The sequence below is a fragment of the Wolbachia endosymbiont of Ctenocephalides felis wCfeJ genome (genome assembly GCF_012277315.1).
Lineage (GTDB): Bacteria > Pseudomonadota > Alphaproteobacteria > Rickettsiales > Anaplasmataceae > Wolbachia.
This window is the reverse complement of sequence record NZ_CP051157.1, coordinates 576,715-633,871: the sequence shown is the minus strand read 5'-3', so window position 1 is coordinate 633,871 and position 57,157 is coordinate 576,715. Positions and strand designations below refer to the sequence as shown.

Below are 57,157 nucleotides of genomic sequence, written 5' to 3'. Positions count from 1 at the left end.
CCAGATGCTGTAGATCTGGTCATTAAAAAAGGGGAAATTACTTTTGATAAAATTCATTTTCATTATAAAGGTGCAGAACCAATATTTGAAAACAAGTCCATAGTAATTAAGTCTGGCCAAAAAGTAGGGCTTGTTGGTTACTCAGGTGGTGGCAAGTCAACATTTGTTAATTTAATTCTTCGACTTTACGATGTAAAATCTGGAAAAATTTCAATTGACGGGCAAGATATTCGCAATGTAACCCAGGATTCTTTGCACAGAAACATTGGAACGATTCCACAAGATCCATCGCTTTTTCATAGGACTCTAATGGAAAATATTCGCTACGGCAGAGCAGATGCTAGTGATGATGAAATCGTAGAGGCTGCTAAACGTGCATATGCTCATGAATTTATTTTAAAATTGCCTCAAGGTTATGAGTCACTCGTTGGCGAAAGAGGTGTAAAACTTTCAGGTGGGCAGAGGCAGCGCATTGCAATTGCAAGAGCTATTTTAAAAAATGCTCCGATATTAATTCTTGATGAAGCAACTTCACAACTTGATTCTGTAACTGAAAGTAGTATTCAGGAATCCCTATGGGAACTGATGCAAGGTAAAACTACAATAGTAATAGCCCACCGCCTATCTACACTTTTGCATATGGATCGCATTTTAGTCTTTGATCAGGGTAAAATTGTAGAAGATGGAACACATCAAGAACTCCTCAATAAAAATGGAATGTATAAAACCCTATGGGATGCACAAGTTGGTGGATTTTTACCGGATAGAAAAGAAAGTACAGAAGTTTAGTATGCATGTTGAGAGATATATTAAAGAACAGCTATAAAATATTTTGATCTATAGTAACTTCTCAAATAAGTGATAGATATTCGTTATGGTATATATAAACCACTAAACTATGTTTTCACTATCACTTATAACTCACTTTTACACAATATCGATCGTTCTTAAAAAGCAATCTAACATTTTTCATTCCTTGATTACGAAGCTTTGATGCAGCTGACTTGGCAGCCTGAGCATTTTTGAAAAATGCAACGTATCCACTACTTTCTGCACTATCTTGCTTTGGGTGACGTTTTTGTATTTCTTTTTCATACTGTTTTCTATAATGAGGAGTCTTTTGTACTAATCGTTCCGACTTTTTCCTTAAATACTGAACTTTCACTTTTGTCAGTCCAGATTTATGAAATCCTAAAATGTGTGCTGCCTTCTCCGATAAGTCTATTATTCTGCCTTCAACAAATGGGCCCCTATCGTTAACCCTGACCATAAGTTTTCTTCCGTTTTCTAAGTTAGTAATAAGAACAAAACAAGGCAAGGGCAAAGTCCTATGCGCTGCAGAAATTAAGTGACGGTTAAATACTTCACCATTGGCTGTAAGTGTACCATGGTCTTCTATTCCATACCACGATGCTACTCCTATTTCCTCATAATGGTTACAGTGTTTTGGATGATAGGTTATGCCGTTTATTGTATAGCTATTACCAATTTTGTAATGACCCGCAGTATCATTACACCTGCTACGAAAACCGCAGCTACTAATCAAAACAAATATTAGGCACAGAAAGGCTAGATTTTTTACCATTGTATTAAGTAGAAGGGTTCAATACCATTAGGATTTTAAATTATACTATAATAGATTTAGTAATAAGTAAACGTTTACTGTCAAACATGAATAGCTCTCAAAGAGAAATAATACACATAATTGGCATAGGTGGAATTGGAATGAGTGCAATTGCTGAAATTCTTCATAACTCTAATTATAAAGTCCAAGGCAGTGATACGCAATCAAATGACAATGTAGATAGGTTACAAAAGCTAGGTATAAGAGTTTATATCAGCCACAATGCCAACAACATTAAACAAGCTCAAATAGTAGTACATTCTTCTGCAATAAAATCCGACAATGTGGAATTAGTTGCCGCAAGAGATAACAACAAAACTATTTTGCATAGATCAGACATACTTGCTGAGATTATGAAAGATAAATATGTGATAGCAGTTTCGGGTTCAAGTGGAAAGACGACAACAACCGCTATGATTGCCTCTATTTTTGACCACTCTGGTACCGATGCAACTGTAATTGCGGGAGGTATATTGAATTCCTACCGAAATAACTCAAAACTTGGCAAGAGTGACATTTTTTTGACTGAGGCTGATGAATCTGATGGAACTATGTTAAAAATCCCTGCAAATATCGCTGTCATAACGAGTATCAATGACGATCACATAGACCATTACGGCACATTTGATAATCTCAAAAATGCATTTTCTCAATTCGTAAGCAACGCAGATTCTGCGATTTTACCTGATTCTGTAGGCATTAATTATGATGCGAGTAATTCTATAACGTTTGGGTTTGAAGATGTGTCTCCTTCTGTCATCCAATCCTCCTTTGTTATTCCAGTGCCACCTCCTGTCATCCCAGTACCACCTCCTGTTGTCCCAGTACCACCTCCTGTCATCCCAGTGCTTGACACTGGGATCCAGAAAAAAAAATCAGCGTCACACTCTGCAAAAGTGAATAACGTTAGAGCTGCAAACATAAAACAACACAATAACAGCATAGAATTTGATGTGTTGATTTATATAGACGAAAGTAACTGGATCCCAGTGTTAAGCACTGGGATGACAAAGAAAGAGCTGTTATCATATAGTTACCACTTGTCATCCAATCCTCCTTTGTCACCCCAGCGCCACCTTCCGTCATCCCAGTGCTTGACACTGGGATCTAGAATTATAAAAAACGTAGTACTATCAAACGCAATAGGTATTCACAAAGTCAGCAACGCCCTAGCTGCAATATCGGTTGCGGTAAAACTCGGAATTAGCGATGAAGATATTAAAAAGGGTCTTGTGGAATTTAAAGGAGTAGCAAGAAGATTTTCTTTAATTGCCAACGTTAAAGGCGCTAAGTTAATTGAAGATTATGCCCATCATCCAAACGAAATACAAGCAACCCTGGCAGCAGCACGCTTGATCACTAAAGGAAAGGTAATAGGAATTATCGAACCGCTCCGTTTTGCTCGCATTCGTAATTTTTTTGATGAGTTTGTACAAGTCTTTATGATGTTTGACTATGTCATTCTCACTCCTGTTCATCCCCCAGAAGATAAGCCTATTCCTGGTTGCGGAATTGATGATATACAGAAAGCCTTAATCAGCAATGGGTTTAGTAATGTAGAGATTATGAATAATGCCTTGCTCATTTCACATCTCATCAATGATTCGACAAATTCAGGTGATGTAGTACTATTTATTGGTGCTGGTGGTAATATAGCCAAACTAGCGAAAGAAACTGCAGCACTTATGTCGGAAATAGAGGTTTAACATGATGAAAAAGATAATTAACAATGTATTCGCAAGAGAAATTTTAGATAGCAGAGGTTATCCAACTGTTGAGGTAGAAGTTGAACTCTGTGATGGAGCAACAGGTAGAGCATCTGTACCTTCTGGAGCTTCAACTGGAAAACTAGAAGCTTTAGAACTGAGAGATCAAGATGAAAAAAGATATTGTGGTAAAGGAGTGCTGAAAGCTGTTCAATCTGTGAATGGAGTGATAGCAGATGAAATTGTTGGCATGGATGCAGCAAACCAGGGTGCGATTGATAAAGTGTTAATCGAATTAGATGGAACGCAAAACAAATCTAAGCTTGGAGCAAACACAACTTTAGGGGTGTCCCTTGCCGTTGCAAAAGCAGCAGCACACAGTTTCAAAATGCCACTATATAGATATTTAGGAGGAGAGCAAGCAAGTGTTATGCCGGTTCCACTCATTAACATAATCAACGGTGGGGTACATGCAGACAATAAACTCGATTTTCAAGAATTCATGATTCTTCCTGTTGGGGCTGAAACTTTCAGTGAAGCAATCAGAATGTCTGCAGAGGTGTTTCATAACTTGCGCAGCATTCTTAGGAAAAAAGGTTATAGCACAAATGTAGGAGATGAAGGTGGTTTTGCACCGAATATCGAAAGCACCGAAGAAGCTCTTAATCTGATAATTCAGGCTGTAGAGTCTGCCGGTTATTCTGTGCAAAGTGACTTTGCACTGGGTCTTGACGTTGCTTCATCTACTTTTTATGAAGATAAAATTTACAAATTTGAAAATAGAGAGCTTACTTCAGAGGAATTGGCTGAGTACTATTGCGACCTTGCCGAAAAATATCCTATAATTTCCATAGAAGATGCGATGAGTGAAGATGACTACGAAGGTTGGAAATTGCTTACCGCAAAATTAGGGAACAAAGTCCAATTGGTTGGGGATGATTTGTTTGTTACAAATTGTGAGCTAATACGCAAAGGAATAGAGGAAAAAATGGCAAATGCTGTACTAATCAAGCCAAACCAGATAGGAACCTTGACGGAAACTTTGGCCGCTATTGAAATGGCAAAATCGAATGGCTACAAAGCCATCATTTCTCACCGATCAGGTGAAACAGAAGACATAACGATATCTCATATAGCAATTGCGTCAAATTGCGGGCAAATAAAGACTGGCTCGCTATCGCGCTCTGATAGACTTGCAAAGTACAACGAGCTGATAAGAATAGAAAGCATACTGGGAGAAAGTGCTAAATACTATCGTGGGTTGGCATGGACTTCATAGACGAAGTTAGATTGTATCTAAAGGCTGGTGATGGCGGTGATGGCTGCGCGAGTTTTCGTCGAGAAAAATTCGTTGAATTTGGTGGTCCAAATGGTGGTAATGGAGGAAAGGGAGGAGACATAGTTTTTGTCAGTGATGCAAATCTCAACACTTTACTTAATTTTCGTTATAGGAGACACATTAAAGCAAACGATGGAAAAAGTGGTGCAAGCAGAGATAGGTCTGGCACAGCGGGAAAAAACGTCGTACTTAAAGTTCCAGTTGGGACACAAATAATCGATGAAGAAAGTGAGGAGGTGATAGTAGACCTTGATAAACCTGAGATGGAATTTCAAGTGGTGCAAGGTGGAAAAGGTGGACTTGGAAACACCAATTTTAAATCCTCTACCAACAGGGCACCAAGGCATTTTACCTACGGTCAACCTGGCGAAGAAAAATATGTATTATTAAAACTAAAAGTTTTATCTGACGTTGGCATTATCGGCATGCCAAACGCAGGTAAATCAAAATTTTTAACTCGCTGTTCAAATGCAGATACAAAAGTAGGTGATTATCCATTCACCACGATAAGACCACATTTAGGTGTAGCAAAAGTGGATGATAGCGAAATTGTAATAGCAGATATTCCAGGAATAATCTCTGATGCTCACCTTGGAGTTGGGCTTGGACATAAGTTTTTGAAACACATAGAAAGGTGTAAAATTTTATTGCATTTAATTGATATAACCCACGATGATGTCATTTCAGCGTATGATTGCACACACAATGAGCTGGGGTTTTATAATGGTGACCTTGTTAGAAAAGAAGAAGTTGTAGTGTTAAACAAATGTGACTTATCGGAAGAAGCAGAAATTCTGGAGAAGAAGAATCATTTGGCTAACTACCTTGATAAAGAAGTACTATGCTTATCAATCGACGATGATTTACAGCCCATTTTGAGGTTATTAAGTGAAAAATTGAAAAAAAGTAGTCCTAAGAAAATTAATAAATATGATCCTTTTAAGACGTGAAACACACAAACAGCCTGAGCAGTTTTTACTAAGTATACAGAATTTTTGACATCAAATTTCTTGAAGTTAAATATCTTGACATTTATTTAATATTACTATATAATAAATGTGTGTATTTTATACACTATGGCAATAAAATTACCTTGTAATAGGTGTATTGGACCCGAGGGCAGTACTCGGCGCCTCCACCATACTTTTTGATTGATATGGGGGCGAATAAGGATCGACATGCATAGTAAAGATGGTAGCTTTGCTCGGTTAGATACCACCGCTAAGAGTTCGTAATTTAAATGCAAACGATAATTTTGCTGCTGACAATAATGTAGCATTAGCTGCTTAATTTAGCACTATAACTTCATTACTATCAGCACGGTTTAGGGAACGCCGGGTAACAGAAGTTCCCCAAGAATTCATGTATATAAAAGTTATATGGATAAAACGGATTACAAAAAGTCACTCAATTTTGCAAAGTGTCAAGTTATCAAAAAGGCTTTAGATGCCATATCAAGCAATGAGTTTACTCCTCACTTAGAAATACTATTTTTTACGTATTTTAATGGCGTTGTCATACCAGATTACTTGAAAAGGTCATATCCTGCTCAAATGCTTATCATATTACAGCATCAGTTTTATGATTTGAAAGTTTTTGAGGATAAGTTCAGCGTAAGATTGAGTTTTTCTGGAAAGCAAGAGCAAATCACCGTACCATTTTTTGCTATTAATGAGTTTCATGATAAAATTTCAGGAGATATTCTAGTATTTGATAAGATCAGTATCGATTCTGATAAAGAATACACTAGTGAAAAATGCACTGAAAAATCATCAAATGGCAGTATCATATCTATAGACCAACTGCGTGATAAATAGTTGCTGAGAGCTTACCCCCATAACATGTGAGAGAGGAAAAAGTAATCTTAATAAGCATGGGGAGCTTTGTGCATTACTCTAATTGTATCTGTTCAGCGGAGTGACAAGATAAGGTAGGCAAGGTAGTATAAAAAGATAATCATAGAGTAAAAGTGAATTTACAACAAAGGGTGTCATTCCAGCGCGTAACGCTGGAATCCAGTGAAAAAAAGAATGGATCCCTATGTCCGCTACTCGGATGACATTATTCAGTAGAATGTTTGTACAGCTTTGACCATAATGCAAGAAGTCTATCACCATTAAGATAAGCGTTATTTTCATTTTTACACAAAATCGAAAATAAGATGGTTCTTATTTTCATTCGTGCAAATAGATAAGCCTTATTTTTATTTTTTACTTTTTTAAAAATAACGCATACTATAAAAAACGGTGTGCTGGAATTGAATGAATGGATATTAAAGAATCGTATATGTTCAGCCAATGACGTCAACTTAAGAACCTCCATTAGCAAACTCTCCTAAAGACATGATAGCGTTTGGGTTTATTTACCTTATTACGGCTATAGGGAAAACACAATCACTAACATTTTTCCTTAGGTTGATGCTATTGTCTATTCAGAGGGATGGCAAGGATAAAAAATAATTGATACAAAATATGAAAATATTAATACAAAGTACTATACATTCAGTTTATAACCCTATCCAAAAGGATGCCACAAAAAAGCAGTAGTCCTACATAGGAATTATTTTTAAATATGGACATGCATTGACTGGAGTCGTCGGGGTTGAGATTTTTATATTGGTAATGAAACATGACCCCCACAGCAAGTAAAGCGATATAGAAAATGTTATTCAATGATGATAAGATACCGGTATATAGCCACATCATAAGAGATATTAAATGAAACCTTTTTAGCCAAGATTTTGTTGTATCACCAAAATACAGTGCTGTTGATTTCATTCCGAGTTTTTCATCATCTCTCTTATCTTGATGAGCGTATATGGTGTCGTAACTCAGTGTCCAAAAGATGCATCCTGCATAAAAGAGCATAGGTTCTATACTAATCTGGTTCTTTACTGCTGCCCAACCTAGGAGCGATCCCATGTTAAAAGTAAACCCTAAAAACAACTGTGGCCACCAAACGTAACGCTTTAGTAAAGGATAAATAATTATCATACACATTGAGATTACCCCAAGTATAAGTGTAGTTTTATTGGTAAGCAGTAGGATTATCAGCGCAATAGACAACAGCAAAGAAAGTAAAATCACAGCTTGCTTTACGCTTAGTGCACCACTTGCAAGTGGCCTATATTTTGTTCGTTCAACATGTGCATCTATTTCTCTATCGAAAATATCATTGATTATGCACCCTACAGGTCTCATTAAAAATGCACCTATAGAAAACAAAATTAGGAGAGCAAAAGTTTGCCACGATAGGGAAGTTGAAGCTAGAATAACTCCACTTAAACTAGGAAATAACACAAGCCATAAACCTGTTAAACTGTGCAACCTCATTAATGAAAAGTAATGATAACAATTCATTATTAAGTATGATTACTTAGTATTTTGCTTACATTAACAAAATTATCGAATGCTAAATCAGTTTTGAAAACTAACTTGGGTACAAACCGCAAGTCAACATAACACAATATGGATTTGCGTATCAACCATGCAGATTGGTTGATTTCATCAACAATAGTGCTAATATCACAATCTTTTTCACTTAATGAAGATAGTACTACATATACATCTGCTTTTTTTAAGTCTTTACTTAACTTTACTTCAGATACCACTACATTTTTATTGAATACCTTACCTTCCATTAAGACTCTGGTTATTGCTCTATGCAGTACAGATGCTATTTTTAGGCTCCTGATTTCTTTTTTCATACTATAATACCCTTTCTTCCTGTACTAACTGATAAACTTCTAGAACATCTCCAACGTTAATATCAACATTACCATCTAGGGATATTCCACATTCAAAGTTCACACCTACTTCCTTGACATCATCCTTAAATCTGCGCAAGGCCTTTATCCTTCCTTCATGTATTAATTTATCATTACGCATTACTTTAATTAGAGAATCTTTTTTTACAACTCCATCACTTACATAACACCCAATAATATTGCTAGTTTTGGATACGTTAAATATCTGCCTCACAGATACAGAACCAATATGCACTTCCCGTGTTACAGGTTTTAACATTCTAGTTAAGTACATTTTCATGTCATCGATAAGCTCGTATATTATAGCATAAGTATGTATTTCTACACCCTTTTGTTTTGCCAAATCTCTTATTTTTGAATCCACTTTGACATTAAACGCTAAAATTACTGCACGAGATGCCTCTGCAAGCAGCACATCTGAATCTGTTATTCCTCCCACTGCTTTGTGTAAGATATTTAATTTTACCTGATCTTTACCGAGTTTATCAATCGAACTTGATATTGCTTCAATAGAACCGCTTACATCGCACTTTAAAACTACAGATATTTCTTCTGCTTCGCTATCATTACGACTAAATATATCTAAACCATAATTGCTTGCATTTTCTTCCTTTTTCTTAATCAGCTCTAATCTGTGTTCAACGATTTCACGCGCCTGCTTTTCAGAATTTGCAACAACAAATTTGTCTCCAGCATTTGGTACACTATTTAAACCAGTAATCTCAATCGGAGTGGAAGGTAGAGCAGTTTTTTCTCTTTGACCAAGGTGGTTAATCATACTGCGTATTCTACCATATGTTGTACCTGCCACCAACATATCACCAACCTTCAATGTTCCTTCTTCAACTATCAATGTTGCTGATATTCCTTTAGCTTTATCTATTTTAGATTCTATCACCCATCCAAGCGCTCGACAATCCTCTATAGCCTCAAGCTTCATTAACTCAGCAATTAATAAAATTGCTTCTTCTAGTTTATCCAAGTTAATTTTCTTTTTTGCTGATACTGGTACAACTATAACATCACCGCTAAGTTCTTCGGGAATGAGATCATATTGAGGTAAACTATTAATTATTCTCTCTACATCACCAGGTTGTGACTTATCAACTTTATTAATAGCAACTATAATAGAAACACTTGCTGCTTTTGCGTGATTTATGGCTTCAATTGTTTGTTTCATCACTCCATCATCGGCTGCAATCACTATTACAACTATGTTAGTGATGTTGGCACCACATGCGCGCATAGCAGTGAATGCTTCATGTCCGGGTGTATCAATGAAAGTAATTTTCTGCTTATCTTTTGTAACTATCTGGTAAGCACCTATATGTTGAGTTATTCCACCAGATTCTCTTTCTGCAATATTAGATTCACGAAATGCATCGAGTAATGAAGTTTTACCGTGATCAACGTGCCCCATGAAAGTGACGACCGGTGGCTTAGGCTTTTTAGGTAGACTTTCTCTACCTTTTATGAAAAATAAATCCTTTTCTTTGTCAGCATCACTCACTCGTTTAGCTATATGATTGAATTTTTCTACTATTTCACATGCTATATCTGGATCTATTAAATCATCTATTCTGTAACTCTCACCCACTTCTTCTTTTAACACCTTTAGTACACCTTTGCCGTCTTCTGCCATACGAATAGCTAACTCTTTGATTGTAATCTTATCTGGTATAATGACCTCCCTTGATATATTCTTACCTTTAGTAAACTTTGACTTTTTATTTCTTATACCAAATCTTTGCCTGGATACTGGAGTTTGTTCAACCTTATCATCTATTGACTGTGCAATTATCAGCTTGGAGTGTTTAGAATATGCATCTTTGTTGGTCTTTAAAGGCTTTGTGTTAGCATCTTCATCATCAATTCCCCCTTCCGCTAGTTTAACTAAGCTAACATCACTTAAGTCCGTTTCTTTAAGTGGAGTATTAGAAGTGCTATCTTCATCATCAATCTTCTCATTAGTATCTTCTTGTTGCGCTACTACTTCTTTTTCTTTCTCTAGATTCTTTTCTCTTAGCAAAGCAGCATTTTGTACGGCATTAATACGAAAAATTTGCTCTTTTTCTGTTAAAGAACCTAATTTGCTTTCATCTTGCTCTTCTGGCTCATGAGTTTTTTTTCTTCTTTTTTTTACTATTGTAGCTCCCGTGCTTAGACCCACTGAAGAACTCAAATCAAGACCTAATTTAAGCTTGTTAAAGCCTTGCAGTGTTAGTTTCTTACTACTGATATCTTCTTCTTTGTTCATATCATTTTGTTATATTATACCAAGCTTCTTACGCGCTTCCATGATTATTGAGTCCACTGTATCCTTCAAATCTTCTTTATTGTTTGCTGAATCAGAAAGTATACTATAGAATTCATAACTTGACAAATCTGCTATATCTTCTAAAGTTTTAATACCATGCTTGCTGAGAGCAATTTTATCATCTACTGATAAAGGTAGGTTGATTACGTCATCTTCCATACCTAAAGTTTTTAACTCTTCTATTTTTTTATCATTTTCTGCTCTTAGGTACTTATTTGCCCTGTTATGCAATTCATTTGCAATATCCTCGTTAAATCCTTCTATCGAAGCAAGCTCTTTAACCGAAGCACTAGATATGTCTTCTACGCTTGAAAAACCTTCCGTGACTAACAGTTGGCCCATAATCTCCTCTAGATTTAGAGCTTCGGCAAACAAAGCCGAACACTGACTAAGTTCTCTACTTCGCCTTTCTGATTCCTGTTTAGTGCTCAGTATTTCAATCTTCCATCCAACAAGCTCTGAAGCTAATCTTACGTTTTGACCCTTTTTTCCTATAGCTAAGCTCAATTGATCTTCAGCAACTATTAATTCTACGCAATTTTCATTTTCATCAATAATAACCTTCGACACTTCTGCAGGAGTAATTGCTTTAATAACAAACTGGCCCAGGTCCGAAGAGTAATGTATAACATCAATTTTTTCTCCATTTAATTCGTGTATTATGGCTTTTATCCTTTCTCCCTTAACTCCAACACAAGCACCTACTGGATCGATGTTCTTATCAGGAGAAAAGACAGCAACCTTAGATCTTGAACCAGCATCTCTTGCTATGGCTTTAATCTTCACCAACCCATCAGAGATTTCTGGTATTTCTTGATTTAACAGTGCTTCCAAAAAGCCTTCATGAGATCTAGAAAGAATAATTTGACGTCCATCATCAGAACGCTTAACAGTGTGTATATAAGCTTTAACCTTATCACCTTCGCGAAATGATTCACCACCAATTAAGTTTCGCAATGGAAGGTATGCTCTAGCATTGTTTATGTCTATAATTAAATCTGAATATTCTAATTGCTTAACAATACCATACCTTATTTCTCCTACTTTATCTTTGAACTCCTCGTATTGCTTTTTTAATTCTTCATATTTAATGACTTGAGCAATTCTTTGCTGAGCAATTCTTGCTGAAGCAAGATCAGTGTTGAGGGAAAGTAATTCGTTAATGGTATCCCCAACTTTTACATCTTCCTTTATTAACTTAGCTTGTGTCAGTGTAATTGAGTCATATCCGGCATTTTCTTTTCCATTTGATTCATCATCAATGACCTTTAACTCTCTGTATGAAGTAACTTTCCCTGTGTTTCTGTCTATATTTACTACAATTTTACTCTTGCTACCATATTTTTGATGGGCAACTGCTTCTATAGCACTTTCTAATGCCTCCATTATTACTTCAAAATCTAGACCTTTCTGGAGTGAAAGTTCCGCTGCTGTTTTTATTATATCAATGCTTCCAACTAAGTTATTTTTGTCACTTTTCTGTTTAACACTACTTCTGCGATTAGCAATCATACAAATAAACCCTATATAATCAGTTATAATTTATAGCTTCAATGGACAAAGAGCACTATTTTCAGTATTAAATCATTACTAATTTAAGTCAAGTTTTTTCATGTCTGTGCATCACAAGCAACGCAGGAGTAAAAAATAAAGTTAGAACCGTTGCGGCTAATATTCCACATGCTATAGTTGTTGAAATGTCAACCCACCATTGGCTTGATGGTGCGTTATACGTAACTTGCAACGAGAAAAAATCGATGTTTAGTTTGGTAATCATTGGTATTAGGCCAAGAACTGTAGTTGCAACGGTAAGCAATATTGGCCTAACGCGAGAAACTGAAGCATTTATCACACATTGCTTGATATTATTTTCGTATATCTTAACTTGGTGATGAAAAGCATCAAGTAACAATATATTATTGTTTACTATAATCCCAGCTAAAGCAATTATCCCCACTCCGCACATAACAATTACAAAAACTTTATTAATAAGAAAGAAAACAAAAAATACACATGTGGTAGATAAAAATACTGCTGTCATTACAATAAATGTGTGGTACACACTATTAAATTGTGTCACTAGTACCAATACCATTAACGTAATTGCCAATACAAAAGCCTTTAATAGAAAAGCTTCTGACTTTTGTTGGTCTTCTTTGTCACCTTTAAAATTAATTTTTACTTCTCTGTCCCAATCCTTAGCTATTGAACCTTGAATGAACTTTACTCTTTCATCAACCAGATACCCATGGTCAACGTCAGCAGAAATTGTTACTGTGCGTGATCCATCAATCCTGCTTAGTTTGCTTACCTTTTTCTCTGGAGAATATTTTACTACGTTGCTCATAGGATACGGACCGCTTGTTGTATTAATAAAAAGATTCTCTATAGTCTTCATATTGCGATCCTTCTCAGGAAAACGAAGTATAATATCAATTTCTTCATTTAGGCTATTTGATCTATACTTTCCAATTAATACTCCACTTGTAACCATTTTTATAAAATCGCCAATGGTTGCAACATTTACTCCAGAACTTGCTGCCTTACTCTTGTCGACATTCATGCTCCACTCTATTTCAGGTGCAGGTCTACTATCTTGAATATTTATAAACCCCGATGAAGGTTGGTTCATGATTTTTAGGATCTTCTCTACTGCCAAATCTAAGTTAAGTGCGTTTCCGCTAAGGTTAATCTGTATTGGCTTGTCGGCTGACGGTCCTGGATTTTCTTCTTGAATATCGACTATTACTCCTTTCATATCCTGCACACAGGTTCTTATATCATTTAATATGTCTCTAGCTTTGCGCCTAAAGCGCCAATCTATAAGTTCCAATTGGATTTGAGCGATAACATTATCGCCAAATAATCCCGATTTAGCGTAGAAAACCTTAACTTCTTCCTTCATGTTTAAAATACGGTTCTCTATTTCTTTAAGTATCAGATCTCGCTCTTTAGCTGATAAGTTTCCTTGTGCTTTAACACTAATTAAAATATTATCTGAATCCACTTTTGGAAAAAACTTTACTCCAGGACCACAAGTAAAGTACAACACACTAAACGAAAACAACATGAGTACAGAAGCAAATACAAATTTTTTAGGATGGTCTAAAACTTTCTCCAATATATGCACATAAGCTCTTATTATAGGTCCGGTATTCCTTATATCACCGCTTTCTATTGCATTCATTTTTTTAATTTCCCCTTTTGAAATCACCGAAGGCTCACCAAATATTGCACCAAGTGTTGGTATAAAAACCACAGCCATAACGAGCGAACCAGTCAAGGTTAGAATCATTGTAATTGGTATATACTGCATGAACTTACCGATTGTATCTGGCCAGAATAACAAAGGAAAAAACACTGCCAATTTAGTCAATGTTGACGATAGGACTGGGTAGAACATGTCGCGGACTGAAGTGCTAAAGGCTTCTATCTTATTCATCCCGCAGATCATCTTTCTGTCAGCATATTCGCTGATTACAATTGCATCATCAACCAGCATGCCGACTGCCATAATTAAACTGAAGAGTACAACGATGTTTAAAGTTATGCCCATGAAGTAAAGAGCTATTATTCCAATCAGAAAGGATCCAGGTATCGAAAGTGCCACAAGAATAGCTATTCTTGTTCCCATAGAGAGTATTATTATGATTAATATCAACAACACAGCAAATATTATGCCATTTTCCAACTCATCAAGCACATTACGTACATTTTTTGATTGGTCGTTTAAGTACACTATTTTTAGATTTTCAGGTAACTGGTCTTTTGCCTTATCCATTAAGTATTTTACTTGATTTACTGTGTCTATTATATTTTTGCCACTGCGTTTTGAAACTTCTAGTACGATACTAGACAGCCCATTAATGCGAGCAAATTCCTTATAATCCTCAAATCTAGGATAAACTTTTGCTACATCCTTTATTTTCAAGACTGCATCACCTTGAGACCTAATAGGAATCTCCATAATATCTTCTACATCTTTTAGTAATCCCAACACTTTAATTGAGTATTTGCCTGTGTCACTGTCTAGTGACCCGGCTTCAACCAGCTTATTATTGTTTGATATAGCATAGAATATTTCATTTGATTGAATGTTGTATTTTGTTAGGACTGTAGGTTCAATTATCACTTCTACTGTCTCTTTACGCATACCTGCTACTTTAACTTTGAGAACACTTGGCAAAGATTCTATTTCCTTTTTTAATTTATGTGCTATCTCAGTTAAAGCCCTTTCTGGTAAATTACCAATCAATCCAACACTTAATATGGGAAATAAACTCAGGTTTACTTCGCTGACTATTGGAGATTCTGCTTCAGCAGGTAACTTTGATTTTATATTTGAAAGCCTTGAACGAACGTTATCGAGCACTTCCTTGTTATTATACTCTGTGCCAAATTTAAGTATTATATGGGCACCATCATCAGTTGCCATAGCCTGCAATTCCTTAACTCCCTCTATGGATCTTAATTCGTTTTCTATCGGAATAGCTAATAACTTCTCGCTATCTTCGACAGAAATTCCAGGAAGCCTAACAAATACACTTATTATGGGGATTTGTATATCTGGGTTGCTTTCTCTTGGCATCTTTATATAGGCATAAGAACCAAAAATAAAAATCACTATAAGCAACAGTATTACTGCCCTGTTCTTCTCTACGAGCAAGCTTTTCATGTTAATATTTCATTGAATGTGCATATTTTTGTACAACATTATACTCAAGATACGTTATATATTAATTAACTCCTATATAGTTTTGAGAATGTTTGTATTAAAATCATCATAACATGACAATTACAAAATAGACTTCTTGCGTAACAAATTTTTAGAGCGCATTGAAAAAACCACTTGACGTTTCCAAAAAGTCTGCTTATCATGTGGCTGAAGCTATTTATTTATCTTCAGTCTGTGCAGATAAAATGACAAAAAACTCAATGTATTTGGCGTCTCATGTTTAATTTTTTGCACTATGTGCACTTATGTCTTTAATAAACTTTCAAGGTTTTTACCTATATAAGCTAAAATGCGCTTGTTAAAGCGTTTAAAACAGTAAAAAACGCCGATTAAAAGATAGATAGTGAATAGCTAGCTAACAGGGTTTTTTTTGCCTTTTTTCTGCTTAGTAAATTTCTTAACGTTTAAATTTAGATCAGTTGCGGTTTAAAAGCAGCGAGATTAGACGTTTAGAATAAAAAAACGCCAGTTTATAAAGTTAATATAAATAATTAGCCACCAACGGGGCTTTTTTTGCCTTTTTCTCTCATTTGGTAAATTTCTTAAACCCTGTCATTCCAGCGCGTGACGCTGGAATCCAGCCTTATTTTTATTTTTACGCAAAATCGAAAATAAGAGCTCTCTTATGTTCATCCACGCAAATAAGGTAAGCCTTATTTTCATTTTTATACAGAATCGAAAATAAGAGGTTTCTTATGTTCATCGAAGGGTGTCATTCCAGTGCTTGACACTGGAATCCAGTGAAAAAGAAGAATGGATCCCAGTGTCGGAGCACTGGGATGACATCATTGGGCTACTCGGATGACATCGTAGAGGCTACAGGAATGACATCCACAGCCCTGTCATTCCAGCGCTGGTCCACTTTCTGAAGGTGTCATTCTAGCGCGTGACGCTGTAATCCAGCCTTATTTTCATTTTTACGCAAAATCGAAAATAAGAGGTTTCCTATGTTCATCAAAGGGTGTCATTCCAGCGCTTGACGCTGGAATCCAGAAAAAAAAGAGTGGATCCCAGTATCAAGTACTGGGATGACAGAAAAAAAGACTATTTGGATGACATCGCTGGGCCATTCGGGTGACATCCACAATCCTGTCATTACAACGTGTAACGCTAGAATCTACAACCCTATCATTCTAGTGCTTGACGCTGGAATCCAGCCTTATTTTCATTTTTACGCAAAATCGAAAATAAGAGGTCTCTTGTGTTCATCCACGCAAATAAGGTAAGCCTTATTTGCATTTTTATACAGAATCGAAAACAAGAGCTCTCTTATGTTCATCGAAGGGTGTCATTAAAGTAGCTGACACTGGAATCTAGGAAAGTTTGCTTGTAAGCAAGCAAACTAATTTTGTGAACATAGAAAGTAGCTAATTTTAATTTAAAACACAACATCTTGATTATTATGGAAACCTGGATCCCAGTGTCGGAGCACTGGGATGACACCTACAACCCTGTCATTACAACGTGTAACGCTGGAACCCACAACCCTGTCATTCCAGCACGTGACGCTGGAATCCAGCCTTATTTTCATTTTTATATAGAATCGAAAATAAGAGATTCCTTATGTTCATTGAAGAGTGTCATTCCAGCGCGTGACGCTGGAATCCAGTGAAAAAAGTGGTCCCAGTATCAAGTACTGGGATGACATTATAAGTGGCTATCCAGACTATGCTGTATGTGCACAGCGACTAGTTTGCCAAAAAAACATGGTAGTTTTTTTATGATTTGAATATAATTCTAGCTTTGCCCAAGTAGAAAAATGAGTTATTTGATGGACTATGTTTTAGCATTTCTTTCCTTACCACTTTTTATTACTGAAGATTATTTGTTAATTACTGCGCTGATTCCGCTTTTGGGTGCAGTAATTATTTTTTTTACTGGCAAATGGTCTGGAGTGAGCAACAGCATCGCTGTTGCCTCTTCTGTACTTCTATTTACGTACACATGTCTGTGTGCCTTATGTTGGGCATATGGTGATCATTCTCAATTTATTCTAATGGATTTTGGCAACAATTTACATATTAGTTTAAAGCTAGAGTTTACTGGGGTGGTATTTAGTTTATTAATATCATTTTTATGGATATTAACCAGCATATATGCAACATGCTATATGCAAAGTAACTACCATGATCGTAATTACTCAAATTTCTTATGTTTTTTCTCAATATCGATTAGTTGTACAATGTTTATTGCTTTTTCTGGTGATTTGCTGACTACATTTGTTTTTTATGAACTTTTAACCATTAGTACTTACCCTCTCGTTACCTATCATGGAACAAATGAGTCGATGATCGCTGGGCGTTATTATTTTGGTGTACTACTTTTTTCCTCCTTAGTACTATTTTTTCCAGTTCTTGGTTTCTTATACAATGAGTTTCATACTTTAGACTTTGTGAGCAGCGGAATATTTAAATTTGACACTTCGCTTACCACTTTTACTGCGGTGTGTTTTGCCATGCTAATTTACGGAATAGGGAAAGCTGCGTTAATGCCAATGCATTTTTGGTTACCAAAAGCAATGGTTGCACCAACTCCTGTGAGTGCATTACTGCATGCTGTTGCTGTTGTGAAATCCGGAGCTTTCATCATCATCAAGGTCATATTGTACACTTTTGGCACTAATAACCTGCAACGCTTTGTGCAACAAAACTGGTTTGCTGGAGGATGGCTGCCATATGCCGCAGGATTCACCATTATTGCTGCTTCACTGATTGCACTCAAGCAGAAAGAATTGAAAAAATTGCTTGCTTACTCAACCGTTTCTCAATTATCATACATTATATTGTTCGCTTCAATTTTTAGCGATCTTAGCGCAAAGGTTGCAGTTTTTCAGTTAGTTTGTCATGCATTTGCAAAAATCACTTTATTTTTTGTTGCAGGTAGCATAATAACGAAAACAGGTGAAAAGTATATAGACAGAATTCACGGCATAGGACGGAGTATGCCAATTACTATGATAGCATTTACTATGGGTGCATTGTCTATGATAGGAGTGCCACCTGCTCCAACTTTTTGGGGTAAATTTCTCATCTTTCAAGCTGTTTTTAACTCTGGTAGTACAGCACTTTCTATATTTGTCACTTTTGTATTAATAGTAAGTACTATCCTCAATTCTATGTACTTTTTGCCGATAATTTACAATGCTTTTTTCTCAAAGTCTTCTAAAAACTTTTTCATTAAAAAGACACCTATTTTTCTGGTTTTACCACCAGCTATTACTGCTATATGTACCTTTGCTATTTTCTTTGGTTATCAAATAATATTTTAAGATATTCACATTTTTCCTGTCTGTAAATTTTATTGTGGTTTGGTGTCTAAGCTTAGGTTAATTATTGAGACATTTTCTTCGTCAAAATCTATATCTTCGATTAACATGTCATCAGTAACATTCAAAAGTTCAGGTGGAGAGATGATAGTTCTATCATTGCCAGCTCTCATTCCTACAACCCCAAGCTCTATAGCAAGTGGTACTTTTTTATCACCAATCTTAAATTGAGCTGTTTGGTTTTCGACCAAATGTTCACCATCATGTTCCATTATGCTGTATCTAATTGATACTTTGTCACCACACTTTACTTGTTTTCCAGTTTTGTGAACTAAGTTATCAAGGATAATCATATTACTCACTGAATCAGGATATTCATCTTTTACTTCGAGTAGTTTGACATAATAAGAACTGAAATTCATTTTGTTATCATTAGCAATACTGCCTACAGTAACTACACGCTCTCCACCTTCTTTCATCCCGATTACTCCTAAGCCTACCTCTTTCCAATTATCCTGACCTATTTTCAAAGTAACATCAGAGGCTTGGCTTGAAAGTGAAGGTAGTGCCGACAGACTATGAGACATTTTGTGAACCTGTAACAGTACTTCCTGACCACAGAAGGCTTTGCTGCCTTCACCTTCTGTAATTTCATAAAAGTTTATCGTATTTTCCTCTTCTTCCTGCTGTACTATTTCTTCTAAATACTCCTTCAGTCCATGCTTTTCAATATAGCGATCAAGTGCTGATTCAAGTATTGGTTTCACTAGATAACATGCTATTGTCTGTGTCAACCCACCACTTGCAGTATTTATCTCGTAAAGTTTGTCTTTCCTTTCCGGTTTACCTTTGTTTATATGGGCAACAATCAACATAAAAGTGGAAGTCAAAACAAAAATTATCACCATGGAAATAAGCAGTTGTAATATAATTTTCCTAGCCATTTTTTCTTACTCGATTCAGTAAATTATATAAATCATTGGTATCTCCTGAAAGCTTACCTAAATTAGCCAAAGCCTGTTTAAAAAGAGCTTCTATATAGTTTTCTACTTCACTTCCATCCAAAACAGACATTAAATTATTTATTTTGTCTTGTTTGTAGTCTTCAATATCATCCTTAACTTGAAAAATGAGCCCAAGATTTATCCCGTAGTCATATAATGCCCTACGTTGCTTGTCTGTGGCGTCTCCTACTATCGCACCTATCTCACATGAAACTGCAAATAGTTTTGCGGTTTTTAATAAATGGATTTCTTTGGCTTTGGAAAAATCTACATCGATATCTAAAATCTGTCCTCTTACCATTCCCTTAGCTCCGATTGCTTGAGAGAGTACCTTTATAATTTCGCAACGTTTGTTACTATCCTCATTTAGTGAGGACAATATTTCAAAAGCAAAGGTTAGTAGCGCATCCCCAGCAAGCACTGCTGTTGCCTCATCAAAATTTTTATGGCAACTTAGCTGACCTCTGCGGGTATCGCTATTGTCCATACATGGTAAATCATCATGAATGAGAGAGTAAGTGTGAACACATTCAACTGCCACAGCAACTGATATAGCTCTCTCAATTTTTACATTGAACACTCGTGATGAAGCTATGACTAAAAATGGACGTATATATTTTGCAGGAGCAAGAAGCACATAGCGCATGGCTGATATAAGCTTGTTTTGGCTATCCTCAGGTAAAATCTTATCTATTTCTGCAATAAGCAGTCTTTTTATTGTTTCATCTAACATTTTTGAATTTTCTAATCCCAGCATACGATACTGAAGTAGCGGGAGCGGTAAAAGACTTCGCAATAGTTTATCAACCATATAAAGGTATTGCAAACATGAAAATTTTTTATAACATCAAAGAATAGATTATTTTTTGGTAAAAAATGAATAACGAACTAGCAAAGAGCACTAGAGAAGACATAGAAGAAAAGGTAAAAAAGATCGTGCTGGAGCACATTAGCAAGGATGTAGAGAAGTTTAACAACTCTTCAAAGCTTTCCGAGCATGGTGCGGACAGTTTGGATGCAGTTGAGATAATCATGGCAGCAGAAGAAGAATTTGGTATAGAAATTCCTGATGAAGATGCGCAAAAAATGGAAACTATGGACCAAATAGTTAAGTATATAGTAAAAAAAATCAATCATTAATGTTAAATGAGCAGAAGAGTAGTAGTTACTGGTATTGGCTTAATTACTCCACTGGCAGCAGATGTTGAAAATACTTGGCTTAAGTTAATAGGTGGTCAGTCTGGCATAAAGGAAATCAGCAGGTTTGATGCTTCTGATCTTGCTTGCAAAATTGCAGGGCAAGTTCCCCTACAGTGTGACAACATTGAACACTGCTTTAACCCACTAGATTATCTCTCTGAAAAAGACCTCAAAAGAACAGATCGCTTTATTCACTACGGTATTGCCGCTGCTATTCAGGCAGTGGACGATTCAATGATTTTGGAAAGCCAAAATATCAACCGAGAACGCATTGGTGTGGCTGTCGGCTCCGGTATAGGTGGTCTTCCATCAATTCAGGAAAATGTGATTACTATGCAGGAAAAGGGACCGAGACGTGTCAGTCCGTTTTTCGTGCCTGCAAGCCTAATAAACTTAATATCTGGCCATATTTCTATTAAATATGAATTTACAGGTCCAAACGATTCGGCGGTAACTGCATGCGCAACCGGTGCACATGCAATAATAAATTCAGCAAGAGCTATAAAACTTGGTGAAGCAGATGTAATGATTGCAGGTGGATCAGAAAGTGCACTTTGTAGAGTTGGAATTGCAGGTTTTGCATCCATGAAGGCGCTATCAACCAAATTTAACGATAAACCTGAAGAAGCCTCAAGACCATGGGATGAAGAACGTGATGGATTTGTCATGGGTGAAGGGGCTGGTATATTGGTGCTAGAAGAATATGAACACGCGAAGAAAAGAGGGGCAAAAATATATGCAGAACTTACTGGGTATGGGCTAACCGGGGATGCGTACCACATTACAGCACCACATTCAGAAGGAAGAGGTGCATTTAAGGCAATGCAAATTGCCCTAAAGAGCGCACAAATTAGTCCAAATCAAATCGGGTATATCAACGCACACGGCACTTCAACACCACTTGGAGATAAAATTGAAGTGATAGCAATAAAACAGTTATTTGGTGATTACGCTGATAAGATACCAGTGTCTTCAACTAAATCTTCTATAGGACATTTGCTTGGTGCTGCAGGAAGTGTTGAAGCAATATTTAGCATCCTTGCATTAAATAACGGAATTACTCCACCAACCTTAAATTTACACAAGCCTTCAGAAGGATGTGATTTAAATTTTGTCCCGTTTAAAGCTCAAGAGCACAAAATCCAATATGTATTTTCTAATTCGTTTGGCTTTGGTGGCACTAACGCATCACTAATCTTTGGACAAGTATAGATTTGATTTTTGTGTTGAGATTGTTTATAGCTAAAATGCACAAACGCAGGATATACTAGTTCTGGATTGAGGGAGGAAGTGCAGAGAAAGAAGTATCTGTTCAGGCAATGGTGTCAACTTAAGGAAAAATGTCGGTGACTGTGTTTTTCCTATAGCTGTAATAAGGTGATAAGCCCAAACGCTATCTGCCTTTAGGAGAGTTTGCTAATGGAGGCTCTTAAGTTGACGCCATTAGCTGAACGGATACGATTCTTTAATATCCATTCATTCAACTCCAGCACACCATTTTTTATAATATACATTATTTTCGATTCTGTATAAAAATGAAAATAAGGCTTACCTTATCTGCATGGATGAACATAAGAGACCTCTTATTTTCGATTCTGTATAAAAATGAAAATAAGGCTTATATATTTGCGTGGATGAAAATAAAGAAATCTCTTATTTTCGATTTTGCGTAAAAGTGAAAATAAGGCTGGATTCCAGCGTCAAGCGCTGGAATGACAGGTTGTGGGTGTCATCACTTTAGCCTCTACGGTTTCATCCTAGTAGCTCCTTTTCTTGTCATCCCAGTACTTGATACTGGGATCCATTCTTCTTTTTCACTGGATTCCAGCGTCAAGCGCTGGAATGACACCCTTCGATGAACACAAGAAATTTCTTATTTTCGATTCTATATAAAAATGAAAATAAAGCTTATCTTAATGGTGATAGACTGCTTGCATTATGGTTGTACGAACACTGCAATTAGCAGGTAATTTGCGGGTGTCATCCATTTAACCTCTACGATGCATCCAAGTAGCATAATGATGTCATCCCAGTGCCCCGACACTGGGATCCACTCTTCTTTTTCACTGGATTCCAGCGTCAAGCGCTGGAATGACACCCTTTAATGAAAATAAAAAACCTCTTATTTTCGATTCTGTATAAAAATGAAAATAAGGCTTAGTAGCTAACACTGGGATCCACTCTTTTTTTTACTGGATTCCAGCGTCACGCGCTGGAATGACACCCTTTGTTGTAAATTCACCTTTACTCCATGGGTATCTTTTTATGTTACCTTGTTCACCCTATTTTGTCACCTCGCTGAACGTATACCACAAACTTTTAATTAGCAACTTTACTTATCTTCTTGTTTCTCAAATATACTAATATACTCACTATCGCTGCTGGGGTGATGCCTTGTATTTGTTTTGCAACGCCGATTGTTGCTGGCTTTATCATCTGCAACTTTTCTATTACCTCACTTGACAGGCCTTTAACTTGTGAATAGTTGAAATTGATTGGAATTTGAGTATTAATTTCCTCCCGTAGAAACTTCATATCTGCTTCTTGTCTGATTAAGTAAGGCTTGTATTTTGCTTCGATTTCGATTATTTCCTGGATCTCAGTGTTAGCTACTTGGATAACAGGAGAGTTAGCTGCATCCATCCTAGTGTCATTCCAGCGTGTGACGCTGTTTAACTCCGGCCATATCTCTTGTAATTCGTTCCAATCGATATTGGGGTAGCTAAGTAGATCTAATGCCGTTTTTCTTATTCCATCATAAGATATTTTGATACCATAGAACCTGAGCTGCTCAGGAGTAATTGTCAGGCTCTCCAACTTCTCCTCAAGCTGTTTAATGGACTTAAGCTTATTCTGTAAAACAGAGTACCTCTCATATGACACAAGAGAAATGTCATAACCTTTTTGTGTGAGTCTCCTATCCGCATTATCTGACCTGATTGCTAGCCTATATTCTGCACGTGAGGTGAATAATCTATAAGGCTCGGTTACTCCTTTAGTGACCAAATCATCTATCATTACGCCGATATACGAGTCTGTGCGGTGAAGAACAAAGCTTTCTTTTTTTCCAGATGCAGAGAGTGCTGCATTGATTCCAGCAATAATCCCTTGCCCTGCCGCTTCTTCATATCCAGTGGTACCATTAATTTGGCCGGCGAAATATAGACCTTTAATTTTCTTAGTTTCGAGGGTATGAAATAGCTCTCGTGGATCAATATAGTCATACTCAACCGCATATCCAGGTCTTAATATCTCTGCGTTTTCAAGTCCCTTGATGCTATTTATCATTTCACGCTGCACTTCGATGGGCAATGAATTTGAAATTCCATTTGGGTATACAGTATCATCATTGAGCCCTTCTGGTTCTAGGAATATTTGATGACTATTTTTTTCTGCAAATTTTTTAACTTTAGCTTCAATAGACGGGCAGTATCTTGGTGCAACAACATCATCTAAATATGAAGAGGCTGACCTGTGAAGGTTCTCTCGAATTATTCTGTGTGTATTTTCATTAGTATGAGTAATGAAACATGAAACCTGAGGTTGGTTAATTTTCTCTGTGAGATAAGAAAACGGTGTAGGTGGATTGTCGCCCACTTGCTCTTGTAATACTGGCCAATTTATAGTGCCACGATCGAGTCTTGGTGGAGTTCCAGTGCGCAATCTACCTAGTTTAAAATCGTATTTCTTCAGCGTATTTGCAAGCCCTACTGCAGACTTATCCCCCATTCTTCCTGAAGGGGTTGTTTGTTCTCCTACATGAACCACACCACAAAGAAAAGTTCCTGTAGTTAGAACGACTCTGCCTGCTAATATATGTTCCCCTGAACTTGTTATTACAGCTTTGATGTGCGGTTCTCCGTTGCTATTACTTTTGATAAGGAAATCGTCAACCGACTCTTCTTTTATCGCTAAATTACTATAGTTTAGAATAATTTCCTGTATTGCTCGCTTGTATAATTTTCGATCTGCCTGTGCACGTGGGCCCCACACTGCTGCGCCTCTGCTGCTATTTAAAATGACCGAGTGTATGCTTGCTTGATCGATTGCCCTTCCCATTATGCCATCAAGAGCGTCAACTTCTCTAACTACAACACCTTTTGCAACTCCCCCAATTGCTGGATTGCAGGACATTTCTCCTATAGTTGAAATTTTATGGGTTATAAGTAGTGTGCTTGCACCAAGGCGAGCTGCAGCCGTAGCCGCTTCACACCCGGCATGACCGCCACCTACCACTACTACATCATATTTATACATTCTTTCTCAAGTAATCCTTACTCTATAATATTCTAACTATTGGCGATTAGTGTCAAATTTTACCACAATTTTATAACCCAGCTTTGTTGCACAGTAAAAAGGTTGTAGGAAGTAAAATTAGAGAGAGAAAATCTAAATGGAGTGGTTACATATGGTCCACAAGTGTGATGATGATAAAATATGAAAAAATACTATCATAGGGGGAGTTATGGTTACATGGGTACGTCAGAACAACAGCGCGGAGCAATACAAAATCGCAAAAGTAACATAGCAAAGCTTTTGAAGTATTATGATCCTAACCCAAAAACTATTAGACATACTGTAATTGCAATTGAATAATGGAGTATGTCTAATTTAAATTACTTAATTTTACAATAAACTTGTTGCAGCAAATCTTTAGTTTCCATAGTTTCTACAATAATACTATAATTGCAATTACCTTAATAGTAACCAGGAAACGATAGCCTCAAAAGAGACTTGATGTTAAGTGATTAATAGATTGCTTATAAAAATAAATCTTATGGAAAACAGAGCTAAAGCTTGGTGCACTTGGCTGATTAGTAACTTAGTTGTTATATTCAGCAACATGCAGATAGTCTACACTTTTATCAGCGTACATCTCGAAAAAGAATTGAAGCTTACAATTGCACAGATTGCATTGGCTAATTCAGCGTATAATTGGACTTTCGCCATCCTACAATTTTTCAGTGGAGCAATATTTAATGCTTTTTCGAATAAAAAAATTTATTTTTTCTCATTGTCAGCTATGATCTTTGGATTTTTTATCCTTATTAATGGTAACAATTTTGCCTATTTGATTTTATCTCAATTGTTAATTGCAATTGGAGCATCGTTTGGTTTTGTCGGAGCTGCTCATATAAGTAGTATCTGTTTCCCCATTGCCCAATTTGGGCTAATGTTTTCACTAGTGCAGACAATTTCAAGTCTTTCTGCACTAGGAATTCAAATGCTATTTTCTAGCTTGCTTGTAGGGGGTGCATATTGGAAGGATCTGATTGTATACATAATAATATTTGGTGTGTTGACGTTTACACTTACGCTTTTTTATCCAGATAAGCTTTTGAAAAACAGCTCAGAAAAACACACAATTAAAGGCTCCATAAAAACAGTAATACGCTCTGTACTGATGGTGCTAAGATTAAAAGATATCTGGATAACTTCAATAGTGGGTGCTATTACTTTTGGAACATTTTTGGCACTTAACACCTTATGGGCTCCAAGGTTACTGAGCAACTTAGGACTCAACGCAATGGAATCAGGTATAGCAACTGCAGTATTATGGCTTGGTCTTGCAATTGGTGCTCCTACTGCAAATCAAATCTCAAATTTACTTAAAAATAGAAAGCATGTAGTTTCTGCTTTTGCTCTATTGCAAAGTGCTTCAATTATTATTTTGTTATGCAGTAACTTAACAGTTTATATCATATACTTTTGTATGTTAATGTTCGGATTTTTTGCGGGAGGGCATATGCTTAATTTTACTGTTGGTAGCGAAATTGTGAAACAGAGATACATCAGCACATCATCGTCCATTATCAATGGGTTTATGTTTATCATGAGCGGAATTATAACGTCAACTTTAGCACTTTTTACAGATCATTACGTAGCACTTTTTTCAATATTTGCAATGTTGATAATTGCTAGTATTTTAAATTATGCTACAAAAGAGACATATAATAAAAAATAAAGTAGCTGAATTTTGAGTCGATTGTTATATTATATTCACATATTGTAATACTTACCAAATTATGGATTACGTTATAACAAAAGATACAACAGTAACTAAGGCAATAATAGCTGAAGGTATAAACCAAGAAATCGGATTGTCCAAGGAAGACTCTTCTGCAATAATAGACGATATATTGGATGAGATAAAGATAGGCTTGGTAAAAGATGGAATAGTAAAGATAGCATCATTCGGAACGTTTCTGGTTAAAAAAAAGAAGGAAAGGCCAGGGAATATACCAAAGACACCACAAAAAGTAATGATTCAGGCAAGAAATATAGTTTCTTTCAGGCCTTCAAAAGTGATAAAAAAATTAATTAATGAATAAGGAAAAATTACTCTACACAATCGGAGAAGTTGCTGAAAAGCTACATGTTGAACAGCATGTTTTAAGATTCTGGGAGAATCAATTTCGTCAAATAGAACCCATAAAACGTAAAGGACGAAGATTATATGATTATAAATGTATAGAGGCCATAAAGAAAATAAAGTACATGCTATATGATAAAGGATACACAATAAAGGGAGTACAAAAAGAGTTTGATAGTAACACTAAAAGCAACTGTAATTTTAGCAATCTATTGAAGGAACTTACTGACCTACGGGACTATTTAATTAGCAAAATAGATAGCGAAGAAAGTAATAGACAATCATAAGTGCAGCATAAATATATGTAAATTGTGCATATATAGCTGGAAAGCTAGTCACAAAAGTGTGAACTTATATTAAGGAATAGTAAAGAAGCACCATTATAGAGTCATATAATAGCATGAGAATGCGACTAATAAGTCCCTTGCGGTTAAGAAAAAATCAATACATTAGCAGTAAATTCGGCTTATATCTGTATTTTGTATGTGGATGTTGGAATGGAAATTTATGCAGGCAAAGAAAGAAGGGTAGCAAATATAGTGACTCAACACTGGAGTGAGATAAAAGGACCAGACAGAGACTGGCCAGAAAGGCATGAGATAGATACTGCTGAAATAATGGAGTCATGGCAGCATTGTTTTATTGTTGAAGTGAACGATCGGGGTTATATTTGTGAAAATGCAGGAGAAAAGGCTATTGAGTTCTATGGTTTTGAAAAAAACATATGTATTGATAGTAAATATGCAATTGATGCACCGTTCTTGCGGCTATATAAAGTAGATGCAGTCATTGATAAATTTGATACTATAGTAGATAGCCAGCGCCCAATCAATGAAGAGGAAGAAAGTGAAAGTATTAAAATGAGGCAAGTACTGTTGCCGCTTGGAAATAAAGACGGTGTAACGCATATATTGGGTGTAATTACATTTAAATTTCTTTGAGACATAACTTTAGGTTGTATGTTATGGTCGTAATTGCAACTTTAGGTTGCATACCATTTGATTCTTCAGTAAAATTGCTTATACTACTAATTAATTACTGTTAAAAAGTTCAATAATAAAGCTTGTTAAATTTATTTAAGATCATGAAGAAAATGAAATTGAAAACTAAGTCTTCCGTTAAAAAACGCTTTAGTCTTACAGCTAAAGGTAAAGTTATTTCTACTCAATCAGGTAAAAGGCATGGCATGGTAAAGAGAAGTAAATCTAACATTCGTAATCAACGCGGTACGACTATTCTTGGTAAATCTGATTCGCGTATAGTTAAGCTTTATATGCCTTATGGTATTTAACAAAATGGAGGTAAAATAGAATGGCTCGAGTAAAACGTGGAGTCACTACTCACGCTCGTCATAAAAAGATATTAAATTTGGCAAAAGGGTACAGAGGGCGTGCAAAAAATTGTTATAGGATTGCATTACAGCGAGTCGAAAAAGCATTACAATATGCTTACAGGGACAGAAGAAATCGCAAACGCGATTTTCGTAGCCTGTGGATAATACGTATTAATGCAGCAGCAAGGGAACATGGGCTTACTTATGGTAGGTTTATACATGGTCTGATGCTTGCTGGAATTAACTTAAATAGAAAGGTTCTTGCTGAAATGGCTGTCAATTATAAAGATGATTTTGCAAAACTAGCGGAAACTGTAAGTAGCAAATTAGCAGAGAATTCTTGATTTTTTAAGCAGAGCAGCATGAGAGTTATTTTCATGGGTTCGCCGGAATTTGCTGTTAGTACGCTAAACTTGTTATTAAAATCAGGAAATGAGGTAATAGCAGTATATACCAAGGCTCCAAAGCCTTCAGGGCGTGGACAGAAGCTGACGAAATCTCCAATACATGCTATTGCTGAAGAAAACAGCATAGAGGTATGTACTCCGGCTTCTATGAAATCTTCAGCGGAGCAAAAAAAGTTTAGAAATTTCAAGCCGGATATTGCAGTTGTTGCTGCATATGGATTGATACTTCCAAAAGAGGTTTTAAATATTCCAAAGTATGGCTGTATTAATATTCATCCTTCACTTCTGCCTAGATGGCGTGGTGCAGCTCCTATACAGCAGGCAATTTTAGCGGGAGACCAGGAGACTGGGGTGAGTATTATACAGCTAGATGAAGGTTTAGATTCTGGTCCTATTTTAAAACAGAGAAAATTTCTGATTGGAAAGAATGACAATTATAAAACGTTGCACGATAAATTGTCTAAGCTAGGTGGTGATTTGCTGATGGAAGTGTTAAATAAAATTGATAAACAGGCTCCTATAGAGCAGAATGATGGTAATGCATGCTATGCCGATAAAGTCGAAGACTATAAAATCTATGCGAGTGATGTTTGTGAAATTGCTTATAGAAAGGTCAAAGCATTTTACCCCAAAGCATTTGTTAAGATAGAAAATAAACGCCTTAAGATACTAGATGCTGATTTTGAAGCGAGCGTTTCTTCAACCTCAGGTCAAGGTAATATCATTAATGATAATATGCACATAAGTTTGGAAAGTGGCACTTTAATTCCTAAAGTTGTACAGATGGAAGGAAGAAATCCTTGCAGCGTTGCAGATTTCGTTCGCGGCTTGAAACCAAGTATGGTAAAAAAGTTTATAGAATAATTTGCAAGTGTAACTATTCAGGCAATTGCTTCAACTTAAGAAAAAATGTCAGTATCTGTTCAGGGGAATGGTTTAAGAAGTCATACATAGAAGATTGTAAAAAGACGTCAGCTTATATCTGAAATGGCTTTATTGCATTGCTAGCCGTGGTAAATTTTAAGGCAAAAAGTAGCGAATATCAGCAATTTATCATCATAGCATTTGCAATAAGAACAGTGCTTGAATGTGAACAAAAGAAATTTCACTATTATTCACTAACCCAGCTAAAATTTAAAAATTTTAAGCTTTAGCCACTTTGAATAGAGTTAAATTTATTAATATAAACAACAAGTTTTAAATTTAATCAGACTGACTGTAAAAAAATAAGATTTTCAATAAGCTGCCTAGCTATAGCTAACCTTTCATCAACAAAGCTAATCTGGATAGTTGTAGGGAGCATTACAATAAATTTTTAAGATCATTTACAGTCTTTTGCATATTTTCAGCTTTAAATATTGCTGATCCGGCAACTAAGATATCTGCACCGGCTTTTATTATATCGGCTGCGTTTAATAAACTCACTCCACCATCTACTGAAATTTGTGTTTTAAGACCACGCTCTCCTATCATTCTCTTCACAGCAGATATTTTGTCTAGCTGTGAGTGAATAAACTCCTGCCCTCCAAACCCAGGGTTGACTGTCATAATCAGCACAATATCTAGCTCGTGTATTATGTACTCAAGTACATTAGGCGGAGTTGAAGGAACAATTGACACTCCAACTTGAATCTTTTTTTTTGTATTGTTTACATTTTTATATGATTTTATCTTTCTTACCAGCCCTGCAAGGTGTGTCTCTGCTTCCGCATGTATAGTGATAATATCAGCACCAGCACTTATAAAGCTTTCAATATGATCGCCAGGAGATTGAATCATTAAGTGCACGTCAAAAAGAAGATGGGTATATTCACGTATTGCAGAAATAACGCCTGGACCAATTGTAATATTTGGGACAAAATTTCCATCCATAACGTCTATGTGTATATAATCCACGCCTAAACTGCTAATTTTTTTTACTTCTTCCCCTAATTTTGCAAAGTTTGCTGAAAGTATAGAAGGTGCAATTTTGATACCCATACCGATCATTAAAAAATAAAAAAATAACTTATTTTTAAAACTCTGTCACCCCAGTACTTGATCAATGAATCTCAAAAAAATCAATATAAAACATTGTAGTAATTAGGTCTTGCAGTAACTTATTCAAACACCATATTTACACGAAATACCTTGACTTTATAAGCGCTAAGAAGCATCTTATATATATGTTGTGTGCCCGTAGCTCAGCTGGATAGAGCAACAGCCTTCTAAGCTGTGGGTCGTAGGTTCGAATCCTACCGGGCACGCTCCTTCTTCAATATTTTCTATAAACCTTCAAGTATTCTGGCACTACATTTTCAATCGATAATGGGCGGATTTTTACTGTTTCAAGGTCAGTTGACTTTTCGATTGAGCTACTCATCATGACTTTTACTTGATCGCGAGTGAGCATAGGGCTTGTATCCCCAGTTATGGGCTTGAGTAGCATAGAAATGATTTTTCTTTCTAGGAAAAAGGCTATTAACTTCGCCATTGGAAAGGATACGTTGACTAACAAGCACTTTCTGTTAGTGACATTCAAAACAAACTTTAATAAGCTTTTAAAGGAGTAGACTTTTGGGCCGCCTATATTATAAATCTTTTTATCTTGCTTACTAAGACTGATAACACGATATACCATTTCAGCTAAGTCAGTCACACATATCGGTTGAAATTTGGTTGTTCCACTACCAATTAGCGGCAAAAAGGGTAGAATAGTCGCTAGTCTTGAAAACTTATTAAAGAAGGTATCTTCTTTGCCAAATACAAGACTTGGCTTAATTATTATTGCCTCTGGAAATGCTGAAATTACGGCTTTTTCACTTTCTAATTTACTTTTAGCATATTCTGAAAGCTTATCATTCTCTATTCCCATGGCAGAAAAATGTATCATCATGGGTACATTTTTTACTTTTGCAGCTCTCGCTATTCTTTCAGCTATTACAACATGAACAGCGTAGAAATCGTGCTTTTTTGTTTCATATAATATTCCTACCAAGTTTATGACAACATCACATTCCTCCATACTTTCTAAAATTGATTTTTCATCAAAAAAATCGCCTTTAAGTATTGATATTTGGCCTAAATTTCCACACAGCTTCAGGTAAGCAGCTTTTTCCTGATTACGAGCAAATATTCTTATTGAATAACCGGCTGTTGCCAAGTGCTTTACAATGTGTCTTCCTATAAACCCTGTTCCACCAAAAATAACTATACGTTTTGTCACGACTAAAACTTCTAATAACTTAACCTTAAATTAATACAACAGTTTCACTTAATATTCTATTACGAATTCTTGTACTATAAGATCCATTCCCATTCTCCGCGAACCTTTAACTAAGATTACATCATTATTCTGAACAATATTAGCTAAATCACTTTTCAATCGATTAGTGTCATTGAAATGTGTACCTCTTATATTGCCTGGTAAAAGCCTGTGCAACTCTAACATAAATTTACCAACCGTATAAACTTTATTCACATTACGTTCTACGATAAAATTAAGCAACTTCGTATGAAATATTACGCTTTCATTACCAAGCTCTAGCATATCACCAAGCAATGCTACTTTTCTCTGAGTAGAATATGTACCTAAAGTTCTTATTGCAGATTCCATTGAAGCCGGGCTAGCATTATAGGAATCATCAATCAAATATACGTACTTTCCATTGTATTTAGCCTTATGAACACTACCTCTACCTTTAGTTACATTAAAACTTTCAAGTGCAAATGGCAATTTCGATAGATTAAGTCCGAGACTTTGCATAACTGCTACAACAGCTAATACAGAGTACGCAAAATGTTCACCCTGCACAGGTAAATTACAGTTTATGATTTGGTTGTTACCCAACCTAATTTTTAAACCTAATCCATAAGCAACTCGGTCTTCTGTCATTCCAGCGCGTGATGCCGGGATGACAGAAGACTCATTACTTATTGTTAGGTCTAGTAAACAAACTTTAGCATTTTTGTCTTTGCCAAAACTTATTACATCTTTATTGGCATTTGATGAGAGGTAGCCATAATACTTACTATCTCTGTTCAAAACTAAAGTACCATTATCTTTCATGTTATATAGAACTTCTAATTTTGCTTGTGCAACATCAGATAGCGACGAAAAATTCTCAACATGTGCAAGTTCTATGTTGGTAATAACTGCAATATCAGGACTACTAATCTTTGATAACTCTTTGATTTCACCAGCTTTATTCATCCCCATTTCAAGAATTAAGTATTGACAGCTTTCTGGAGCTTTTAGAACTGTTAAGGGCAATCCTATATTATTGTTCAAGTTACCTTCGTTTACATGAGATACTCCATATTGCGATAAAACAGTGTGTAGCATATCCTTTGTAGTGGTTTTTCCAACACTACCTGTAACCGCAATAACTTTGGCATTAACAAGAACATTTTTAATATAATACGATGCCATATCGTGCAAAGCTCTTAGAGTATCTTGCACAACAATCAGGGGAAGATTCCTATGTTTGTCCTCGCTTACTACTGCGGCTGCTGCCCCTTTTAAAAACGCTTCATGCAGAAAATTATGTCCATCAAAATTTTTTCCCTTGAGGGCAACAAATACATCACCTTTTTTTATGTTTCTTGTGTCTGTTGAAATATTTGAGCTATATGCCCAATTACAAACACTCTTTTCTCTTCCGCCAGTGGCATCTATAATGTTATTTGCATTCCACTTGAACATAATTTAGTTTTAAAGTAAATTGAACAATAAAAGTAGCGAAAGTGCTATATGTTTTTGACAACGTGTAAATAATGGTTGCAATTTCTATAATTCCATCTTATAATAAATATAGAAGTTTAAATATTTTCATCTATAATTTTTAAGATATAATGTAGTATTTAGTGCGGAAATACTGAGGAGGTATATATGGCACCGATCTGGGATAAGATAGGCAGAGCAGTTAAAAAAGGGGTAACAGTTGCAGGTAATATTGCTGCTCTTGTACCTAAAGCACTTCTTTACCCTGTGAAGAAACCATTTGCTTCATTGGATCGAATGAAACACGATGCCAAAGTTTCGTTGAAGGAAGCTGTCGGTATGAATGTGCCTGAAGAAGAAAGGAAGTATGATCCACCTATAGAAACCACAAAAGCTAGTGAGAATTTTGGTGTACAAATAAAGGAACAGAAAGAAAAAGGAAAGGTAACTTTTTTAGTTTCAAGAACTCTAACGGGTGATATACCCTATTTGAATGATGAGCAGCTAGATACAATAAAAAAAGATCTGCCAAGTGTAACTGTTTTTAGGGAAGAAAATAAAGTTGTAATTGAAGTTGATGTTGAGAAAATTACCAATGATATTAAGAATGATCCTAAAAACAAGGGGAAGAGTCCAGGAGAAATAAAAAAGCTTGTTCTTCAAGAAATCTATAATGAAGTTGATCGCAATTTCAAGGGTCTGGCAAAAATTACTGGCGGAGAGTTTAAAATTCACACAGATCGGAAATTGCTACATGGCATCGCGGAAAAATTGTATAAGGAATACGATGGTCAGAATAAATCAGCAGAAGAGTTTAACATGACTAATCCCAACCAGTTTCCTTTTAAAGAAACTATATCTCCTATAAAAAGTAGGCAGTTATTACAAGATATCAAAGAGCAAGCAGGAGGGTTGGAGAGTGTTTGTAGTCTTAAGGATGTTTCTCCTGGTGACAAGGTAGAATCACCACTTGCATCTCCTATAGGAGATGAAAAAGGAGAGCGAAAAAGCCGCTAAAGTATGAGTAATGGGGTTTATGATAGCAATAACATCTTTGCTCAAATATTAAGGGGCGAATTGCCTTGTGAAAAGGTACATGAAAATGAAGGTGTGTTGGCATTTTATGATAAGTATCCTGATGCACCAGTTCACATTTTAGTCATACCAAAAAATCAGTATATTTCATATGATGACTTCATTCTAAAAGCTTCCGCAGAGGAGATAGTAAGTTTCTTTAAAACTATAAGAGAGATAACATACAAATATAATTTAGAAAAAACAGGATATAGATTAGTTACCAACTACGGTGAAAATGGAGAACAAGTTGTACCACACTTTCATATGCATATTTTAGGTGGTAAAAGGTTAGGAAAGCATGTAAATTTGTAGTATTGCTTCCTATATAATGTTTTGTTAAATGAGCGAATACTTAACTATAGTAATTTTCATTTGTGTATCGATTGTAGTATCTCTAGCCTTGGGCGTATTGCCTATGTTTCTTGCAGTAAGCAAGCCAGATAGTGAGAAGCTTTCCACATATGAGTGTGGCTTTAATCCTTTATCAAGAGCAAGAAAAAATTTTGACATTAAATTTTACTTGGTTTCAATATTATTCATAATATTTGACTTAGAAGTTGCTTTTCTTTTTCCTTGGGCTGTTTCTTTGTCTAAAATAAGTTATTGTGGATTTTGGTCGATGATGATATTTCTTGGAATACTTACCGTAGGTTTTATCTATGAGTGGTGTAAAGGTGCATTAGAATGGGAGTAGGGTTATGACAGGTCAAATTCTATCTAACGATGACTGGAGTCGCTACAAGAAAGAAGGGTTCCTTGTTACTAAATTTGGTAATTTAATAGATTACGTAGTTAATTGGGCAAGATCTGGTTCATTGTGGCCAATGACATTTGGTCTTGCATGTTGTGCAGTGGAAATGATGCATACTGCGTCTAGCCGTTATGATCTTGATAGATACGGTATAATGTTTCGTGCAAGTCCAAGACAAGCAGACGTTATGATTGTTGCCGGCACATTAACTAACAAAATGGCAGCAGCATTGCGTAAAGTTTATGACCAAATGGCAGATCCAAAGTATGTTGTTTCTATGGGAAGTTGTGCAAATGGTGGTGGTTATTATCATTACTCCTATTCGGTAGTTCGTGGCTGTGATAGAATTGTACCAGTTGATGTGTATGTTCCTGGATGCCCCCCAACTGCTGAAGCGTTGCTATATGGAATGCTGTGCTTACAAAATAAGATAAAACGAACTCAGAATATATAACATGAATAAAACTGGAAAATATATACAGAAAAAGACTAAATGTGAATGTACTCAGCAAGATGACGGTACTATTGTAATATATTCAGCCTTAGATGATATTGAAAATCACTTACTCTTTTTACGTGATGACGAAAAATGTAGATTTGAATTACTGGTCGATATTTTTGGAGTTGACTATCCAAACAGAGAGAAGCGTTTTGAGTTAATATATAATTTGCTCAGCATTGTGCATAATATCAGGGTACATATAAAACTTCAGTTACGTGAAAATGACGTGCCTCCAAGTTTAGTAAAGATATTTAGCACAGCTTCATGGTTTGAACGCGAAGTGTTTGACATGTATGGAATAGAATTCTCAGGTCACCCTGATTTGCGCAGAATTTTAACGGATTATGGGTTCAAAGGTCATCCAATGTTAAAAGATTTCCCTCTCACTGGTTATGAGGAAGTTAGATATGATATAGAAGCAAAAAAGGTTGTATATAATCCTATAGATTTACCGCAAGATTTTCGTATGTTTGATAGCCTGTCCCCTTGGGAAGGTGAAGCCACAAAAGTAAATACAAAGGAGTAGAAAATGACAGTGCAAAGAAAAAAAATATCTTTGATCGGTGCAGGAAACATTGGTGGGACTCTTGCCCATATGATTGCATTGAGAATACTTGGAAACGTTGTTTTACTTGATATTAGTGAGGGGATACCACAAGGTAAAGCACTTGACATTGTAGAATCATCTCCTATTGATGGGTTTAGTGTTGATGTTACTGGTACAAATAGATATGAGGATATAAGAGACTCCGATGCAATTATAATAACTGCTGGTATTGCAAGAAAACCTGGAATGAGCAGAGACGATCTTCTGCAAACTAATGCTAAAGTAATGAAAGAGGTTGGTGAAAATATTAAAAAATACTCCCCAAATGCGTTTGTAATAGTTGTGACCAATCCTTTGGATGCCATGGTTTCAGTAGTACACAAATTTTCAAACCTTCCAGTTAATATGGTTGTCGGAATGGCTGGAGTACTTGATTCTTCCCGCTTTCGTTATTTTCTTGCAAAAGAACTCAATATTTCCGTTGAAGATGTGTCCGCTTTTGTACTTGGAGGACATGGCGATACTATGGTACCACTTATTAATTGCGCTTCAGTTGCTGGCATTCCTCTTACTCAAATTATCGATATGGGCTTCATTACACAGGAAAAAGTTGATAAAATAATCAAGCGTACTCGCAATGGCGGTAAAGAAATAGTTGATTTACTTAAGTCTGGGTCTGCGTACTATGCTCCTGCATCTTCAGTCATATGTATGTTAGAGTCATATTTGCATGATAAAAGACGCATATTACCATGTGCTGCTTACCTAAGTGGTGAATATGGTGTGAAAGACTTGTTCATTGGCGTTCCTACAATTATTGGAAAAAATGGAGTTGAAAAGGTTCTGGAGGTTAAAATGGATGATAGTGAACGAGAAATGTTTAATAAGTCTGTAAACTCGGTGAGAGAGCTGGTGAAACTTCTAAGCTAAATTAAGTATCCGTTCAGCGGAGTGGCAAAATAAGGTAGACAAGATAAATCAAAAAATCAAGAAAAAGTGAGTTTACAACAAATGATGTCATCCCAGTGCTTGACACTGGGATCCAGGGATTTTGATTGGATACTGAGTATAAAAGTAGCTAACCTTATGTTAAAACACAATATTTTTGGTGAGGGGTTGCATTAAAAGCTGGATTCCAGTGTCAAGCACTGGAATGACACAACCATAAAGTGAAACTAGATCCCAGTGTCAGCTACTTGCATAACACCACTTTTGCTTCAATATTTGCATATTAGCCACGCCCTTGAACAGATACTAAATTAATTGCTCTATAGAGTTTCTTTGAGCTTAAGTTTCGTAAATAGCCTAAAAAAGTTGTTTGTAGTTATCTCTGCAACTTTATCTGGCGATTCATTCCATAACTCTGCTAAACAATCCACAACATATTTTACCATTGCCGGCTCGTTTTTTCTTCCTCTGTAAGGTTCAGGTGATAGATATGGTGCATCAGTTTCGACTAAAACACGCTCGCGTGGTACATTTTGTGCAATTTCTCTGAGGAGGTTAGCATTTTTGAAAGTAATAATTCCAGAAAATGAAATATATAATCCCAAATCTATAGATTGATAAGCAAGCTCTTTAGAGGAAGCAAAGCAATGCATTACTCCACTAAAGGCATCGGTTTTCATTTCTGACTTTAGCATATCAATCATCTCACTATCGGCATTTCTGGTATGAATCACTAAAGATAACCCGGTTATCCTTGCCGCTTCTATGTGCAACGCAAAGCTTTTTTTCTGATTGCTTTTGTTATCAGATTTATAAAAGTCTAATCCAGTTTCACCGATACTAATAACCTTTTGACTTTTGGCAAATCCAACCAAATCATCAACGTGTAAAAATTTGCCATTTTCTACAGTAGCATCAAGTGGATGCACACCAACAGATGAATAAACCTGATCATAGGACGAAGAAATTTTCAACAATTTAGGAATGTCATCAATGCTCACACATATGTTATGCAAAATCTTTACACCAACTTGTTCTGCTCGTGAAATTACTTTGGGTATTTCATCATCGGAGAAATAAATCAAATGGCAATGAGAATCTATTATCATGAACCTACAGCAAATATCATTCAATAATAGAGGCTTTTACTTGAGAAGAAAACTCTTCTATTACTGCTTTATAAACTTCCTTTTTAAATGGTATAGCACTAGCTACCAAATTATCTATACTTTGCCAACACCACTCTTTGAACTCTGGATGATCCGTATAGTGAATATTAATGTCCTTATCCTCTCCATAAAATTTCATCAAAAACCACCTTTGTTTTTGGCCAGAATACCTACCATTCCAACAAGTTGGTATAAATTCCTCAGGCAAGTTATAGTATATCCAATCCTTATTTTTAGCTACAATCTTTGCTTTGTCGGTGCCGATCTCTTCTAGCAACTCACGTAATGCTGCCTGCTCCAGCTCTTCGCCATCATCAACACCCCCTTGTGGCATTTGCCAGTAGAAATCACTATCAAAACGTTTTCCAACAAAGACGTGTCCTTGCTGGTTCAGCAGCATTATGCCAACACAAGGACGATACTTATCTTTCTGCTCAACCACGGATACGCTTTGCCAAATTGTTCACAGAAGTCTCAACCAATCTTTCCCCGTTTTTCATCTTTTTAACAATTCTCTCTGCAACTTCTTTCGCACTCAAGCTTGAATTGTCAATTTCAAGTGAACCTTCAGGTACAAACAGCCTTTTGCCTTTAATTTTTTGAATAGCAAAATCTGAATCAGTAATTTTATTTTCCTTGTGCCTCTCTTCTGAGCAAACACGCTTTGCTAACTCTTCACTATTGCAATGCAATACTACAGGAAAAATTTTTACACCCATTTTTTTACCTAAATTCACTATCGAGCTGTACAGTCTTTGGTCATAGGGATCACCATCTATTAATTCATTTGTAAATATATAATGTTGCGATCTTATATGATGTTTTTCTAGTATTGCTAACATATTTTCCCTGACTACAAAAATTTTTTCCCACAGATCATCAGGAACTTTAGCATTTGGTAATTTAACAACTCTAAGTATACTGTTATTAAACAGGTTATTACTTACTATCACCGCATCAATAATCTTACACAGTTCTTTTGCAGTAGTAAGTTTGCCACTACCTAGAAAGCCAATTAAGTAAATAAGAGTCTTGCTCATAATAAATACACTATTTAAAAAACTATCCTTACGTTATACATAAAAGGATATGTATTGTATACAATGTTGCAATAAAAGCATACACAACTTGGCTTGAGTAATATTAAAAATAGTTCATGTTTAGAAATTTCGAGTGTATAATTATAAACAAATTATATAATTTAAGGCTATGACTAATGTATCTGGTGATACAGAATCAATAAAAAGCACAATCATAAACGTAATAGATCAAAATAAGGGTTATGATATAGTCACCTTTGATGTACAGAATAAAACCATTATTGCAAAATATATGATTATTGCGTCTGGAGACTCAAGCCGCCATGTGAAAGCATTAGCCGAGCATGTAATAAAAAGTCTCAAGTCACATGATAAAATAGATGTAGAAGGTATGGATGAAGGCAACTGGGTGATTTTGAATTTTCAAGGCATAATGGTTCACATATTCAGGCCGGAAGTTAGAGAGTATTATAAAATAGAAGAACTCTGGAATTAACTTTCTTCCATTTGTAAGGCTGATACATTAAAATCACTTTAATTAACAAAAGCAAGTCATGAAACACCAATCAGAATTTTTGAATTTTATCCAAGAAAGAGGATACCTACATCAGTGTACAAACGCTGAAGGGCTGGATCAGCTACTATTGCAAAATAACTACATAGTTGCATACCTCGGGTTTGATTGCACAGCGCCAAGTCTTCATGCTGGCCATCTAGTTCAGATTATGATGCTGCGTCACCTACAAAAATTTGGTTACAAACCAATAGTCTTACTTGGAGGCGGCACAACTAGGATTGGCGATCCATCTTTTAAGGATAAAGCAAGAAGCATCTTACCTATAGAGAGCATCGAGCACAATACATCTGGTATAAAAAGGATATTGGAAAAAATGATATCTTTTGATGATGGGAAGACGGGTGCAGTGATAGTAAATAATGCAGATTGGCTGGACAATATAAAATACATAGATTTTTTACGTGATATAGGGGCACATTTTTCTGTAAATCGTATGCTAAGTTTCGATAGTGTGAAAATTAGGCTCGATAGAGAACAAAACCTAAGCTTTCTTGAGTTTAACTACATGTTATTGCAGGCTTATGATTTTGTTGAATTGAATAAAAAGTATGGCTGTCGTCTGCAGATTGGAGGGTCAGACCAGTGGGGAAATATAGTAAACGGAATTGAACTTGGCAAAAAGTTGAACTTACCTGAATTGTTTGGCCTTACTGCCCCCCTTCTATTGAATGCTCAAGGGGTAAAAATGGGTAAAACTGAAAGTGGAGCAGTGTGGCTTGATAGTAATATGCTAAAGCCTTATGATTATTGGCAATACTTTCGCAATGTTGATGATCAAGATGTAGGCCGTTTTTTGAGATTACTCACTGATTTGCCAATTGACGAGATTAAAAAACTAGAATCTCTAAAGGATCAGGAAATAAATGAAGCGAAAAAGATCCTAGCAACAGAAGTAACAAAAATATGTCATGGTAACAAAGAAGCAGAACTTGCACGATCTGCTGCAGTCTCTGCGTTTGAAAATGAAGATAGTTCACTACTTCCTGATTATGCTGTAACAAAAGAACAAGTTACGTGTGGCATATCCTTAGTAGATCTGCTACACAATATCGGTCTTGAAACTTCAAGAGGCGCAGCAAAGCGTTTAATACAGGGCAATGGGTGCAAAGTTAATGATAGTATTATAAATGACGTTAACTATATAATAAATTCTGAGAGCTTTAAAGGTCAGCCATTCATAAAGCTATCTGCAGGAAAGAAACGTCATGTTAAGGTTGTGGTGAGTTAGGTTTCAGAGTAAGAAAATAAATTCACACAGATGAGAAACTATAATATGGATGACTTAAGTAAGACATATTTATCTCATCATAAGCCTATATCGAATTTCTTTTTAAATTTGGGTATTATTACGTTCCGTGAAGCATTAGAATATGTACATGAGCTGCCTTATGGACGCAATTTTGACCGCACAGATTATATATCAGTATTCAATGACAGACGAGGAACGTGTAGTACAAAACATGCTCTGATTTATAAGTTAGGTTGCGAATGTGAAATCGACATAACGCTACACATAGCTGTCTTTATGATGAATAAAGTGAACACTCCGAAAGCTTCTGCAATTCTAAATGAGTATAACTTACTACATATTCCAGAAATGCATTGCTATCTTCGTTACGAAAGCCGAATTATTGACATAACTTTTCCAGGAAATAACATGTTATTAAAACTGACAGAAGAAGAAAAAATTGAGCCAGAACACCTTGAAAGCTATAAAATAGAAAAGCATAAACAATTTATTGAGAGCTGGCTGATCAGTAACCCAACCATATCGTATAACATGGAGCAAATTTTCAAAATTCGAGAATTATGTATAGAACAGTTGAAAAGATAGTAGAAAGTTAGTTCATATTATATACCACTTCAAATGGAGATGTACGGATCAACGTTTTGTATCAGGGTGAGAATATTTGGCTCACATAGAAAAAATGGCAGAGTTGTTTTGTGTACAACTTCCAGCCATTAGTAAACATACAAAGAACATATTTGAATCTGGTGAATTACAGGAAAAAGCAGTTATTTTCAAAATGGAAACAACCGCTTCAGATGGTAAAAAATATCCTACACAATCTTACAACTTAGACTCGATTAACTAATTTTATCACACAGCACTTCTGCAGAGCCACATAAAAGTTGTTGTGGTTAATAAATTTTTATGGAAAAAGAGTTATTTTAGAAAATTACGGGCTTCAAAGGAGGTACAAAATGAGACTATACCATAAAGATATCTCGGATCTTATCAAAGAACCATACCTTTCCAGAGGAAGGGATTATTTCAATAAAGGAAAAGTGCAGATTATATCTGTTAATGAATCTGAAAGTAAATCAAAAGTGGTTGGATCGAAGATATATCGTGTAACATTAAGGTACGATGGTCCACTCCTTGGTGGAGAGTGTTCCTGTCCTGCATTTGTATATTGCGGTCCGTGCAAACATATGGCTGCAACAGGTTTTGCTTTGATCAATTTCGATAGGGAGAAATACAGATCATCTGTGTGCTCTGGACGTGTTGATAAACAAGCCCATCTTGAAAATTTTCTACTTCAAAAGACAAATCAAGAGCTTATTTCAATCATTGTTCGTTTAAACAATCAATATCCAGTGGTTTATGAAGAACTGGAGGATAAAGAATATGAACAATTTATTCAAAGTAAATGTTAAAATTTGAGTACTATAGCTAATATTCTATCATTATGGATCCAGCTCATATAATTTGGATTTCAGTGCTAAGCGCTGGAATCCAAACTTTAATAAACCTCAGCTATCCATAGGTATAAGGCTATCTAGTGCTAACTCAGTATGTAAATCTCTAACTAGAGCTTCAGCACATTCTTTTTGAACGATTATGTTGATCTTGATTTCAGATGTTGCGATCGCAAGTATTTCTATCTTTTTTTTGTTTAAGACCTTGAGTGTACGATGCATCACCTCAGTATTAGACATAACACCAATGCCAATTACTGAAATTCTAGCCACATTACTGTTGATAACATGGGTTTCATTCTTGCTCAGTAGCTCTTTCATTAGATCAATGTCGAATTCAGAAATGACGAGACTTGATCCATGTATCATATCAATCTTAATATTTGCATCTGCCATATCCTTTAAAATATGCAAGGTACTCGCAAGGTTAGTAAAAGTTACAAGAACTTCATTAGTGCTACAAGTTATCCCAGTAATTACGTATCTCTCCAGTACATCTTTTTCATGCAGTACTACAGTTCCTTCTGCATTTTTAAAAGTGGATAGCACCTGCACTCTAATGTTATGCTTCATTGCAAGTTGTATTGAACGGTTGTGTAGTATTTTAGCACCAGATGACGATATCTCCAACATTTCATTGTAAGAGATAGATTTAAGCTTGCGTGCTTTTGGAACAATCTTCGGATCGGCTGTATATATTCCATCAATATCAGTAAAAATCTCACAAATCTTGACATCAAAAACTACTGCAAGGGCAACTGCTGATATATCAGAGCCTCCTCTACCAAAAGTAGTGATTCTATCACCATGTATACCCTGAAAGCCGGCAATAATCGCAACAGCGTAACCTTCGGCAAAAGACCTTTTCAGATGATCAATCTTTATTGTTTTGATTTTAGACTCAGAGTAAAGATCGTTAGTTATAATTGGCAACTGCCAGGCAAGCCACGATTTAGCATTTATCCCCATAGATTGGAGAGTGATTGCTAGTAAGCCGCAAGAGATCTGTTCTCCTGCTGAAAGTATAACATCATATTCTGATAGCTCTTGTCTGCAGCTTAAATTTGAGATTTGCCTAGCCTGAAAAGCCATTTGGTCAGTAAATCCTGCAACAGCAGAAACAACAACGATTACATTACAACCTTTCTCAACATCTTTTTTTATCAAACTTGCAACTCGATTTAAGTCAGTTAATGAAGTCCCACCAAATTTTTTTACGATTACATTGCCCATAGTTACAATATAACTTTCCTCTAGAAAAAAATATAGTACTAGTTGGTTTAAAACGCTTAATTATTAAACTTCTTGTATAATTAAGCTGAAAGGCAATTATTTAAAATATTGATAGTGCTCTTAAATTGCTTTAGCTATAAATATTAAGAAATTTACCGAATGAGGAAAAAAGGCAAAAGAAACCCCGTTGGTGGCTAATTATTTATATTAACTTTATAAACTGGCGTTTTTTTATTCTAAACGTCTAATTTCGCTGCTTTTAAACCGCAACTGATCTAAATTTAAACGTTAAGAAATTTACTAAGCAGAAAAAAGGCAAAAGAAACCCTGTTAGCTAGTTATTCACTATCTATCTTTTAATCGGCGTTTTTTACTGTTTTAAACGCTTTAACAAGCGTATTTTAGCTTATATAGGTAAAAACCTTGAAAGTCTATTAAAGACATAAGTGCACATAGTGCAAAAAATTAAACATGAGACGCCAAATACATTGAGTTTCTTGTCATTTTATCTGCACAGACTGAAGATAAATAAATAGCTTCAGCCACATGATAAGCGGACTTTTTGGAAATGTCAAGTGGTTTTTTCAATGCGCTGCTAAAGGTTTATTATACTAGGAGATCTAATCACAATTAAATAGTGCTTCAGCAAATTCTTTACTAGTAAACTCCTTAAGATCCTCTATACCCTCGCCAATTCCTATAGCATGTAACTTCACCTTATAAGCTTCCGCAAGTCCAATCACTACCCCACCCTTAGCAGTACCATCTAGTTTGGTTACGATTAGCCCAGTAACATTCACCATTTTGCTAAATGCCTCTAGTTGGCTATAAGCATTTTGGCCGGTGGTTGCATCGAGAACTAAAATAACATCATGAGGAGCAGTTCCATCCAATTTCTTTATTGTTCTATATATTTTTGATAACTCCTCCATAAGATTTACGTTATTTTGTAGCCTGCCTGCTGTATCAATCAGAACAACATCAACGTTATCTTTTATAGCCTGACTTACAGCTCTATATGCCACACTCGCAGAGTCAGCCCCGTGCTCTCCAGTAATAATAGAACAACCAGAACGCTCTGCCCAGATATTTAACTGTTCACTAGCAGCAGCTCTAAATGTGTCGCACGCAACAAGCATAACGGACTTTCCCATCTCCTTATACTTATACGCGAGCTTGCCTATTGTTGTGGTTTTACCATTACCATTCACTCCGCATACCATAATTACATGTGGTTTTTTGTTTAAAATTAGCGGTTGCACAGCAGGGTTTAATATCGATTCTATTTCGCCCATTAACTGCTGTGTGATAACATTATATTCAACTTCTTTGTCAAATTTGATGCTTGTAAGTCTATCGATAATCAACTTAGAAGTTTTATGACCGATATCCATGCTAATTAGCAGCTCTTCCAGCTCATCTAAAAGCGACTGATCTAATTTTTTTTTGCCAGAAAAAATACTCTTTACTCCATCGCTAAAGCGCGAAGAAGTCTTCAATAAGCCTTTATAAAGGTGACTAAACAAACTCAAGGGAATACTCCTTTTTTAATCATATACTTAATTACGATATAAAGAATGACATGTACTACGTGCATTTGTAAAGAAAAATGCACTCGTAACCGCTATATTGTGTCAGTAAAATATAGCGGTTACGAGTGCATTTTTCTTTAATTTTCAACCTAAATATGTTATAATGTAAGTAATGGTTTACGGGTAGTTCTATGAGTTATAATGAGAAAATTTTAGATCATTATGAAAATCCAAGGAATGTTGGCTCTCTGGATAAAAATGATCCAAATGTTGGCACTGGCCTCGTTGGTGCGCCATCATGTGGCGATGTGATGAAGCTACAAATAAAAGTTAATGATAAAGGCGTTATCGAAGATGCAAAATTTAAAACTTTTGGTTGTGGTTCTGCTATCGCTTCGAGCTCTTTGCTCACAGAGATGATCAAAGGAAAAACCATTGAGGATGTAACAAAGATAAAAAACACGCAAATAGTAGAAGAATTGTCTTTGCCGCCAGTGAAGATACACTGCTCGGTGCTTGCTGAAGATGCTATAAAAGCTGCTATTCACGATTACCAAAATAAACAAAAATAGCTATGAGTAAATATCAAGGAGTAAATGCTGCGAAGAAAGATAAAAAACTTATCACTATCACTGCAAATGCAGTGGAAAGGATAAGGTATTTATTGGATCGAAAACAGCATGCTAACCTTGGGAAGTCAGAAGAAGCAATAGGAATAAGGGTACTAATTAAACAAAAAGGATGTTCCGGCTTAAAATATGATATTGAATATGCATATGATATTCGTCCTTTAGAGTCAGTAATTGAAGAAAGCTGCAGTGATGGCCAAAAAGTCAAGGTATTGATCGATCCAAAATCTGTCATGTTTATCCTTGGCTCTGAAATGGATTATGTGGAGGAAAAACTCTCATCTGGTTTTGTTTTCAAAAACCCTAATGAGAGAGGAAAATGTGGTTGTGGAGAGAGTTTTCATGTCTAGCAACTATTTTACATTGTTCGAAATCGAACCAGCTTTCAACATCAGTTTTGATGAGCTAGAGAAAAAATATATTGAGCTCAGCAGAGCTGATATAAATGAAAGGCAGTCGAAAAACATGGAAAATATAAATAAAGCTTACCAAGTGCTCAAATCACCACTAAAACGTGCCGAGCATTTGCTGGATCTTTTGGGGGTAAAAAGCCAAAAGGATCATCTGAGCTCTGAAATATTGAATGAATCAATGGAAATAAGAGAGTACTTACTAGACTGTGATGATCTACAATTTGCAAGTAGGATGATTGATGAAAAAATAAAGAGTTGCACCAAAAATCTAATTAATGCTTTCGCTATAAAGAATTTTGATGAAGCTGCGATGCAAGTTTTGAGATTGAAATATTTATACAAGTCACTTGAGGAAATGAAGAAAAATGCGGCCAATACAAATTTCTGAACCCAATTCAAATGAAACAGTGTTTGGTATAGACCTTGGCACTACCAATTCTTTAATTGCTATAGTGAATAAAGCTGGCGACGTGGAGATATTTAAAGATGAGCAAGGAAGAGAACTGCTACCTTCTGCTCTTTCATATGAAAATAACATATTGAAAACCGGCTACGATGTGAGCTCAGGTGCAATTTACTCGATAAAACGTTTAATGGGTAAAAGTGTCAAAGACTTGCACAAAGAAGGCATCAATTTTGAAATAGATGACGAAAGTGAAAAAGTTATCAGGGTAAAATGTGCAGAGGATAGATATCTCACTCCTGTTGAAATATCTGCTGAGATATTAAAAGCTCTATGTGAGAGGGTAAAAAAGTCTACGGGGATGGAAGTAAAAAAAGCAGTGATTACTGTGCCAGCTTACTTTGACGACTCAGCGCGTAACGCAACTAAGTATGCAGCAAAATTAGCTGGCATAGAAGTTCTTCGTCTTGTCAATGAGCCAACAGCCGCCGCACTTTCTTACTCGATTGAAAAGAACAACAACAGTGGGATACATGCAGTTTACGACCTTGGTGGCGGGACATTTGATATTTCAATATTGAAATTACACCAAGGAGTGTTTCAAGTTCTTGCAGTTGGTGGTGATACCAAACTTGGTGGTGATGATTTTGACCATCTGCTAAGCTCAATCGTGCTTGATAAGTATAGAGAACAGGTGGGTTCAAGTGAAAGCGTTATCCCAGTGCCCAGACACTGGGATCCAGAAAACTTGATTGCAAATGAACATACCAAAAATTTATATAATAAGAACTGGATTCCAGCGTCAGCTACTTATGTGGCAGGGCCATCACTTATTGAATTACGTACTGTAAAAGAATATCTGAGCGAAAACACTGTAGGTACTTTTGAATTCAACATCAACGGCAAATTATTTAAATGCGAAATTACCAAAGAAGAATTCGAACAAGCAATAAGTCCTTTGGTTAGTAAGACTGTCAATATAGTCACTCGTACTATAGACGATATAGATCTTAGAATTGATGACATAAAAGGAGTAATTTTAGTTGGTGGTGCAACTAGAGTGCCATTAGTTCACGAATCACTAGTCAAGCTCTTTGGCAATAAGGTACTGAATGATGTAGATCCAGACAAAGCAGTTGTTATTGGGGCAGCTTTGCAGGCTCATTATTTAACTTCAAGCTCAAAAGATAGGAACATTCTCTTGGACGTTTTGCCTTTATCACTTGGCATAGAAACTATGGGAGGAATAGTTGAAAAGATCATACCAAGAAACACGCCATTGCCGGTTTCAGAAACAAAAGAGTTTACAACTTACGTCGATGGGCAAACGGCAATGAAAATTCACGTTTGTCAGGGGGAACGTGAAATGATAGAAGATAACAAATCTCTAGCGCAATTTGAACTCAAAGGTATACCGCCACTGCCTGTAGGTTCAGCAAGAGTTGAGATAGAGTTTACAGTTAATGTTGACGGGATATTGACTGTTACTGCACGAGAAAAAACTACCGGAATCGAGCAGACAGTTGAAATAAATTCAAGTTTTGGCCTAAGTGAAGCCGATGTTCAAGATATGGTTAACCAGTCAATAAACAACTTTGATGAAGATATGAAGGCTCGTTCCCTTGCAGAAGCTAAAATTAATGGCAACAAACTCATACATTTGATTGAAGGCGATAATAGTCTTTCCTCTGATCAAAGGTTAAAAAATCTACTGCAAAACGCAAAAAAAGCTTTACAAGGAAATGATTTGAGTGAAATCAATAATACTATTGCCAAATTAGAAAACTCTTCCTTAGAGCTGTGTGAATTGACAAATAGATAAATATCCTTTCAGCAGAGTGGCAAAAAAACGTGAAATAAAGTGTATAGACATTCGTCTCATGACAACAAAGGCGAATCAACAAATTTAAATTCTTGCGATATAGTACTTGTAACTACAAGCACTATACTGTAGTATTTTCAAACTCAGTTTTCTGATATTTTTTCAGACCATGAAATGTTCCTTGTCAAAAATCGAAGAATTTCGGTCTTTTATACATGAAATAAATGTCGATGCATTTATTTTGCATACCAAGGACGGATATTTGAATGAGTATTCAGAGGAGCTAACAAAGCTGTGTGGTTTCACAGGAACAAATGGGCTGCTCATTGTTACAAAAAACAACAAATGCCCATTTTTTACTGATGGACGCTATATCACACAAGCTCGCAATCAGCTCGATCAGGGCAATTTTCAAGTATATAATATACAAGAAGAGGATCCACGCGAGTGGGTAAAAGCAAACTTAACATTGACTACCTCACTAAGTTATTATCCACAATACTTTACTGTAAAAGAGATAAGGAAATATGAAGATATTTGTAAATTAGTACCTTGTTCAATTAAAAAAGAAAGTAGTTATAGAAAACAAACGATAGTTACACATGCAATTGAATATTCTGGTGAAGGTAGTCAGAATAAATGTGAAAGAGTAGCAAAAAGCATAGATAAAGAAGCTGAAGTAGTACTTCTGACTGATCCCAATTCAATTTCATGGTTATTAAATTTAAGAAATGAAAATGCTAAATATACTCCATGTATATTAGGCCGTGCTATATTGTATAAAAGCAGTGATGTTGATTTGTTTGTTCACGACAAAGAACATTCAACTATAGAAGCAAATTTAGATAACCATATAAATATTTTTGATGTTAGTGAATTAGAAAATTCGCTGAGCAAGCTAAATTCGATAATGATAGATCCAAGTACAACTCCAATGAGTATTATGACTGTAATACAAAATAAGCAGGTAGTTGAAAGAGAGGATCCTTGCTTGATTCATAAAGCAGTAAAAAATCAAATTGAAATAACTGGGGCTATAAACGCACACATTCGAGATGGAGTAGCAGTTACAAATTTTCTATGTTGGCTTGAAAATAATATTGGCAATGAAGTCACTGAACTTAATGCTGAAGAGAAACTCTTAGAATATAGAAAAGAGCAGGATTTGTTTAAGCAACCGAGTTTTCCAACAATTTCTGCATTTAATGAAAATGGAGCAATTATTCATTACCGTGCAAGTAGTCAGACGAATAAGGCAGTTCAGAAAGATGGACTATACTTGATTGACTCTGGTGGCCAATATCTTGACGGCACAACCGATGTTACAAGAACTGTAGCAATTGGCAACCCAACTACTGAACAAATAGCCCACTATACGATAGTACTCAAAGCTCACATTGCTGTAGCAAGCGCAGTCTTCCCTCTTGGCACTACTGGTGGAGAATTAGATATCTTGGCACGTGTTCACTTATGGAAATTTGGAATAGATTACATGCATGGCACGGGGCATGGAGTAGGAAGCTATCTTTCAGTACACGAAGGGCCACAGGCAATATCAAAAGGAAATAAAGTGAAACTTATGCCAGGGATGATACTCTCCAACGAACCTGGTTATTACATTCCAGGGAAGTATGGAATAAGAATTGAGAATCTGATGTATGTTGACAAGCAAGAAAATGGCTTTTTAAACTTTAAACAATTGACCTCCATTCCTTACGATAGAAGACTAATAGACACAAAAATGCTTACCAAAGATGAAATTGACTGGATAAATAACTACCATCAATTTGTCTATAAAAACTTAGAAAATAGCGTGAAAGATAAAGGATGGTTAGAGAAAGCATGTAGTCCCTTATAAACAGAAAAGCAGCGTTTTTGTTGTTTTATAAAACATTAATGCTACTGTGCTGGGTATTTTGTGTTGTTTTTAATTTAAAAACAATGTACAATAAAAGATACATATTTTCAGATAGGTATAATTATGGTAGATAAAGTACAAGAAGATGAATTCATGAAACAGTATATGGATACTTGTAAAGAGCAAATAGAAAAATTGGCTAAGGATCCTGAGCTACTTAATCAGACTCTAAAGCCATTTATGCAGATGTCTCAGCAACTTATGGCTGGTGGTATGTTAGATGGATCTATACCCGATGCAGTATCCGGTTTGGGTAGTATGGATATTAATCAGATGATTACTCAGATGAAGGCAATGGTCGATTACATAAAAGGTAACCATAAGGAGCTCATGAAAAAAGATAGCTCGCAGATTCAAGAGCTTGACGAAGCTAGTAGGAGACTGAGAGGTTTGGTCAAGAAATTAATAGAAAAGATCGAAAGTAGTAAGTAGTAAAGTTGGAGCTGTCAGTAGCGTAGCAATACGGAACCCCAGGTTAGGCCTGCGCCTATTGCAATCAGTAGTCCCAGGCTTCCTGGTTTTATTTTTGACTCTTGTATTGCATAATCGAGTGCTAGCGGGATCGACGCTGCTGAAGTATTTGCATGTTGATCAACTGTATTAGCTACTTTTTCCATAGGAAAATCTAATTTCTTTACTACAGCTTCAATGATACGAATGTTTGCTTGATGGGGAATCAGCCAATCAATATTAGCAATTTTTAAATTATTGCATCTTAGTGTTTCTTCTATTGAGGCTGTTAACTTCTCTACTGCATGCTTGAATACTTCTCTTCCATTCATACATATTTTTCCAGAATTGCCAGTTGAGGATACTCCCCCACTTGTACATAATATGTCTATGTTACTACCGGAATATAAGTTGGTTGATATTATACCCCTTAAGGAATTTTCTGCTATTTCACTACAATGTGCTGCAGATTTCATTATCACCGCACCTGCACCGTCACCAAATAGTACGCAAGTTGATCTATCTTTCCAATCAACAATTCTGGACATTATCTCAGCACCTATAACCAGCGCATATTTAATTCTCTTGTTAGCTTTTATAAGCGAATCAGCAACTGTAACTGCGTATATAAAACCAGAGCATGCTGCTTGCACATCAAAGGCAAACGCGTTTTTGCACTTTAGCTTATTTTGCACAATAGCTGCACAGCTAGGAAAGGTTTTGTCGGGTGTTGTTGTTGCCACTATGATTAAACCAACTTCATCCACTGAAATTTGAGCTTTTTCTATAGCATTCCTCGCCGCGTTGACAGCCAGATCCGATGTTAATTCTCCCTCATCTGCTATATGCCTTTGAGTTATTCCTGTTCTCTGTCTAATCCATTCATCACTTGTCTCAACCATTAGTGCAATTTCATCATTACTTAATGTTTTTTTTGGCAGGTAAGATCCAGTGCTTAATATAAAACTTTTATTCAACGTGACTTACCTCACTAATTATCTTCTGGTTTAAATTTTCACTAATGGCATTTACTGCAAATTTTATAGCATGAGCAAAAGAAATAGCATCAGAATTTCCATGACTTTTAATGACAATACCATTTAGCCCTAAAAACATAGCACCACTTCTAATTTGAGGATTAAAACGCATTAGTGCCTTACTTAATTTGGATTTCAACAACATACCAACAAGCACTTTTGTTATCCACGAGCTGAATATTTCCTGCTTTATTAAATCGATAAAAGTACTAGCAGTTGCTTCAGCCGTTTTAAGCATTACATTGCCAACAAAACCATCGGCAACAATCACATCTACATTACCCTCTAAAAATTTGCTTGCTTCTACATATCCTTTGAAGTTAATACTTGGAGTATTCTTGAGCAACTCAAAAGCTCCTCGTACTGAGTCATTGCCTTTAACTTCTTCTGTACCAATATTTAGCAAAGCGACCTCAGGATTGTCAACTTTTAATGCTATTCTTGCAAATATACTCCCCATTAATGCAAATTGAAATAACGAGTCAGCATTACAATCAACATTTGCTCCAAGGTCAAGCAGCGCAAAGCTCTTTGTCTTCGTTGGACAAACAGATACAATAGCAGGGCGATAAATGTTTGGCAGTGTTCCTAAAATAAATCTGGAAATTGCCATCAACGCTCCAGTATTGCCTGAAGACACTACCCCAGAAGCTTTACCTTCCTTCACTGCAACAATTGCAGCCTTCATACTTGAGTCCTTACGATGCCTCAGCGCAAAAGATGGTTTATCGTTTGCAAGAACATTGTCAGAACAATGAATCAACTCAGAATTATCTCTGACCCTGCTGTATTTCGAGAGCAGAGGAGATATCTCTTTCTGATCTCCATAAACATGAAAAAAAACTTTAGTGTCTGGGTTAGTAAGGTTGCCCAAAAAAAAATCAGCACCTTGAATCACTGAGAGAGGTGCAAAATCACCTCCCATAGCGTCAAGTGCAATGACTATGTTATTGTTGACCGTGGGTAACATATCATGATAGTTATTCTGCCTGTTGTTTGATGAAAACCCGTTTTCCTTTATAGCTGCCATCAACTGCTATGTTGTGAGGTAACATAAACTCCCCAGTTGTTGAGCATACCACAATGTTCTTAGGCTCAATAGCATGATGAGAACGATGCATATTACGCCTTGACTTTGACTTTTTTCTCTTTGGAACTGCCAAAACTTCCTCCATTCTACTAAAAGATTCAATTTATTAATAACATGTTTTTTACAGGAAGTAAACAGTGACAATAAAATAAGTAAGGTTTTCCATATCCCTATAAACTGTAGAATCTAAGCCAAAAACCCCTTGCATTATGGTTTGAGGAAAAACGTACAGTTGCACGAGCATTGTCTACCAATAAGGTGCCGTCCCAGTGTCATCTACTTGCATGACAAAGTTGATAGAATGCCCTCCAAATAGCCTTGCTGTTATCAATATCTACATAGTAAGTTGAGGAGGATCAGGAACTTTCCAATAACATTAGGGATATAATTGTTCCACCTTCCAATTGCTTCCCTTAGCAAGAGTATATCTAAATCTAGTGTGTCTTCTATGTTCACCTTCTTGCCAAAATTCAATTACTTTTGGGATTACGCAGAATCCCACCCAAAAGTCAGGACGAGGAACTTGTGTATTGTAAAGTTCTTTTTCCTTTAGTGTGATAGCTTGCTCAAAATCTTGCCAATTTTTCAGAACGCTCGATTGTTTTGAACACCATGCGCTAATTTGACTATCGCGTGCTCGAGAGGAGAAATATTCGTCAGTTTTTTCACCGTCTAGGAGTTTAACATCTCCCTCAATTCGTACCTGCCTAGAAAACTCTATCCAGTGAAATACCAGTGCAGCTTTGGGGTTCTCGGTCAATTCTTTTCCTTTTCTGCTATTTACATTAGTGAAGAACACGAAGCTTTCTTCGCTATATTCCTTTAGCAATACTACTCTTGCAGATGGAATGTAGTCTTTGCTACAAGTCGCCAGCGTCATTGCAGTTGGCTCTTTACATGAAGAATTGAGTACCGCTTTATACCATTGCGAAAACAAATCAAACGGATCTTTTTCAGGTAAAAATATCATACCAAAGAATAAAATCTTAATTCTGACATGCGTTGCAGAAATAAGTGCTACGGCCATTTTGTCGTATAAGTGTTATGGTGTTATTACAAATTTTGCAAGGTTTTTGAACTTGACCGTATACGTAAAAACTGTTTTGGAAGTATCCGACAGATCCGGATGGCTGTGCATAATCTCTCAGCGTTGAACCACCTGCAGCAATTGCATCACTTAGAGTATTTTTTATTTCAACAGCAAGTCTTTTGCATTCGCTGTAAGTTAAGTCCCTTGCTGATCTGAGCGGTGATATGCGGGCTCTAAACAAGCTTTCAGAAGCATATATGTTACCTACACCAACTATTAATTTGTTGTCCATTAATGCTGATTTGATATTTGCTTTCCTGTTTTTCAGTAGCTTCTGCAAATAGCCTCCACTGAATTCATCCGTTAAGGGCTCTATTCCGAAGTCATTAAAAAAATTTACTTCTTGTGCTTTGTTTAAAACGACAACCAACCCAAACCTTCTTGGATCATTAAAGACTATTGAAGCATTGTCGGAAAACGAAAATATTACGTGATCATGTTTATTCTGCACTTGATTATCTTCAGCGTATATAAGCTTTCCGCTCATGCCAAGATGTAATATTACAGCTATATCATTGTCTGTATTCCAGATTATGTATTTACCTCTACGCTTGATACTGCTTATGCATTTGTTCTTTAGTATGTTATCGATATTTTGTGTTACCGGTACACGTAAATTCCAATTATTGACTGTAACACAGCTTATTTGCTTGTTTTTTACTTTATTAAACAAAAAGTTAGATATTACTTCCACTTCCGGTAGTTCTGGCATTTTTTCTACCCTGTTGCTGCTTTTTCCTTTTTAGAATATTTTGTTTTAAAGCTTTTGCTAATCTTTTTCTCTCTTCTTCTTTTTCCTTATTCTTTTTTGTATTATTCATTATCATTATATATAAATCCTGCCGTTATAGCTCAGGTGGTAGAGTACGTCATTGGTAATGACGAGGTCCCAAGTTCGAGTCTTGGTAACGGCACACCTTAAAGTGTTGCATACCTTGTAAAAAAACTTAACCGTCTATTGGCTTTCACTTAATTCTTTAATCTTATTGATAGAAAGATCTGTAAACTTAGCAATAGTATTGATATCAATATTATTAGCCAGCATCGCTTTTGCAACTTCAATTTTTCCTTCTATCTTCCCTTCAGTTTTTCCTTCATTAAATTTCTGGTTGAGGCAAGATACATTATCATCCTCATTTTTCTTAGCCTGTCGATATATATCCCGCTCTTCCCTAGTCCAATTATACTCTATTAACTCATTATAAGCTTTGCCAATAATCTCATCACTCCCTACTATTTTTTTTAGATCCTCTTCACTAGTCTCACTTGCATATTTAAAAAAGTAACACCACTTTTCTACTATATTTTCTAATTGATCCTCTTTCGTTTTTGGAAACTTCGGTAATTCTATGAAAGTAAAACTAAAGTCCTTCAGGTCATGTTCGTGAGTAATCTTATCAAGAGTAACATGATCTGATTTGTAGGCTGATTTATTAGGAAATAGAATAAAATCAGTGATGGCAATGAAAATAACTTCTTTAAGTTCATGATATTTGTCACCTATCCCGGCTTGGCTAAAATAAGCTCCAGCAGCATAGTATTGAGCGCGTTTTTCAAAGCCAGTCGTTCTAGCAACCTGCATCTCGCATATGAACTGAACACCTGAAGAATCTCTACAGAGTACATCGACAATACTCTCCTTTTTAGCAGCAATGTCAGGGTTTTGAATGGGACTTAGAAACTTTACATCCTTTATTTTAGCTTCACCAGTAAGACCTAAAACATCATTAAGAAAATGAATGAGAATATCTTTATTTTTCTCAGTGCCAAAAATTCGTCTAAAGGCATAATTGTTTTTTGGGTCTAAAAACTTTGACAAAGCCATAAGAAATTTACTTAAAAAGTATTAATAATTATACATTATTATTAACAATTATTCAACCGTATTTTTAGCTTAACTATAGCTCACAAGCATATACTAATCCTGCAACTCTTTGATTTCATTAATGGAGAGGCCTGTAAACTTGGCAATAGTACTGATATCAACATTACTAGCCAGCATCGCTTTTGCAACTTCAACCTTCCCTTCGGTTTTTCCTTCCTCTTTACCAATTCTTCTACCTTCATCTCTAGCATCATCAAGTTTTTGAGCGAGGACAGCTTTCTCATCACGAATACGCTTGATCTCTTGTTCGTAGGCAATGAATTCTTTTTCTGACCAGTTGAATCTATTTAGCTCCTCATATGCTTTTTTGATGATTACATCACTTCCTATTATTCTTTCCAACTCTCTTTCACTAGTTTCTTCCGCATACTTGAAGAAGTAGACCCATTTTTCAACTATGCTCTCCAACTGATCTTCCTTCGTCTTGGGAAATTTTGGCAGTTCAATAAATGTGAAATAAAAATCTTTTAAATCATGTTCATTAGTATCTTCATCTCGAATAGTGTGTTTTGATTTATACTCGGATTTATCAGGGAACAGGATACAATCTGCTATAGCAATGAAGATAAT

66 protein-coding genes, 2 tRNA genes and 1 other RNA gene (2 of these 69 running past the window's edge) are annotated in these 57,157 nt (G+C 35.9%); 42 read left to right on the top strand and 27 right to left on the bottom strand.

Translation table 11 applies throughout. From position 1 onward, the window contains the following. On the top strand, window positions 1–789 hold the 3' portion of the coding sequence (locus HF196_RS05885) for an ABC transporter ATP-binding protein (protein WP_246198512.1). The gene continues 93 nt to the left of window position 1, outside the view; 789 of the gene's 882 nt are visible here — the last part of the coding sequence; the start codon falls outside the window, past its left edge; the stop codon is at window positions 787–789. Between the two features lie 121 nt (window positions 790–910). Here HF196_RS05885 and HF196_RS03085 read toward each other — a convergent pair whose 3' ends face one another. Then, window positions 911–1,585, bottom strand: coding sequence for a septal ring lytic transglycosylase RlpA family protein (locus HF196_RS03085; protein ID WP_168455767.1), 675 nt, complete (start codon window positions 1,583–1,585; stop codon window positions 911–913). Window positions 1,586–1,611: 26 nt separating this feature from the next. Between HF196_RS03085 and HF196_RS03080 the strand changes: the two genes are divergently transcribed. From HF196_RS03080 to HF196_RS03060, 5 genes are all read left to right on the top strand, one after another. Further along, window positions 1,612–3,330, top strand: coding sequence for a UDP-N-acetylmuramate--L-alanine ligase (locus HF196_RS03080; protein ID WP_168456275.1), 1,719 nt, complete (start codon window positions 1,612–1,614; stop codon window positions 3,328–3,330). Window position 3,331: 1 nt separating this feature from the next. Further along, entirely contained in the window at window positions 3,332–4,609 is a 1,278-nt protein-coding gene (eno, locus tag HF196_RS03075; protein ID WP_168455766.1) for a phosphopyruvate hydratase, read from the top strand. Further along, complete coding sequence (cgtA, locus tag HF196_RS03070; protein WP_168455765.1) at window positions 4,597–5,619, top strand: Obg family GTPase CgtA; 1,023 nt, start codon at window positions 4,597–4,599, stop codon at window positions 5,617–5,619. Before eno ends, cgtA begins: the two co-directional genes overlap by 13 nt. A gap of 71 nt (window positions 5,620–5,690) precedes the next feature. After that, window positions 5,691–6,026, top strand: a transfer-messenger RNA (tmRNA) gene (gene ssrA / locus HF196_RS03065). A 22-nt stretch (window positions 6,027–6,048) separates the two neighbouring features. Beyond that, entirely contained in the window at window positions 6,049–6,486 is a 438-nt protein-coding gene (locus HF196_RS03060) for a ClpXP protease specificity-enhancing factor SspB (RefSeq protein WP_168455764.1), read from the top strand. A gap of 78 nt (window positions 6,487–6,564) precedes the next feature. On the opposite strand, the gene HF196_RS03055 is transcribed toward HF196_RS03060, so the two are convergent. The 6 genes from HF196_RS03055 to HF196_RS03030 form a co-directional block, all read right to left on the bottom strand. After that, a complete protein-coding gene (locus HF196_RS03055; RefSeq protein ID WP_168455763.1) occupies window positions 6,565–6,807 on the bottom strand; it encodes a hypothetical protein in 243 nt (80 codons plus the stop codon). Window positions 6,808–7,170: 363 nt separating this feature from the next. Beyond that, a complete protein-coding gene (gene ubiA / locus HF196_RS03050; RefSeq protein ID WP_168455762.1) occupies window positions 7,171–8,028 on the bottom strand; it encodes a 4-hydroxybenzoate octaprenyltransferase in 858 nt (285 codons plus the stop codon). Window positions 8,029–8,030: 2 nt separating this feature from the next. After that, window positions 8,031–8,375 (bottom strand): ribosome-binding factor A, encoded by a 345-nt coding sequence (locus HF196_RS03045; RefSeq protein WP_168455761.1) that lies wholly within the window; start codon window positions 8,373–8,375, stop codon window positions 8,031–8,033. A gap of 1 nt (window position 8,376) precedes the next feature. Continuing rightward, on the bottom strand, window positions 8,377–10,692 hold the full coding sequence (gene infB, locus HF196_RS03040; protein WP_168455760.1) for a translation initiation factor IF-2: 2,316 nt from the start codon (window positions 10,690–10,692) through the stop codon (window positions 8,377–8,379). Between the two features lie 9 nt (window positions 10,693–10,701). Continuing rightward, complete coding sequence (nusA, locus tag HF196_RS03035) at window positions 10,702–12,264, bottom strand: transcription termination factor NusA (RefSeq protein ID WP_168455759.1); 1,563 nt, start codon at window positions 12,262–12,264, stop codon at window positions 10,702–10,704. 88 nt (window positions 12,265–12,352) lie between these two features. After that, window positions 12,353–15,427 carry an efflux RND transporter permease subunit gene (locus HF196_RS03030; protein ID WP_168455758.1) on the bottom strand — a complete coding sequence of 1,025 codons (3,075 nt, stop codon included), beginning with the start codon at window positions 15,425–15,427 and terminating at the stop codon, window positions 12,353–12,355. 800 nt (window positions 15,428–16,227) lie between these two features. Between HF196_RS03030 and HF196_RS06010 the strand changes: the two genes are divergently transcribed. The 5 genes from HF196_RS06010 to HF196_RS03010 all read left to right on the top strand — a co-directional run bounded on the left by HF196_RS06010 (window position 16,228) and on the right by HF196_RS03010 (window position 18,755). Next, window positions 16,228–16,356 carry a hypothetical protein gene (locus HF196_RS06010; RefSeq protein WP_256359368.1) on the top strand — a complete coding sequence of 43 codons (129 nt, stop codon included), beginning with the start codon at window positions 16,228–16,230 and terminating at the stop codon, window positions 16,354–16,356. A 159-nt stretch (window positions 16,357–16,515) separates the two neighbouring features. After that, window positions 16,516–16,713, top strand: coding sequence for a hypothetical protein (locus HF196_RS03025; RefSeq protein WP_168455757.1), 198 nt, complete (start codon window positions 16,516–16,518; stop codon window positions 16,711–16,713). A gap of 176 nt (window positions 16,714–16,889) precedes the next feature. Then, window positions 16,890–17,099 carry a hypothetical protein gene (locus tag HF196_RS03020; RefSeq protein ID WP_168455756.1) on the top strand — a complete coding sequence of 70 codons (210 nt, stop codon included), beginning with the start codon at window positions 16,890–16,892 and terminating at the stop codon, window positions 17,097–17,099. Then, entirely contained in the window at window positions 17,065–17,211 is a 147-nt protein-coding gene (locus HF196_RS03015; RefSeq protein WP_168455755.1) for a hypothetical protein, read from the top strand. Before HF196_RS03020 ends, HF196_RS03015 begins: the two co-directional genes overlap by 35 nt. A gap of 47 nt (window positions 17,212–17,258) precedes the next feature. Next, window positions 17,259–18,755, top strand: a complete 1,497-nt coding sequence (locus HF196_RS03010; protein ID WP_168455754.1) for a proton-conducting transporter transmembrane domain-containing protein — start codon at window positions 17,259–17,261, stop codon at window positions 18,753–18,755. Window positions 18,756–18,784: 29 nt separating this feature from the next. Here HF196_RS03010 and HF196_RS03005 read toward each other — a convergent pair whose 3' ends face one another. Further along, the gene (locus HF196_RS03005; RefSeq protein ID WP_168455753.1) at window positions 18,785–19,696 is read right to left on the bottom strand and encodes an FKBP-type peptidyl-prolyl cis-trans isomerase; all 912 of its coding nucleotides are present in this window, start codon (window positions 19,694–19,696) and stop codon (window positions 18,785–18,787) included. Then, the gene (locus HF196_RS03000; protein WP_168456274.1) at window positions 19,689–20,489 is read right to left on the bottom strand and encodes a polyprenyl synthetase family protein; all 801 of its coding nucleotides are present in this window, start codon (window positions 20,487–20,489) and stop codon (window positions 19,689–19,691) included. The genes HF196_RS03005 and HF196_RS03000 overlap by 8 nt, the downstream gene beginning before the upstream one ends. A gap of 143 nt (window positions 20,490–20,632) precedes the next feature. Between HF196_RS03000 and acpP the strand changes: the two genes are divergently transcribed. The 3 genes from acpP to HF196_RS02985 all read left to right on the top strand — a co-directional run bounded on the left by acpP (window position 20,633) and on the right by HF196_RS02985 (window position 22,629). After that, complete coding sequence (gene acpP / locus HF196_RS02995; protein WP_168455752.1) at window positions 20,633–20,896, top strand: acyl carrier protein; 264 nt, start codon at window positions 20,633–20,635, stop codon at window positions 20,894–20,896. Window positions 20,897–20,902: 6 nt separating this feature from the next. Next, window positions 20,903–22,168, top strand: a complete 1,266-nt coding sequence (gene fabF / locus HF196_RS02990) for a beta-ketoacyl-ACP synthase II (protein WP_168455751.1) — start codon at window positions 20,903–20,905, stop codon at window positions 22,166–22,168. A gap of 323 nt (window positions 22,169–22,491) precedes the next feature. After that, entirely contained in the window at window positions 22,492–22,629 is a 138-nt protein-coding gene (locus HF196_RS02985; RefSeq protein ID WP_168455750.1) for a hypothetical protein, read from the top strand. 263 nt (window positions 22,630–22,892) lie between these two features. Here the strand turns inward: HF196_RS02985 and HF196_RS02980 are convergent, their stop codons facing one another. Further along, a complete protein-coding gene (locus tag HF196_RS02980; protein ID WP_168455749.1) occupies window positions 22,893–23,054 on the bottom strand; it encodes a WPE palindromic element domain-containing protein in 162 nt (53 codons plus the stop codon). Window positions 23,055–23,275: 221 nt separating this feature from the next. Then, window positions 23,276–25,213 (bottom strand): tRNA uridine-5-carboxymethylaminomethyl(34) synthesis enzyme MnmG, encoded by a 1,938-nt coding sequence (gene mnmG, locus HF196_RS02975; RefSeq protein WP_168455748.1) that lies wholly within the window; start codon window positions 25,211–25,213, stop codon window positions 23,276–23,278. Window positions 25,214–25,393: 180 nt separating this feature from the next. Here mnmG and HF196_RS02970 point away from each other — a divergent pair, with 180 nt between their 5' ends. The 8 genes from HF196_RS02970 to fmt all read left to right on the top strand — a co-directional run bounded on the left by HF196_RS02970 (window position 25,394) and on the right by fmt (window position 29,933). Continuing rightward, window positions 25,394–25,552: a hypothetical protein gene (locus tag HF196_RS02970; protein WP_168455747.1), complete on the top strand. Its 159-nt coding sequence runs from the start codon at window positions 25,394–25,396 to the stop codon at window positions 25,550–25,552. Between the two features lie 181 nt (window positions 25,553–25,733). After that, entirely contained in the window at window positions 25,734–26,921 is a 1,188-nt protein-coding gene (locus HF196_RS02965) for an MFS transporter (RefSeq protein ID WP_168455746.1), read from the top strand. 61 nt (window positions 26,922–26,982) lie between these two features. Beyond that, a complete protein-coding gene (locus HF196_RS02960) occupies window positions 26,983–27,288 on the top strand; it encodes an integration host factor subunit alpha (RefSeq protein WP_168455745.1) in 306 nt (101 codons plus the stop codon). Then, window positions 27,281–27,616 carry a MerR family transcriptional regulator gene (locus tag HF196_RS02955; RefSeq protein WP_168455744.1) on the top strand — a complete coding sequence of 112 codons (336 nt, stop codon included), beginning with the start codon at window positions 27,281–27,283 and terminating at the stop codon, window positions 27,614–27,616. The genes HF196_RS02960 and HF196_RS02955 overlap by 8 nt, the downstream gene beginning before the upstream one ends. Before the next feature lie 210 nt (window positions 27,617–27,826). Continuing rightward, window positions 27,827–28,270, top strand: coding sequence for a PAS domain-containing protein (locus HF196_RS02950; RefSeq protein WP_168455743.1), 444 nt, complete (start codon window positions 27,827–27,829; stop codon window positions 28,268–28,270). A 143-nt stretch (window positions 28,271–28,413) separates the two neighbouring features. Then, window positions 28,414–28,620: a 50S ribosomal protein L35 gene (rpmI, locus tag HF196_RS02945; RefSeq protein WP_168455742.1), complete on the top strand. Its 207-nt coding sequence runs from the start codon at window positions 28,414–28,416 to the stop codon at window positions 28,618–28,620. Window positions 28,621–28,640: 20 nt separating this feature from the next. Then, window positions 28,641–29,006, top strand: a complete 366-nt coding sequence (gene rplT, locus HF196_RS02940; protein ID WP_168455741.1) for a 50S ribosomal protein L20 — start codon at window positions 28,641–28,643, stop codon at window positions 29,004–29,006. Window positions 29,007–29,024: 18 nt separating this feature from the next. After that, window positions 29,025–29,933 (top strand): methionyl-tRNA formyltransferase, encoded by a 909-nt coding sequence (gene fmt / locus HF196_RS02935; RefSeq protein WP_168455740.1) that lies wholly within the window; start codon window positions 29,025–29,027, stop codon window positions 29,931–29,933. A 438-nt stretch (window positions 29,934–30,371) separates the two neighbouring features. Here the strand turns inward: fmt and rpe are convergent, their stop codons facing one another. Then, window positions 30,372–31,049 carry a ribulose-phosphate 3-epimerase gene (rpe, locus tag HF196_RS02930; RefSeq protein ID WP_168455739.1) on the bottom strand — a complete coding sequence of 226 codons (678 nt, stop codon included), beginning with the start codon at window positions 31,047–31,049 and terminating at the stop codon, window positions 30,372–30,374. Between the two features lie 192 nt (window positions 31,050–31,241). Between rpe and HF196_RS02925 the strand changes: the two genes are divergently transcribed. Further along, window positions 31,242–31,315 (top strand) — tRNA-Arg (locus HF196_RS02925). An 8-nt stretch (window positions 31,316–31,323) separates the two neighbouring features. On the opposite strand, the gene HF196_RS02920 is transcribed toward HF196_RS02925, so the two are convergent. Further along, a complete protein-coding gene (locus tag HF196_RS02920) occupies window positions 31,324–32,274 on the bottom strand; it encodes a complex I NDUFA9 subunit family protein (RefSeq protein ID WP_168455738.1) in 951 nt (316 codons plus the stop codon). A 48-nt stretch (window positions 32,275–32,322) separates the two neighbouring features. After that, window positions 32,323–33,753, bottom strand: a complete 1,431-nt coding sequence (locus HF196_RS02915) for a UDP-N-acetylmuramoyl-tripeptide--D-alanyl-D-alanine ligase (RefSeq protein ID WP_168455737.1) — start codon at window positions 33,751–33,753, stop codon at window positions 32,323–32,325. 186 nt (window positions 33,754–33,939) lie between these two features. Between HF196_RS02915 and HF196_RS02910 the strand changes: the two genes are divergently transcribed. The 7 genes from HF196_RS02910 (at window position 33,940) to HF196_RS06005 (ending at window position 37,773) form a co-directional block, all read left to right on the top strand. Beyond that, complete coding sequence (locus HF196_RS02910; RefSeq protein WP_168455736.1) at window positions 33,940–34,788, top strand: hypothetical protein; 849 nt, start codon at window positions 33,940–33,942, stop codon at window positions 34,786–34,788. A gap of 3 nt (window positions 34,789–34,791) precedes the next feature. Beyond that, the gene (locus HF196_RS02905) at window positions 34,792–35,160 is read left to right on the top strand and encodes an HIT domain-containing protein (protein WP_168455735.1); all 369 of its coding nucleotides are present in this window, start codon (window positions 34,792–34,794) and stop codon (window positions 35,158–35,160) included. 28 nt (window positions 35,161–35,188) lie between these two features. Next, complete coding sequence (locus HF196_RS02900) at window positions 35,189–35,542, top strand: NADH-quinone oxidoreductase subunit A (protein ID WP_168455734.1); 354 nt, start codon at window positions 35,189–35,191, stop codon at window positions 35,540–35,542. 4 nt (window positions 35,543–35,546) lie between these two features. After that, window positions 35,547–36,053 (top strand): NuoB/complex I 20 kDa subunit family protein, encoded by a 507-nt coding sequence (locus tag HF196_RS02895; protein ID WP_168455733.1) that lies wholly within the window; start codon window positions 35,547–35,549, stop codon window positions 36,051–36,053. 1 nt (window position 36,054) lies between these two features. Beyond that, window positions 36,055–36,627 (top strand): NADH-quinone oxidoreductase subunit C, encoded by a 573-nt coding sequence (locus HF196_RS02890; protein ID WP_168455732.1) that lies wholly within the window; start codon window positions 36,055–36,057, stop codon window positions 36,625–36,627. A gap of 3 nt (window positions 36,628–36,630) precedes the next feature. Then, window positions 36,631–37,578, top strand: coding sequence for a malate dehydrogenase (gene mdh, locus HF196_RS02885; RefSeq protein WP_168455731.1), 948 nt, complete (start codon window positions 36,631–36,633; stop codon window positions 37,576–37,578). Between the two features lie 66 nt (window positions 37,579–37,644). Then, a complete protein-coding gene (locus tag HF196_RS06005) occupies window positions 37,645–37,773 on the top strand; it encodes a hypothetical protein (protein ID WP_256359385.1) in 129 nt (42 codons plus the stop codon). A gap of 143 nt (window positions 37,774–37,916) precedes the next feature. Here the strand turns inward: HF196_RS06005 and HF196_RS02880 are convergent, their stop codons facing one another. The 3 genes from HF196_RS02880 to HF196_RS02870 are packed head-to-tail and all read right to left on the bottom strand — an operon-like array spanning window position 37,917 to window position 39,805. Beyond that, window positions 37,917–38,705 (bottom strand): TatD family hydrolase, encoded by a 789-nt coding sequence (locus tag HF196_RS02880; protein WP_168455730.1) that lies wholly within the window; start codon window positions 38,703–38,705, stop codon window positions 37,917–37,919. A gap of 16 nt (window positions 38,706–38,721) precedes the next feature. Beyond that, window positions 38,722–39,207 (bottom strand): RNA pyrophosphohydrolase, encoded by a 486-nt coding sequence (locus tag HF196_RS02875; RefSeq protein ID WP_168455729.1) that lies wholly within the window; start codon window positions 39,205–39,207, stop codon window positions 38,722–38,724. Continuing rightward, window positions 39,200–39,805, bottom strand: a complete 606-nt coding sequence (locus tag HF196_RS02870) for a DEAD/DEAH box helicase family protein (RefSeq protein WP_168455728.1) — start codon at window positions 39,803–39,805, stop codon at window positions 39,200–39,202. Before HF196_RS02870 ends, HF196_RS02875 begins: the two co-directional genes overlap by 8 nt. Before the next feature lie 169 nt (window positions 39,806–39,974). On the opposite strand from HF196_RS02870, the gene rsfS reads away from it, so the two are divergent. From rsfS to HF196_RS02845, 5 genes are all read left to right on the top strand, one after another. Further along, window positions 39,975–40,301, top strand: coding sequence for a ribosome silencing factor (gene rsfS, locus HF196_RS02865; protein ID WP_168455727.1), 327 nt, complete (start codon window positions 39,975–39,977; stop codon window positions 40,299–40,301). Between the two features lie 58 nt (window positions 40,302–40,359). After that, window positions 40,360–41,610 (top strand): tyrosine--tRNA ligase, encoded by a 1,251-nt coding sequence (gene tyrS, locus HF196_RS02860; protein WP_168455726.1) that lies wholly within the window; start codon window positions 40,360–40,362, stop codon window positions 41,608–41,610. Between the two features lie 30 nt (window positions 41,611–41,640). Next, on the top strand, window positions 41,641–42,216 hold the full coding sequence (locus tag HF196_RS02855; RefSeq protein ID WP_168455725.1) for a hypothetical protein: 576 nt from the start codon (window positions 41,641–41,643) through the stop codon (window positions 42,214–42,216). 76 nt (window positions 42,217–42,292) lie between these two features. After that, window positions 42,293–42,478, top strand: coding sequence for a hypothetical protein (locus HF196_RS02850; RefSeq protein ID WP_168455724.1), 186 nt, complete (start codon window positions 42,293–42,295; stop codon window positions 42,476–42,478). 109 nt (window positions 42,479–42,587) lie between these two features. Further along, the gene (locus tag HF196_RS02845; RefSeq protein ID WP_246198611.1) at window positions 42,588–43,043 is read left to right on the top strand and encodes an SWIM zinc finger family protein; all 456 of its coding nucleotides are present in this window, start codon (window positions 42,588–42,590) and stop codon (window positions 43,041–43,043) included. Window positions 43,044–43,139: 96 nt separating this feature from the next. Here the strand turns inward: HF196_RS02845 and HF196_RS02840 are convergent, their stop codons facing one another. Both HF196_RS02840 and ftsY read right to left on the bottom strand, forming a co-directional pair. Beyond that, on the bottom strand, window positions 43,140–44,318 hold the full coding sequence (locus HF196_RS02840; RefSeq protein ID WP_168455723.1) for an aspartate kinase: 1,179 nt from the start codon (window positions 44,316–44,318) through the stop codon (window positions 43,140–43,142). A 620-nt stretch (window positions 44,319–44,938) separates the two neighbouring features. Continuing rightward, a complete protein-coding gene (gene ftsY, locus HF196_RS02835; RefSeq protein WP_168455722.1) occupies window positions 44,939–45,850 on the bottom strand; it encodes a signal recognition particle-docking protein FtsY in 912 nt (303 codons plus the stop codon). A 191-nt stretch (window positions 45,851–46,041) separates the two neighbouring features. On the opposite strand from ftsY, the gene iscU reads away from it, so the two are divergent. The 6 genes from iscU to HF196_RS02805 all read left to right on the top strand — a co-directional run bounded on the left by iscU (window position 46,042) and on the right by HF196_RS02805 (window position 51,467). Then, window positions 46,042–46,422: a Fe-S cluster assembly scaffold IscU gene (gene iscU, locus HF196_RS02830; protein WP_041045899.1), complete on the top strand. Its 381-nt coding sequence runs from the start codon at window positions 46,042–46,044 to the stop codon at window positions 46,420–46,422. A gap of 2 nt (window positions 46,423–46,424) precedes the next feature. Then, window positions 46,425–46,829: a HesB/IscA family protein gene (locus tag HF196_RS02825; protein WP_168455721.1), complete on the top strand. Its 405-nt coding sequence runs from the start codon at window positions 46,425–46,427 to the stop codon at window positions 46,827–46,829. Then, entirely contained in the window at window positions 46,822–47,280 is a 459-nt protein-coding gene (locus HF196_RS02820; RefSeq protein ID WP_168455720.1) for an iron-sulfur cluster co-chaperone HscB C-terminal domain-containing protein, read from the top strand. Before HF196_RS02825 ends, HF196_RS02820 begins: the two co-directional genes overlap by 8 nt. After that, entirely contained in the window at window positions 47,258–49,117 is a 1,860-nt protein-coding gene (locus HF196_RS02815; protein ID WP_168455719.1) for an Hsp70 family protein, read from the top strand. The genes HF196_RS02820 and HF196_RS02815 overlap by 23 nt, the downstream gene beginning before the upstream one ends. Before the next feature lie 181 nt (window positions 49,118–49,298). Beyond that, on the top strand, window positions 49,299–50,975 hold the full coding sequence (locus HF196_RS02810; RefSeq protein WP_168455718.1) for an aminopeptidase P family protein: 1,677 nt from the start codon (window positions 49,299–49,301) through the stop codon (window positions 50,973–50,975). 123 nt (window positions 50,976–51,098) lie between these two features. Next, window positions 51,099–51,467, top strand: a complete 369-nt coding sequence (locus HF196_RS02805; protein ID WP_168455717.1) for a hypothetical protein — start codon at window positions 51,099–51,101, stop codon at window positions 51,465–51,467. 14 nt (window positions 51,468–51,481) lie between these two features. Here HF196_RS02805 and HF196_RS02800 read toward each other — a convergent pair whose 3' ends face one another. From HF196_RS02800 to HF196_RS02775, 6 genes are all read right to left on the bottom strand, one after another. Continuing rightward, the gene (locus HF196_RS02800) at window positions 51,482–52,462 is read right to left on the bottom strand and encodes a beta-ketoacyl-ACP synthase III (RefSeq protein WP_168455716.1); all 981 of its coding nucleotides are present in this window, start codon (window positions 52,460–52,462) and stop codon (window positions 51,482–51,484) included. Then, the gene (gene plsX, locus HF196_RS02795) at window positions 52,455–53,492 is read right to left on the bottom strand and encodes a phosphate acyltransferase PlsX (protein WP_168456273.1); all 1,038 of its coding nucleotides are present in this window, start codon (window positions 53,490–53,492) and stop codon (window positions 52,455–52,457) included. Before plsX ends, HF196_RS02800 begins: the two co-directional genes overlap by 8 nt. 10 nt (window positions 53,493–53,502) lie before the next feature. Continuing rightward, window positions 53,503–53,685: a 50S ribosomal protein L32 gene (gene rpmF, locus HF196_RS02790; RefSeq protein ID WP_168455715.1), complete on the bottom strand. Its 183-nt coding sequence runs from the start codon at window positions 53,683–53,685 to the stop codon at window positions 53,503–53,505. Window positions 53,686–53,988: 303 nt separating this feature from the next. Continuing rightward, window positions 53,989–54,582 (bottom strand): pyridoxamine 5'-phosphate oxidase, encoded by a 594-nt coding sequence (gene pdxH / locus HF196_RS02785; protein ID WP_168455714.1) that lies wholly within the window; start codon window positions 54,580–54,582, stop codon window positions 53,989–53,991. A gap of 16 nt (window positions 54,583–54,598) precedes the next feature. After that, the gene (mutM, locus tag HF196_RS02780) at window positions 54,599–55,414 is read right to left on the bottom strand and encodes a bifunctional DNA-formamidopyrimidine glycosylase/DNA-(apurinic or apyrimidinic site) lyase (protein ID WP_168455713.1); all 816 of its coding nucleotides are present in this window, start codon (window positions 55,412–55,414) and stop codon (window positions 54,599–54,601) included. Next, window positions 55,380–55,523, bottom strand: a complete 144-nt coding sequence (locus HF196_RS02775) for a hypothetical protein (RefSeq protein ID WP_168455261.1) — start codon at window positions 55,521–55,523, stop codon at window positions 55,380–55,382. Before HF196_RS02775 ends, mutM begins: the two co-directional genes overlap by 35 nt. Window positions 55,524–55,543: 20 nt before the next feature. On the opposite strand from HF196_RS02775, the gene HF196_RS02770 reads away from it, so the two are divergent. Further along, window positions 55,544–55,616, top strand: a tRNA-Thr gene (locus HF196_RS02770). A 41-nt stretch (window positions 55,617–55,657) separates the two neighbouring features. Here the strand turns inward: HF196_RS02770 and HF196_RS02765 are convergent. Both HF196_RS02765 and HF196_RS02760 read right to left on the bottom strand, forming a co-directional pair. Then, a complete protein-coding gene (locus HF196_RS02765) occupies window positions 55,658–56,527 on the bottom strand; it encodes an Rpn family recombination-promoting nuclease/putative transposase (RefSeq protein ID WP_168455712.1) in 870 nt (289 codons plus the stop codon). 93 nt (window positions 56,528–56,620) lie between these two features. After that, a protein-coding gene (locus tag HF196_RS02760) for an Rpn family recombination-promoting nuclease/putative transposase (protein ID WP_168455711.1) crosses the window boundary here: on the bottom strand, window positions 56,621–57,157 show its 3' portion. 351 nt of this gene lie beyond the right edge of the window; only the last 537 of its 888 coding nucleotides appear in the window; its start codon lies off the right edge, out of view; the stop codon is at window positions 56,621–56,623.

Bases quoted from the DNA above. Each gene is read 5' to 3' on its own strand.
- HF196_RS02950 (WP_168455743.1), top strand. From the start codon at position 27,827: ATGGAAATTTATGCAGGCAAAGAAAGAAGGGTAGCAAATATAGTGACT.
- HF196_RS02965 (WP_168455746.1), top strand. From the start codon at position 25,734: ATGGAAAACAGAGCTAAAGCTTGGTGCACTTGGCTGATTAGTAACTTA.
- HF196_RS02775 (WP_168455261.1), bottom strand. From the start codon at position 55,523: ATGAATAATACAAAAAAGAATAAGGAAAAAGAAGAAGAGAGAAAAAGA.
- HF196_RS02900 (WP_168455734.1), top strand. From the start codon at position 35,189: ATGAGCGAATACTTAACTATAGTAATTTTCATTTGTGTATCGATTGTA.
- HF196_RS02890 (WP_168455732.1), top strand. From the start codon at position 36,055: ATGAATAAAACTGGAAAATATATACAGAAAAAGACTAAATGTGAATGT.
- pdxH (WP_168455714.1), bottom strand. From the start codon at position 54,582: ATGATATTTTTACCTGAAAAAGATCCGTTTGATTTGTTTTCGCAATGG.
- acpP (WP_168455752.1), top strand. From the start codon at position 20,633: ATGAATAACGAACTAGCAAAGAGCACTAGAGAAGACATAGAAGAAAAG.
- HF196_RS02905 (WP_168455735.1), top strand. From the start codon at position 34,792: ATGAGTAATGGGGTTTATGATAGCAATAACATCTTTGCTCAAATATTA.
- rplT (WP_168455741.1), top strand. From the start codon at position 28,641: ATGGCTCGAGTAAAACGTGGAGTCACTACTCACGCTCGTCATAAAAAG.
- HF196_RS03020 (WP_168455756.1), top strand. From the start codon at position 16,890: ATGGAAACCTGGATCCCAGTGTCGGAGCACTGGGATGACACCTACAAC.
- rpmI (WP_168455742.1), top strand. From the start codon at position 28,414: ATGAAGAAAATGAAATTGAAAACTAAGTCTTCCGTTAAAAAACGCTTT.
- fabF (WP_168455751.1), top strand. From the start codon at position 20,903: ATGAGCAGAAGAGTAGTAGTTACTGGTATTGGCTTAATTACTCCACTG.
- plsX (WP_168456273.1), bottom strand. From the start codon at position 53,492: ATGTTACCCACGGTCAACAATAACATAGTCATTGCACTTGACGCTATG.
- rpe (WP_168455739.1), bottom strand. From the start codon at position 31,049: ATGGGTATCAAAATTGCACCTTCTATACTTTCAGCAAACTTTGCAAAA.
- HF196_RS03060 (WP_168455764.1), top strand. From the start codon at position 6,049: ATGGATAAAACGGATTACAAAAAGTCACTCAATTTTGCAAAGTGTCAA.
- cgtA (WP_168455765.1), top strand. From the start codon at position 4,597: ATGGACTTCATAGACGAAGTTAGATTGTATCTAAAGGCTGGTGATGGC.
- HF196_RS03025 (WP_168455757.1), top strand. From the start codon at position 16,516: ATGACAGAAAAAAAGACTATTTGGATGACATCGCTGGGCCATTCGGGT.
- HF196_RS03005 (WP_168455753.1), bottom strand. From the start codon at position 19,696: ATGGCTAGGAAAATTATATTACAACTGCTTATTTCCATGGTGATAATT.
- infB (WP_168455760.1), bottom strand. From the start codon at position 10,692: ATGAACAAAGAAGAAGATATCAGTAGTAAGAAACTAACACTGCAAGGC.
- HF196_RS03055 (WP_168455763.1), bottom strand. From the start codon at position 6,807: ATGAAAATAACGCTTATCTTAATGGTGATAGACTTCTTGCATTATGGT.
- mutM (WP_168455713.1), bottom strand. From the start codon at position 55,414: ATGCCAGAACTACCGGAAGTGGAAGTAATATCTAACTTTTTGTTTAAT.
- eno (WP_168455766.1), top strand. From the start codon at position 3,332: ATGATGAAAAAGATAATTAACAATGTATTCGCAAGAGAAATTTTAGAT.
- HF196_RS02870 (WP_168455728.1), bottom strand. From the start codon at position 39,805: ATGAGCAAGACTCTTATTTACTTAATTGGCTTTCTAGGTAGTGGCAAA.
- HF196_RS02985 (WP_168455750.1), top strand. From the start codon at position 22,492: ATGAAAATAAGGCTTACCTTATCTGCATGGATGAACATAAGAGACCTC.
- HF196_RS03085 (WP_168455767.1), bottom strand. From the start codon at position 1,585: ATGGTAAAAAATCTAGCCTTTCTGTGCCTAATATTTGTTTTGATTAGT.
- HF196_RS02880 (WP_168455730.1), bottom strand. From the start codon at position 38,705: ATGATAATAGATTCTCATTGCCATTTGATTTATTTCTCCGATGATGAA.
- HF196_RS03045 (WP_168455761.1), bottom strand. From the start codon at position 8,375: ATGAAAAAAGAAATCAGGAGCCTAAAAATAGCATCTGTACTGCATAGA.
- HF196_RS02765 (WP_168455712.1), bottom strand. From the start codon at position 56,527: ATGGCTTTGTCAAAGTTTTTAGACCCAAAAAACAATTATGCCTTTAGA.
- ubiA (WP_168455762.1), bottom strand. From the start codon at position 8,028: ATGAATTGTTATCATTACTTTTCATTAATGAGGTTGCACAGTTTAACA.
- HF196_RS02915 (WP_168455737.1), bottom strand. From the start codon at position 33,753: ATGTTCAAGTGGAATGCAAATAACATTATAGATGCCACTGGCGGAAGA.
- nusA (WP_168455759.1), bottom strand. From the start codon at position 12,264: ATGATTGCTAATCGCAGAAGTAGTGTTAAACAGAAAAGTGACAAAAAT.
- HF196_RS02970 (WP_168455747.1), top strand. From the start codon at position 25,394: ATGAAAAAATACTATCATAGGGGGAGTTATGGTTACATGGGTACGTCA.
- HF196_RS03000 (WP_168456274.1), bottom strand. From the start codon at position 20,489: ATGTTAGATGAAACAATAAAAAGACTGCTTATTGCAGAAATAGATAAG.
- HF196_RS02815 (WP_168455719.1), top strand. From the start codon at position 47,258: ATGCGGCCAATACAAATTTCTGAACCCAATTCAAATGAAACAGTGTTT.
- HF196_RS02805 (WP_168455717.1), top strand. From the start codon at position 51,099: ATGGTAGATAAAGTACAAGAAGATGAATTCATGAAACAGTATATGGAT.
- HF196_RS02960 (WP_168455745.1), top strand. From the start codon at position 26,983: ATGGATTACGTTATAACAAAAGATACAACAGTAACTAAGGCAATAATA.
- HF196_RS02845 (WP_246198611.1), top strand. From the start codon at position 42,588: ATGAGACTATACCATAAAGATATCTCGGATCTTATCAAAGAACCATAC.
- tyrS (WP_168455726.1), top strand. From the start codon at position 40,360: ATGAAACACCAATCAGAATTTTTGAATTTTATCCAAGAAAGAGGATAC.
- rsfS (WP_168455727.1), top strand. From the start codon at position 39,975: ATGACTAATGTATCTGGTGATACAGAATCAATAAAAAGCACAATCATA.
- HF196_RS02895 (WP_168455733.1), top strand. From the start codon at position 35,547: ATGACAGGTCAAATTCTATCTAACGATGACTGGAGTCGCTACAAGAAA.
- HF196_RS02910 (WP_168455736.1), top strand. From the start codon at position 33,940: ATGGCACCGATCTGGGATAAGATAGGCAGAGCAGTTAAAAAAGGGGTA.
- HF196_RS02840 (WP_168455723.1), bottom strand. From the start codon at position 44,318: ATGGGCAATGTAATCGTAAAAAAATTTGGTGGGACTTCATTAACTGAC.
- mnmG (WP_168455748.1), bottom strand. From the start codon at position 25,213: ATGTATAAATATGATGTAGTAGTGGTAGGTGGCGGTCATGCCGGGTGT.
- HF196_RS03030 (WP_168455758.1), bottom strand. From the start codon at position 15,427: ATGAAAAGCTTGCTCGTAGAGAAGAACAGGGCAGTAATACTGTTGCTT.
- HF196_RS02820 (WP_168455720.1), top strand. From the start codon at position 46,822: ATGTCTAGCAACTATTTTACATTGTTCGAAATCGAACCAGCTTTCAAC.
- mdh (WP_168455731.1), top strand. From the start codon at position 36,631: ATGACAGTGCAAAGAAAAAAAATATCTTTGATCGGTGCAGGAAACATT.
- fmt (WP_168455740.1), top strand. From the start codon at position 29,025: ATGAGAGTTATTTTCATGGGTTCGCCGGAATTTGCTGTTAGTACGCTA.
- HF196_RS02855 (WP_168455725.1), top strand. From the start codon at position 41,641: ATGAGAAACTATAATATGGATGACTTAAGTAAGACATATTTATCTCAT.
- HF196_RS03010 (WP_168455754.1), top strand. From the start codon at position 17,259: ATGGACTATGTTTTAGCATTTCTTTCCTTACCACTTTTTATTACTGAA.
- HF196_RS02955 (WP_168455744.1), top strand. From the start codon at position 27,281: ATGAATAAGGAAAAATTACTCTACACAATCGGAGAAGTTGCTGAAAAG.
- iscU (WP_041045899.1), top strand. From the start codon at position 46,042: ATGAGTTATAATGAGAAAATTTTAGATCATTATGAAAATCCAAGGAAT.
- HF196_RS02825 (WP_168455721.1), top strand. From the start codon at position 46,425: ATGAGTAAATATCAAGGAGTAAATGCTGCGAAGAAAGATAAAAAACTT.